This window comes from Ensifer adhaerens (assembly GCF_002007205.1).
GTDB lineage: Bacteria > Pseudomonadota > Alphaproteobacteria > Rhizobiales > Rhizobiaceae > Ensifer > Ensifer adhaerens_D.
Window position 1 is genome coordinate 394728 of sequence record NZ_LAZS01000006.1, and the last position, 56591, is coordinate 451318.

The following is a 56591-nucleotide window of genomic DNA, read 5'->3' on the forward strand; positions in this document are numbered from 1 at the left end:
CGAAGGCGATGTTGTTCTCGACCGTCATGTGCGGGAAGAGCGCGTAGGACTGGAACATCATGTTGACCGGCCGGCGATAGGGCGGGATGCCCGCGAGGCTCTGGCCGTCGAGGATGATCTCGCCTGAGGTCGGCTGTTCAAAACCGGCGAGCATGCGCAGCAGCGTCGACTTTCCGCAGCCGGACGCGCCGAGCAGCGCGAAGAACTCGCGCGTGTAGATATCCAGCGAAAGGTCGTCGACGGCGGTGAAGTCGCCGAACCGCTTGGTCACGTTCTTGACGGAAATGAATGGCTTGGAAGCGGGATCCGCCCAAGGGGCAAAGGACCGCCGGATACTGCCGAGAGACTTCATCATCTATCCCCGAATGATACAGCCGATGGGCACTCTCGTTTTCCCCGGTGCCCCCTTAAGAAAATTGCCCGGATTTTGAGGTCCGGGCAATTCGTTTTCCGCTCTTACTGGCCGGTTACGACCTTTGTCCAGAGTCGGGTCAATACCCTCTGTTCTTTCGCCTCGAAGGGCGTCACCGTGAACAGTTTCTGCATCACCTCTTCCGTCGGATAGATGGCGGTGTCTTCCATGACGGCCTTGTCGAGGAACTGCTGCGAGGCCTTGTTGCCGTTGGCGTAGAAGACATAGTTCGACGCTTTGGCCACGACTTCGGGCTTCATCATGTAGTTGAGGAAGGCATGCGCCTCCTCGACGTGCTGCGCATCGGCGGGGATCGCGAACATGTCGAACCACATCTGGGCGCCCTGGGACGGGATCGCGTAGTCGACGGTCACGCCGGCCTTGGCTTCGGCCGCGCGGTCGCGCGCCTGGAAGACGTCGCCGGAGAAGCCGAGCGCCAGGCAGATGTCGCCATTGGCAAGCGCGTTGATGTATTCCGACGAATGGAACTTGCGCACATAGGGGCGGACGCTTGCCAAGAGTTCAGCCGCCTTTTCGAGATCGGCCGCCTCATGGCTATCCGGGTTGAGGCCGAGATAGGCGAGCGCCGACGGCATCACGTCGGTCGGAGAATCGAGGACGTGAATGCCGCAATCCTTGAACTTCGCCGCAATCTCCGGCTTGAAGAGCACGTCCCAGCTGGGCTTCTCGTCGGTGCCAAGGATCGCCTTCATCTTCTCGACATTGTAGCCGATGCCGGTCGTGCCCCACATATAGTCGATGGCGTATTCGTTGCCCGGATCGTACTTGGCCGTACGCTCCATGATCACGTCCCACATGTTGGACAGGTTCGGCAGCTTCGACTTGTCGAGCTTCTGGAACACGCCGGCGGCGATCTGCCGCTGCAGGAAGGTCGCGGTCGGAACGACGACGTCATAGCCGGAACCGCCCGCGAGCAGCTTCGTCTCGAGGATCTCGTTGGAATCGAAGACGTCGTAGACGACCTTGATGCCGGTCTCCTTGGTGAAGTCTTCCAGAATGCTGCTGTCGATATAGTCCGACCAGTTATAGACGTTGACCACGCGCTCCTGCGCCGAGGCCAGCATGGTCGAGCCGGCCAGAACGGCTGCCGCCAGGGTTGTGACGATGAGCTTGGACATACAACTCCCCTCTTGGTTTTCATTTCGGGTCCGGCGTGCCGGAACTCCGTGCAATACGCTTCGCTCAGCGCCGGAGGTTAGGCATGTTTGTTGATAACCTCAAGCGCTTTCATGCCAATGTGACGCGCCGTCGCGTCCGCCTCGCGATTTTCACAAGTCGAAGGAAAACGGGCACTTATGGCGCCAAGCGGGGCGCCGGCCTCCCACCGACCCGGCTGGCCGCCATCGCTGATCGCAGCGCTTCGGCCCGTGGACAGATCGCCATTCACGGTTGATTAACCATGACGGCCATGCGATTTTCCCGGCAGTTGTGTATCAGTATCCAGGTGTCGTCATGGGTGAGCAGGTCGTCGGCGGGAAAAGCCGCAGGATCGATCCGAAGCAGTTGAAGCGCCTGTCGGTTCTTGAGCCGCGAAAGGCCCTTGCGGCAATCGCCTTCGACTGGGCGATGATCGCCGCGGCCATCGCCGTCAGCGAGTATTTCGGCAATGTCCTCGTCTATCTGATTGCCGTGGTGCTGATCGCCGGACGCATGCATGCGCTCGGCTGCATGATCCACGAGGCCGCGCACTATCGCATCATCCGCAACCGGAAACTCAGCGACGGGATGAGCGACCTGCTGCTCGCCTGGCCGGTGCTTGCCACCGTCGACGGCTATCGCCAGAACCATCTCGCCCACCATCAGCATGCCAATACCGACGAGGATCCGGACTGGACGGCAAAGCTCGGCATGCCGCAATTCACCTTCCCGCAGAAGGTCGCGCGCGGCATCACCCAGTTGCTCGGCTACCTCGTCGCAGTCAATTCGCTGCGCGACATGCTGCATATGGCCAGGCGCATGGGCAAGAACGACCGCTCGACGCTGCCATACAAGATGCTGCGCCTCGGCTTCTACGTCGCCGCCGCCACGATATTCACGCTGCTCGGCATCTGGCGGGAAGTGGCGCTCTACTGGGTGGTGCCGTTCCTCACCTTCTTCTGCCTGTTCCTCTACATACGCAGCGTCGCCGAGCACTTCGGCAGCATGGACTATGGCGACGAGCTGACGAGTTCACGCACGGTCTATCCGCACGCCTGGGAGAAGCTGTTCTTCGCCCCCCACAACATCAACTACCACCTGGAGCACCATCTCTATCCCGGCGTGCCGTTCTACAATCTGCCGGAACTGCACGCGATCCTGATGCGCAACAAAGCCTATGCGGACAAGGCGCATATCACCCGCGGCTACACCACCGGGCTACCGGCGGAATGCTTCGCCGTCAACGCGCCGCTTTTGCCGAACCAACACCCCGTCAGCTACTGAAAATCGAAGACGCTGAGCCCGGTCGCCATCTCGTCGAGCCCGAGCGGACGGGTGATCGGCGGCTCGGCGCGCGCCAGACACCCCTGGCGCTCGCAGAGCCGACAGGCGGCGCCGATCGCGACTGCCGGCGGCAGCGCGGAACCATAGACGGTCTCGTCGGCAAACGACGCTTCGCAGCCTAGAAGCAGGGCCGTGCGCCGGACGCGCTCGTGGAACGCCGCCTGCGGCCCCTCCAGCGTGCGCGCCACCGTCAGGAACGCAGCCCCATCGGGCATCTCGACCCGATCGACCAGCACCTGCCCCGGCATCGAAAAGGTGGCGTGGATGTTGAGCTTCGGACAGCCGCCGCCGAACTTCGCCTGGGGGAACCCCGAAGCGCCGGCCCGTCGCAGCCGGTGGCCGGCGCTGTCGATCTCCATCAGAAAGAACGGCAGCCCTTGGGCGCCCGGCCGTTGCAGCATGGTCAGCCGGTTGGCCGCCTGTTCGAACGAGACCTGGAAACGGGCACGCAGGACATCGATGTCGTACTTTGCCCGCTGCGCGGCGGCGAGGAAAGCAGCATAGGGCATCATCAACGCGTGCGCGCCATAGCGCGCCAGTTCGAAGCGGGCGATGCGGCGCGCTTCCGCAGTCGATAGCCGCAAGGCTGCGAGTTCGGCCATGATCGCCTCGTGGCAGGCAATCGACACGGCCTCCATGGCGATCTCGCGCAACTGATCGTAGGGCGACAACCGTTCGGAGACGAAGAGGCGCATGGAGTGCCTGTCGAAGCGACGGCGCAGGTTCGGCATGGCATGGACCGGCAGGCTGCGAACGACGAGGCCGTGTTCCTTCTTCAGCCAGGCCTTGAGCGCGCCGATGAGATCGTCACCCGGCGACAGCGCCTCGTGGAAGGTTTCCGCCGCCGCCTCGATGCCGGCAAAATAGTTCGGCCGCGCCTCGAAGGTCTCGCGTACCTCATCCATCGGCAGCCGTGTGCCGGACAGCGCCTCCATGTGCCCCTGCCCGGCCAGGAGGTCGGCCAAGTCCTTGAGGCGCGCTGCCTGCTCGCGATAGGCGCGATAGAGTTTGACGACGCCGCCGGCGGCATTGGGCGCGGCTTCCGCCACCTCGATCAGCTCCTGCTCTCCCGGCAGCTCGGCTGACAGCAGCGGATCAGCGAACACTTCGCGCAATTGCGTGAGGCTGCCACCGGTTTCGCCCTGCAATTCATCGAGATCGACCTTGTAGACCGAGGCGAGCTTGAGCAGCAGCTGTACCGTCAATGGCCGCTGGTTGCGCTCGATCAGATTGAGGTAGGACGGCGAGATGCCGAGCGCCTCGGCCATGGCCGTCTGGGTCAGCGACAGGCCGTTGCGGATGCGCCTGACACGCGGACCGGCGAAGATCTTGTTCTCGGCCATTTGTAACTACCTTTACAAGCTTCGGAGCATACGGCGCTTTACATCTTTTACAAATTTACTTCGCGCACCTGTCAAAGGCAAGACAAGATAACCCTTTTGATCACGCCGATTCATTGTTTCCAATAGCCGAGTACCGCAGCGCAATGTAAAAACTGTCACATGAACTCGAAACACAAGACGCCACGCGACGAAAGTCGAATGGGTATCTGATTTTGCCAGGAGGAAGTAATGACTGATTTTTACAAGCTCGTTCCCAGCGCACCGCAAGGCCGCTTCGATGGCGTCGACCGCCCCTACACCGCAGAGACCGTGAAGCGGCTGCGCGGGTCGGTCGAGATCCGCTACTCGCTGGCCGAGATGGGCGCGAACCGCTTGTGGAAGCTCATTCACGAGGAAGACTTCGTCAACGCTCTCGGCGCGCTCTCGGGTAACCAGGCCATGCAGATGGTGCGCGCCGGCCTGCAGGCGATCTATCTCTCCGGCTGGCAGGTCGCGGCCGACGCCAACACCGCCTCGGCGATGTATCCCGACCAGTCGCTTTATCCGGCGAATGCCGCGCCCGAACTGGCAAAGCGCATCAACCGCACGCTGCAGCGTGCCGACCAGATCGAGACGTCGGAAGGCAAGGGCCTTTCGGTCGACACCTGGTTCGCGCCGATCGTCGCCGATGCCGAAGCCGGTTTCGGCGGCCCGCTCAACGCCTTCGAGATCATGAAGGCCTTCATCGAGGCGGGCGCGGCCGGCGTCCACTACGAGGACCAGCTCGCGTCCGAAAAGAAGTGCGGTCACTTGGGCGGCAAGGTGCTGATCCCGACGGCGGCACACATCCGCAACCTGAACGCGGCACGGCTTGCCGCCGACGTCATGGGCACGCCGACGCTGGTCATCGCCCGTACCGATGCGGAAGCGGCCAAGCTGCTGACGTCGGATATCGATGAGCGCGATCGCCCCTTCGTCGACTACGATGCCGGCCGCACGGTGGAAGGCTTCTACCAGGTGAAGAACGGGCTCGAGCCCTGCATTGCCCGCGCCATCGCCTATGCGCCGCATTGCGACCTCATCTGGTGCGAAACCTCGAAGCCGGATCTGGAACAGGCCCGCAAGTTCGCCGAGGGCGTACACAAGGCGCATCCGGGCAAGCTGCTCGCCTACAATTGCTCGCCGTCGTTCAACTGGAAAAAGAACCTCGACGACGCGACGATCGCCAAGTTCCAGCGAGAGCTCGGCACGATGGGCTACAAGTTCCAGTTCATCACGCTTGCCGGCTTCCACCAGCTGAACTTCGGAATGTTCGAACTGGCGCGCGGCTACAAGGCGCGACAGATGGCCGCCTACTCGGAACTGCAGGAGGCGGAATTCGCCGCCGAGGTCAACGGCTACACCGCCACCAAGCACCAGCGCGAAGTCGGCACCGGCTATTTCGACGCCGTCTCGATGGCGATCACCGGCGGCCAGTCCTCGACAACCGCCATGAAGGAATCGACCGAGCACGACCAGTTCCGCCCGGCCGCAGAGTGAAAGCCCGGCGGGAGCGTGGCAATCCCTGCCCGCTGCGCTCCTGCCGACCCCGGTAAATGAAATGGATGCAGGCGGAAAACCGCAAGCACCTTCAGCCTCGAACCTCAAGGAGAAGTCCAATGACAGTTCAGACACGCGTCAAGGAACGGGCCGAGGAACAGTCTTCGGCGATGACCCCGGACCAGCAGGCAGCAATCCGCATGGTCGCCAACGATCTGCACCGCCTCAACCAATCCGTGATGAAGGCCGTCGATGCCGGCGTTTCGGTCGAACTCGTCCGTTCGGCCCGGCACCACGGTGGCGAGGGCAACTGGGGCGACCTGCTGATCCCTGTTATCGTGACCCAGGGCCGGCCATGACGCCCGCCGCAATGATGCTTGCGGCTATCCTGCTGGCAACGCTACCGCCGCGCCGCATGGCTGTAGCCGTCAGCGCGACAGCAACCAAAAGTTGATGTTGGCAAAGTGAGAAAAAGCAGGAGAAATCGGAATGGCCGGCTCGATGCCGGCTATTCTGCGTTGCTGGCAAGGCAATGGACGCAACGAGTGCTTGCTCTCACTATTTCAAGTTGATCGAATCCGTTATGCCTGGCTATATTAGATACACCTGTCTTAGGCAAAGGCACGCATGTATCGTTCGACGAAACCTGCAGATACCGCCGAACTGACGGAGCTGATCTACGGCGCCGCCTTTGGCGATTGCGGCTGGCAGGATTTTCTCGACCGGCTGACGACGACCATGCCTGGTGGGCGCTCCGCGCTCCACTACCACGATCTCACAGCGCCAGCGTCCTGCGTGCCCTATGTCTCCGGCTTTACCCCCGAGGCCATCGACCAGTTCAACAATCATTTCGCAGCGATCAATCCCTGGATACCGAAATCGGTGCTTGTGCCGGTGGGCCGCGGCCTTTCCGGCGAGCATATCGTCTCGCGCTCTGAGCTGACGAAATCGGAATTCTACAATGACTGGCTGAAGAGCCAGACCGGCTGCGAGACCACCGTCGGCGTGACCATCGTGCGCAGCCCGACGCGGACCATGCTCCTATCAACCTGCACCTCGTCGACCGACGAGGAACTCAACCAGCAGGCGGCAGACCAGTACACGCTTCTTGCGCCGCATCTGAAGCGCGCCTTCGACTTCCTGCGGCGGCGCGACCTGATGATGGCCGAGCAGCACGAAGGCCGAACCCTGCTCGATACGATCGGCGTCGGCGTGATCTATGTGGGCGACAATCTGCGCATCCGCTCGATGAACCACAACGCCGAACGAATGGCGGCGAACGGCGCGCCGTTCCGGGTCGCGGTCAACGGCCGTCTGTTCATGGACGAACCGCAAACCAACGCGGCGCTCGAGCTCCTGGCCTCGCCGGTCGGCACTCCGGCACAGCCGCAACTTCGCGTCGTCAGGACGGCGGAGCACGGCGCTTTCCGCATTACCTTGGTGCGGCGAAGCGCCAGCATCTTTACCGAACTTCTCGACGGACCGACCGTGGCGGTTCTGATCGAGCCTGCGACCTCGCTGCTAAGCGATCTCAGGCACGACCATCTGAAAGCCAATTACGGCCTGACGCCCGCCGAAATCCGCATCGCCTGCGGCATCGCCGCCGGCCTGACGCTGAAGGAAATGTCGCAGGCCAACGGCGTCAGCTACGAAACGACCCGGACGCAGCTCAAGAGCATCTACGCCAAGACCCGGGTCAATTCGCAGGCAGCGCTCGTCAAACTGCTGATGCGCTGACCGCAAGAGCGCGAAAGATTCAGACGGCAATGCGTTCTGCGGCGGGTCTGAAACCGATGCCACCGCCTCAGTTCCGGCGCGGCCGCTTTCCGGCAAAGATATCCACGTGACTGCGCAGCAATCGGGTCATGCGATCGACAACGGTTCGTATCTCCTTGCGATGCCGATCCTCGTTGTTCATCACGATCCATTGCCGGTGCCGGAGCGCCGGGATCTCGTCGCCGGCACGCTCCAGCATCGGATCGAGATCGCCGACGAAACAGGGAAGCACCGCACAGCCGGCGCCGGCGCGCGCGAGATCGAGCAGCGAGCGCGGCCGCGTGACCGTGGCGACGATCCGCCCCGCTCCTCCCCCTTTCACCTGCTCGTGCGGCCAGCGGAGATAGGCGGAGATCGCCTCCTCCTCGCCGACCGCCACCCATCGCGCGCTGGCGCTCGGCGGGGCGTTCTTCTGGCGATAGGCCGCGTAGGCGACGTCGCCGACCGGACTTGCCGCCAGATAGGCTTCCTCCGGCTCGAAGGCGCGGATGCCGATATCGGTCTCACGGTAGGCGAGGCTGGCGCGCGTTTCGCCAACCGTTATCGCCAGGCTGAAACCATCCCTTTCGGTGCAAAGAGCCGGAAAGTTCTCCGCCAGCAGCCAGGCGATCCAGGTGCCGACAGTGATGCGGACGGTCGCGCCCTCGCCTTCCTGGCGCCAGCTCTCGACCCGGCGCGCCGCGGACTCCATTTCCTGAAGCTGCTCGAAGAGAAGTTCGCCGTCGCCGGTGAGCTGGTAGCCGGTCTGGCTGCGGGCAAACAGCGCGCGGCCCGTGCGCTCCTCAAGCTCCAGCATCCGCCGGCCGACGGTCGCCGGGCTGGAGCCGAGCGCCAACGCCGCCCCGGTAAGCCCGCCGGCGCGTGCCACGCTCATGAAACAGCGATAGATATCCCAATCCATGTCTTTCATTGGTGAAAAACATAGAGCGATATCCGATGTATGTAAAACTGCTTTTGCTGCATAAAAGAAGTGATGCCCATCAAATAGGGAGCATCACGATGGAAATGATGGCAATGGTCTATATCGCCGACATGGCCCTGAAAACGCGCCGCTGGGACGAGGATTTCGATCCGAAACCGCCCGGCCTTCTACGTCGGACCTTCACAACACTCGCGGCCGCGGTCACCAAGCGACGCAAGAGCAGCCTCTGCGCCGATAGAAAAAGCACCGCGAAGCCCTGCGGCCACGCGGTGCAATGTTAGCCCCTGCCCTTGTTATGCCGCACGGCACCGGTTGCCGTGCTTTCGGCTGGCGGTGTTGCCTGCCGCCAGCGAAACCGTCTACCGCACGCCTCAGGCCGCCCGGTAGTTGTCGTAGTCTTCCGCCGCCGGCTCCAGCCGGAACTGCTCCACCAGCATCATCAGCGTGTCGGCCTGGTTTGAGAGCGCGCGGCTCGTCGCCGTCGCCTCTTCCACCATCGAGGCGTTCTGCTGCGTCATCTGATCCATCTGGTTGACCGAGCCGTTGACCTCGTTGAGCGCCACGGCCTGGTCGCGGCTCGCGGTCGCGATCATCTCGACATGCTGGCTGACCGTGACGATCTGGGCGCTGATCGAGGCGAGCACTTCGCCGGTTTCCTTGACCAGGTGCGAGCCGGCATTGACCTCGTTGGTCGACTTGTTGATCAAGCCCTTGATCTCGCGCGCGGCTTCTGCCGAGCGCTGCGCCAGTTCACGCACTTCCTGGGCGACGACGGCAAATCCCTTGCCGGCCTCACCAGCGCGTGCCGCCTCAATGCCGGCATTCAGCGCCAGGAGGTTGGTCTGGAAGGCGATGTCGTCGATCACCTCGATGATCTGCTCGATCTGGCGCGAGGCCTCCTCGATGCGTCCCATGGCGGCGATCGCGTTGGTGACGACGGTGGCCGAACTGTCGGCGCTGCGTTTCGTCTGGATCACCGCATGGTTGGCTTCGCCGGCACGCTCGGCCGACGAGCGGACCGTGACGGTGATCTGGTCGACGGCGGCTGCGGTCTCTTCGAGCGAGGCCGCCTGGGCCTCGGTGCGCTTCGACAGCGAATCTGCCGCATGATGCATGTTGGAGCCGCTCTCCTGGATCGCCTGCGCATTGGCGCGGATCTGGGCGAGCGTGTCCTGGAGGCGGATCAGCGAACCGTTGAAGTCCTGGCGCAACTGCTCCAGGCGACCGTGGAACGGCACGTCGATCTGGCGCGACAGGTCGCCCTGGGCCAGGCGGCCGAGACCGGCGGCAAGTTCGCTGACGGCGAGATCGATCTGGCGATCGAGCTCGCGCTTTTCCTGGTCGTTGCGGCTACGCTCGATTTCGGCGCGGGAACGCTGCTCCTCGCTTTCCGCCTCGATGCGGACCTTGGAGAGCGCATTCTCCTTGAACACGCCGAGCGCACGCGCCATGTCGCCGATCTCGTCGCGGCGACCGTCGCCGTCGATCGTCGTGTCGAGGCGGCCATCGGCAAGACGACGCATCGCCGCGGTGATCTGGCCGATCGGCTTCTTCAGCGTCAGCGTCAGCGCGATGCCGGCCAGAAGCGCGATGACGACGCCGGCAACGGTGGCGGCGACCGAGATCTGGTTCGCCTCGTTACGCTCGGTTCCGGCGGCAACCTTCTGCTGTTCGGCAAATTCGGTTAGGTCGGTCCAGATCTGGTTGATCGACTGCCCGGCAGCGTCGAAGTCTGCCTTGCGCTTGACGGTGATCTCGACGAGCGCTGCCGCATCTTTCTTCATCGCGGTCAGGATCGGCATCAGCGTGTCGGCGATCTTGTCGAAAGAGGCACCGTCGCTCGCAACGCCGCGAAGCGTCGCCATGTTCTGTTGAACCGCGAGCGACTTGTCGAGCAGCTTCTGCCGGTTGCCCTCGTTCGTCTGGCCCATGAAGGTGGCGGCGGAAATCTGGATATCGGTGATCGACGACGAAAGCCTGCGGGTGGCCGTCAGAACCGATTCCGTCGTGACGATCTGTTCGTCGAGTTCGGCAAAAATCCGCGTGGCGTCACGCATCTTGCCGACGGAAGCCGCCTCCAGGCGGAAGCTCGCGGTGCGGAAGCGGTCGACATATTTGGAAATGCCGGCAAGCGTTTCCGGCCCCGCCGGCGCCTTCAGGATCGCGCCGATCTCGCTCGAGGCCGAGGTGATGGTTTCGGTGAGCGACTTTTCGTCCTTCGGCAGCAGGCGGAAGATATCACGCTCGGTGCGGCCGATCATCGGGAAGCGTTCCTTGACCGCCTTCAGCTTCTCCTCAACGGTGATCGCCTTGCTCACTTCGGTGCCGAACTCGTTGAAGAAGCGGCTTGCGCGCATCAGCTTTTCGGCTTCGCGCAGCATGGTCTTGGCGGCGTTCTCGCTCTTGCGAACGGCATATTGCAGCCGGTTCGATTCCTCATTGATCTTGGCGCGCTCGATGAGCAAGGCGTCCAGGTTGGCGGTCATCGCCTTACGCAGATCCTGCTCGCCGACATGCAGCGTCCAAAGGCCGCCGATGCGTGTCTCGATGTCGGCCGTCGCTGCGATCGCGGCCTTCAATTCGTCCTGGCCGCTCTGGCCGGCGACCTGCGCTGCCGTCTCGGCGAGCACGTCCTTCTGCGCCGAGATCGTCGATTGCACGGCATCACGGGTTTCTTCGGTCGTCGAATGCAGGAAGGCGTTCATGCCCGCATAGACATCCTTGAAGCCGCTCAAGGTCTGCAACACGCTGTTGGAAATCTCCATGCGTCCCTGAAGCAGGCCGGATGCATAGAGGCCGGTGATGCCGACAGCACAGATGCTGACGACGAAGGGCAGGATGAAAAACAGCACCTTCGTCTGGATCTTGAAGCGGGCAAGAATTCTATCGATGAACATGGAAAACACCTTGGCTCGCAGCTCGCATTCGCCTCCCCCGACGGCTCAAATGTCTTCGCACTCAACGACAGGGCGTGAATGTGCGAACGATCGAGAGCCACCCGATGCGCAAACAGGCTGATGTTTTTCGAAAATCATGCGGCGCACACCGCCAGTCCGTCAGCAATCATTGCGGATCCACGGCGCCACTCCTCGGCAACGTGAACCTGACGAAACTCACATCGTCACACTATCTGTTTTGAACGATTAAAATTTGTATAAGCGCGTTTCACCCACGGTAGAAATTCCGAAGGGCTGCGCGGACGCGTCAAATGCGTCCGAGAGACGGCCGCTCTGGGCCGCTCCCTGAAATCAGAACCAAAGAGCCGGAAGGGCTGCGAGGGCGGCAACGGCAAACAATGCAATCAAGGCGAGGCGCGTCAGTACGGCCTTCTGCTGACGGCTTTCATCGGTGCGGGCGATCGCGATGGCGCGGGGACGGCGGCGGATATGGTTCATGGCATCCTGTCCTTGTCACATTGACCGGCAACGTTCGGTCCGGATGACCAGCATTGCCTGTCACGGTTATATTGCAGCCATGCCGCGGCGGAAGAAAGTCACAAAATCGGAAACAGTGTTATTTCCGTTTACGCGACAATCCGATCCCACCAACTGCCGGCTGTGCCGACAAGGATAAAGGTTCGGCGAGATACATTAACAATCACTGAAGCGCGACCCGCCAAAAGCGGGGAGATCAGGCGTCCTGACCGGCAGCAAAGCCCGACGCCCAGGCCCATTGGAAATTGTAGCCGCCGAGCCAACCGGTCACATCGACGCATTCGCCGATGAAGTAGAGCCCCGGCGCCGCTTTTGCCTGCATCGTCTTGGAGTCGAGCCCGTTGGTATCGACGCCGCCAAGCGTGACTTCGGCCGTACGGTAGCCTTCCGACCCCGCCGGCTTGATCGTCCAGGCCTGGATCGAGGCCGCGAGCTGGTTGATCGTCTTGTCCGAGAGGTCGGCAAGCTGGCGTCCGGTCAGCTTCGCACCGTCTGCGAAAAATTGTGCCAGCCGGCGCGGCAGGATATCGCCGAGCGCCGTCTGCGCCGCCTGCTTGCCGTGGGTGCGGCGCATCTCCTTGAGGATCGCGGCAATATCGATGTCGGGCATCAACCTGAGCATGATCTCCTGCCCTTCGCGCCAATAGGAGGAGATCTGCAGGATGGCCGGGCCGCTCAGGCCGCGATGGGTGATCAGAACCGCCTCTCGGAAGGCGGTCTTACCCGATCGTGCTTCCGCATCCGCCGCAACGCCGGCCAGTTCGCCGATGGTTTCGAGCTGTGCCGGGTCGAGCGTCAACGGCACGAGACCGGGCCGCGTTTCGACCATGGCAAGGCCGAACTGCTCGGCGACCTTGTAGGCAAGTCCGGTCGCGCCCATCTTCGGGATCGACTTGCCGCCGCTGGCAATGACCAGCGACTGCGCATCGATCGGTCCCTCGCCCGTCATCACCCGAAAACCGGCGCCATGGCGCTCGACGCTCTCGATCGTCGTTTCGAGGCGAAGGTCGGCATGTACGTCGCGCAATTCGGCAAGCAGCATCTTGATGACGTCTTTTGCCGAATGGTCGCAGAAGAGCTGGCCGAGGGTCTTCTCGTGCCAGGCAATGCCGTGCTTTTCGACAAGGGCAAGGAAGTCGCGTGGCGTGTAGCGCGCCAGCGCCGACTTTGAGAAATGCGGGTTGGCCGACAGGAAGTTCTTCGGTCCCGCATGGATGTTGGTGAAATTGCAGCGGCCACCGCCGGAGATGCGGATCTTTTCGCCCGGCGCCTTGGCATGGTCGAGCACGGCCACGCGGCGGCCGCGCTTGCCCGCCTCGATGGCGCACATCATGCCGGCGGCACCGGCGCCAATGATGACCACATCTGTCTTTTCAGCCACGAAATACTCCGCTCGTTTGTCCTTCCATTCCGGGGGCAAAGCAGAAAGTCAATGATCAAGCCCATCTAGCCAATTGCCAATCTGTGGTTATGATGCGCTATCCGAAGCCAAAACCGGTGATTTATGCCCTCCAAGAGAAGTGCTGCCCAACAAACAACGAAAATCAGCAAAACTTCGAAAATACCCCCCGCCCTCCACTCCCTCCGAGGTGTAAAGACCTGGAAGGAAGCCACGGACTGGCTCAAGATCCGCGGCATCGAAGACGTTGAATGCATCACGCCCGACCTTGCCGGCGTTCCGCGCGGCAAGATGATGCCGACATCGAAGTTCACCTCCAATACCTCGCTGGCGCTGCCCTCGGCGGTCTACCGCCACACGATCTCGGGCGAATATCCTGATGAAACCGGCCAGTTCCGCTACGATTCCCGCGACAGCGACATCAAGCTCGTGCCCGATCTCTCGACCCTTTCGGTCGTGCCCTGGGAGACCGACCCGACGGCGCAGGTGATCTGCGACATCGTCGGCTCGCAGGGCGAGCAGATCAGCTACACGCCGCGCAACGTGCTGAAGCGCGTGGTCGATCTCTACAAGCAGAAAGGCTGGAAGCCGGTCGTCGCACCCGAGATCGAATTCTACCTCGTCGCCACCAATGACGATCCCGATTATCCGCTGCATCCGCCGAAGGGGCGTTCCGGGCGCTCGATCCTCGGCGGCCAAGGCTATTCGATCGCCGGCATCAACGAATTCGACGAACTGATCGACGACATCTACCACTTCTCGGAGAAACAGGGTCTCGAGATCGATACCCTGATCCACGAAGAAGGGCCGGCGCAGCTTGAAATCAACCTGCGCCACGGCGATCCGATCGAGCTGGCCGACCAGGTCTTCCTGTTCAAACGGACGATCCGCGAGGCGGCGCTGAAGCACGGCATCTATGCCACCTTCATGGCAAAGCCGATGCAGGGCCAGCCGGGCTCGGCGATGCACATTCACCAGTCGGTGGTCGAGATCAACACCGGCCGAAACCTGTTCTCCAACCCGGACGGTTCCGCATCGAAGGAGTTCTTCCACTTCATCGGCGGCATGCAGCACTATGTGCCGCGCACGCTGGTGATGATGGCGCCCTATGTGAACTCCTTCCGCCGGCTGACGCCCGACATGTCGGCGCCGGTCAATACCGCATGGGGTTACGACAACCGCACCACCGCTTTCCGCATCCCCGTGTCTGAACCGGTCGCCCGGCGCATCGAGAACCGGCTGCCGAGCTCGGATGCCAATCCCTACCTGGCGCTCGCGGCCTCGCTTGCCTGCGGTTATCTCGGCATCATCGAACAGCGCGAACCGACGGCGCCGACCGAGGACACGGCCAACGAGGGCGAGATCGACTTGCCCCGCGGCCTGCTCGAAGCCGTTGCGCTGCTGGAATCGGCACCGTCGCTGGCCGAGGTGCTGAGCCCGGAGTTCATCGCCATCTATGCCGGCGTCAAACGCGGCGAGTTCGAGACCTTCATGCAGGTCATCAGTCCCTGGGAACGCGAATTCCTGCTTCTCAACGTCTGACCTCAGAGGTTCTCCATGTCCTGGCAAAGCCCGATCTCGCCCGGTTATTCCTGGTATGAGGCGACTGTTCCGGACCGACCGGAATATCCGCCCATGCCGGGATCGCGCAAAGCCAATGTCGCGATCGTCGGCGGCGGCTACACGGGGCTGCAGGCGGCTTACAACCTTGCCAGGCAGGGCGTCGACGTCACCTTGATCGACGCCTGCCGCTTCGGCGACGGTGCCTCTGGCCGCAACGGCGGCCAGTTCGGCACCGGCCAGCGGGCCTGGGCGGACGAGACGGAGGAAAGCCTCGGCCATGAGCGGGCACAGGCGCTTTTCGACATGGCCGAGAACGCCAAGCGCTACGTGCTCGACTTCGCAAGCGCCCATGAGATCGACATCGAGTTCGTGCCGGGCCAGCTCTCCGTCGGCCATAAGCAAAGCCTGGAAAAAGACTATCGCGACCATGCCGAAGCGATGGCCACACGCTTCGGCTATCCGCATCTCACCTTCATGGAGCGCGAGGAAACGGCCAGTCGGCTCGGATCTGATCATTACCACTTCGGCATCCGCGATGCCGGCACCGGCCATATTCACCCGATGAAGCTGCTGGTGGGCCTTGCGAAGCAGGCAGCGCTTACCGGCGCCAACCTCTTCGAGCAGACCAAGGCCCTGAAGATCGACCGCCAAGGTGGCGCGATCGTCATCACCACCGACCGCGGCACCATCACCGCCGACCGCGTTCTCGTCGCCTGCAATGCCTATATCGGCAACCTGGAGCCGGTGAGCGCCAGCCACGTCATGCCGATCCGTTCCTTCATCGGCGCGACGACGGTGCTTTCGGACCACCCAAACGTCATTCCCGGCGGCGAATCGGTCGACGATTCGCGCTTCGTCGTGCGCTACTTCCGCAAGTCGCGGGATGGGCGGCTGCTGTTCGGCGGGCGCGAGGCCTATACCGCCGACAACCCGCGCGACATTTCCACCCATATCCGCCGGCAGATCAGCGAGATCTATCCGGAACTCGCCAACATCGAGATCACCCACGCCTGGGGCGGCTCCGTCGGCATCACCATGCCGCGCACGCCCTTCTGTCGCGAGGTGATGCCGGGCGTCACCTCGATCGGTGGCTATTCCGGCCACGGCGTCATGCTCTCCAACTATTGCGGCAAGCTCTATGCCGACCTGGTACTCGGCAAGGACACCGAGCTCGACCTCTTGAAGGCGCTGAAAATCCCGGCTTTTCCCGGTGGCACGCGGTTCCGCTCCGCCCTTCTCTTCCTCGCCCTAAGCTGGTACGCATTACGCGACAGGTTCTGAAAAACGCTTGCGATGGCATTTTATTGCATCGCACTCTAGCGCCTTTAAATCGATTAGATTATATGTGCCCCTGACCTGAACAGATCGAGATATCCCATGAGCAGCCAGATCATTCCCGTCGAACCATTTGACTATGTGGTGTTCGGGGGCACCGGCGATCTTGCGGAGCGCAAGCTGTTGCCGGCGCTCTATCATCGTCAACTGGAAGGCCAGATCACCGAGCCGACCCGCATCATCGGCGCGTCGCGCGCGGCACTCAGCCATGAGGACTATCGCAAGTTTGCCGTCGATGCCCTGAAGGAGCACCTGAAGGCGGACGAATACAAGGAAGAGGAAGTCGCGAAGTTCGCCGCACGCCTGTTCTACGTGTCCGTCGACGCCAAGTCGGATCAGGGTTGGGACGGCCTGAAGAAGATCCTCGAAGAGGGCAAGGAGCGCATCCGCGCCTTCTATCTCGCCGTCGGCCCGGCGATCTTCGGCGACATTTCCGAGCGCATCCGCGATCACAAGCTGATCACCAAGAACACCCGGATCGTCGTCGAAAAGCCGATCGGCCGCGACCTCGCCTCGGCGACCGAGCTCAACGACACGATCGGCAAGGTCTTCCGCGAAGAGCAGATCTTCCGCATCGACCACTATCTCGGCAAGGAGACCGTGCAGAACCTGATGGCGCTGCGCTTTGCCAACGCGCTTTACGAGCCGCTGTGGAACTCCGCCCATATCGACCACGTGCAGATCACCGTGTCGGAAGCAGTCGGTCTCGAAAACCGTGCCGGCTACTACGACAAGGCCGGCGCTCTGCGCGACATGGTGCAGAACCACATCCTGCAGCTCGTCTGCTTCGTCGCCATGGAAGCGCCGACGTCGATGGACGCGGAAGCGGTCCGCGACGAGAAGCTCAAGGTTCTGCGCGCGCTGAAGCCGATCACCTCTTCCAACGTCGAACAGGTGACGGTGCGTGGCCAGTACCGCGCCGGCGCTTCGGCCGGTGGTCCGGTCAAGGGTTACCTGGAAGAACTCGAAGGCGGCGTTTCCAACACTGAGACCTTCGTGGCGATCAAGGCGGAGGTCAGCAATTGGCGCTGGGCTGGCGTGCCCTTCTACATCCGCACCGGCAAGCGCCTTGCCGGCCGCATGTCGGAGATCGTCATCACCTTCAAGCAGATCCCGCACTCGATCTTCGACAACAATGCCGGTCGCATCTCGGCCAACCAGCTGGTCATCCGCCTGCAGCCGAACGAAGGCGTCAAGCAGTCGCTGATGATCAAGGACCCGGGCCCGGGCGGCATGCGCCTGCGCAGCGTCTCGCTCGACATGAGCTTCGCCGAGGCCTTTGCCGTGCGCAATGCGGACGCCTACGAGCGGCTGCTCTTCGACGTCATCCGCAACAACCAGACGCTGTTCGTGCGCCGCGACGAGGTCGAGGCCGCATGGAAATGGGTCGACCCGATCCTGAAGGCCTGGGAAGAAACCGGGCAGCAGGTCCAGGGCTACACCGCCGGCACCTGGGGTCCGAGCCAGTCGATCGCGCTCATCGAGCGTGACGGCCGGACCTGGAACGACGCGATATAGGTGCGCCGATGACGTCTAAGCTTCATACATTCGAGAATGGCGCAGCACTGGCGGAAGGCCTTGCCGATGCCGTCAGCCGGACGCTTGCCGCCGGCGTCGCTGCGCGCGGCTCCGCGAGCATCGCGGTCTCCGGCGGTTCGACGCCCAAGGCTTTCTTCCAGGCGCTTTCCAAAAAGGACATCGCCTGGGACAAGGTGACGGTGACGCTGGTCGACGAGCGCTTCGTGCCGCCGGAAAGCGACCGCTCCAACCACGGCCTCGTTGCCGCAAACCTGCTTCAGGGCAAGGTGGCCGCGGCCAAGTTCCTGCCGCTCTACCATGCGGTTGCCTCGGCCGAGGCTGCAGCCGAGATCGCGAGCGGGGAAACGGCCGCTATCGGCGCGCCGTTCGACGTGGCGATCCTCGGCATGGGAACGGACGGGCATACGGCGTCGTTCTTCCCGGGTGGATCGCAACTGGCGCGGGCCATCGATCCGGCAACGCCGCGTGGCGTGATCACGATGGAAGCCGAGGGTGCCGGCGAAACCCGCCTGACCCTCACTTTCGCCAGCCTTCAGGATGCGCGGCTTCTGGTGCTGCACATCGAGGGCGAAGGCAAGAAGACGGTTCTCGCCAAGGCCGAAGAAGCCGGCGACGAGAAGGATATGCCGATCCGCGCGATGCTGCGCCGTGCCGCATCGCCGGTTGAGATTTACTGGGCGCCCTGACGTGTCATGCGTTCCTATGGAACGCATGACGGACGCTCCGGATCGAACGATGTTGGGTCGTACCGGCCCAATAGAACTCTTGGAAACCCGTTCGGCCGGTGGCGCTGCCATCGGAACGAAGACGTGTTTCTGAGAAATGCCGGAACGACCTGCGTTCTCCCAAGCGCGCCCGCGTTCCGGACCGATGACTGGATGAAGATGAGGAGCCCCAAGGCTCCGGAACAGGATTTGCCATGTCCGCCGATTCCCGCATTGCCGCGATCACCGCTCGCATCGTCGAGCGCTCGAAGCCCCACCGCGAACCCTATCTCGACCGCGTCCGCCGCGCGGCTTCAAGCGGACCGCATCGCAGCGTGCTCGGCTGCGGCAACCTCGCGCATGGCTTTGCCGTCTGTTCCCCCGCCGAGAAGGTGGCGCTCGCCGGCGACCGCGTAGCCAATCTCGGCATCATCACCTCCTATAACGACATGCTTTCGGCCCACCAGCCGTTCGAGACCTATCCGGCTCTGATCCGCAAAGCGGCAAGCGAAGCAGGCGGCATCGCCCAGGTTGCCGGCGGCGTGCCGGCCATGTGCGACGGCGTCACGCAGGGGCAGCCGGGCATGGAGCTTTCGCTGTTTTCCCGCGACCTGATCGCCATGGCCGCCGGCGTCGGCCTGTCGCACAACATGTTCGATTCCACCGTCTATCTCGGCGTCTGCGACAAGATCGTACCGGGCCTCGTGATTGCGGCGCTGACCTTCGGCCACCTGCCGGCAATCTTCGTGCCCGCAGGGCCGATGACCTCGGGCCTGCCGAACGACGAAAAGGCGCGTGTGCGCCAGCTCTTCGCCGAGGGCAAGGTCGGCCGCGACGAGCTGCTCGAAGCGGAATCGAAGTCCTACCATGGGCCGGGCACCTGCACCTTCTACGGCACCGCCAACTCCAACCAGATGCTGATGGAGATCATGGGCTTCCATCTGCCAGGCGCCTCCTTCATCAATCCCGGCACGCCCCTGCGCGACGCGCTGACCAAGGAAGCCGCCAAGCGGGCGCTGGCGATCACCGCCATGGGCAACGAGTTCACGCCGGCCGGCGAAATGATCGACGAACGCTCGATCGTCAACGGCGTTGTCGGCCTGCATGCGACCGGCGGTTCGACGAACCACACGATGCACCTCGTCGCCATGGCGCGGGCCGCCGGCATCGTGCTCACATGGCAGGACATTTCCGAACTTTCGGATATCGTGCCGCTGCTGGCGCGCGTCTATCCGAACGGGCTTGCCGACGTGAACCACTTCCATGCCGCCGGCGGCATGGGCTTCCTGATCAGCCAACTCCTTCGCGCCGGCCTGCTGCACGACGACGTGCGCACGGTCGTCGGCCAGGGGCTCGACGCCTACAAGATCGACGTCCGGCTTGGCGCCGACGGCAATGTCGAGCGCGTGCCGACGCCGAAGGAAAGCGCTGACCCGAAGGTGCTTGCGACCATCGACCAGCCGTTCCAGCATTCGGGCGGCCTGAAGATGCTGACCGGTAACCTCGGCAAGGCCGTCATCAAGATCTCTGCCGTCAAGCCGGACCGCCACGTTATCGAGGCGCCTGCCAAGATCTTCCACGACCAGGCCGAGCTCAATGCCGCCTTCAAGGCCGGCAAGCTCGAGGGCGACTTCGTCGCCGTCGTGCGCTTCCAGGGCCCGAAGGCGAACGGCATGCCGGAACTGCACAAGCTGACGACCGTGCTCGGCATTCTGCAGGACCGCGGCCAGCGCGTCGCCATCCTGACGGACGGCCGCATGTCCGGCGCCTCCGGCAAGGTGCCGGCAGCAATCCACGTGACGCCGGAGGCCAAAGACGGCGGCCCGATCGCCCGCATCCAGGAAGGCGATATCGTCCGCATCGACGCTGTTGCTGGAACCATCGAAGTGCTGGTCGAGGACATCGCACTCAAGACACGTGTGCCCGCGCATGCGGATCTTTCGGACAACGACTTCGGCATGGGCCGCGAGCTGTTCGCGCCGTTCCGGGCGATTGCGGGCGCTGCCGATCAGGGCGCCAGCGTTCTCTTCCACTAGAGCGCCGTGCGTTCATACGAACGCACAAAGGACGCTCTAGCACTTTGTTTCTAGAGCATCTTTCCGCCCGTAAGTGATTCCACTTGAAGGCAGGATGCTCTAGCTCAACCGCGGGCACGCGCCCTCAGAAAGACAGAACGCCGCTCCCTTGGGGCGGCGTTTGTCGTCGGGGCTTTTCGAAATGGTGTGACATCGCTGCGGCTTACGGCAGCGGGCCCGGGAACATGTCGTTGCGCCCATCGTAGCGCTCGATCTCCAGCGTGAAGACATCGACGCCTTCGATGCAGCGCGCATTGATCGAGATCCGGTTGTCCGGGTAGCCGCTCCGCATGATCGGCGTCGAACAGGTCGGGCAGAAATGGTGCCCCTCGTTGAGGCCGCGCCAGATGTAGCTCGACAGGCGACGCTTTTCGGTCAAAAGCTTCACCTTGGCGGCGTCCACCTTCCAGTGCAGGAAGCCGGAGCGCCGGCAGGTCGAGCAATTGCAGTCGACGAGACCGCTAAGCTCTTCGTCGACTTCGACGGCGATATCGCCGCAATGGCAGGAAAGCCGATAGGGTCGCTGCATGGTTCAGGTCCGAATCCGTTGATGGAGACCACAACCATTCATTGAGCACGCGGGGCCGTCAAGACTGCCTTGGCGCCTCAGCGATAGATGTCGAGCGTCCGGTTGCGATGGTTCGGATGGGTGCTGTAGACGAAGATGCGACTGAGGTCGCGATCCGTCAGCATGCGCAGGAACCGCGCCTCGATGACGTCGTTGGCATGCACTCGCCTCAACAGGCAGCCGACCATCTGGATGCGCGCGCTCGGGATATCCAGGTAGAAATTCTGGGGGAGCTGGTACTGCGTGAGGATGCTGATCAACGCGCCGCTTTTCGACAGCTTGATGATCTCGCAGCGACGCGAGCTCAGCTGCGTCATGCCCTTCTCGGTGTATTCGATGCGCGCCTCGTTCCGCGTGTCCTCCATCGGAAAGTTGGTTTCCCGATCGTACATGAAGGACTCTTCCTTGTTCAGGAAGTGCTGGTACATCACCGGCGCCGCGCCTCTCATCGAAATGCCTTTCCGTATCCCCTTTTGAGACAGACTAGCGGCAGAGATTTAACAGAGGGTTTGATCGGCAGGTTGCATTGAAAAAACCCGCCCGATTTTACGGGCGGGTTCGAAAGGAAGAACCTGCTGGTGTCAGCTGCGATAGCTGCGACCGTCGGTGTCGAAAAGGTGCAGCTTGGCCTTGTCGGCAGTGAAGCGCACCTTGTCGCCGCGGTGGACCGGCAGGATGCCGGGGATCTTGGCGATGATCGGCTCCTTGTCGACCAGACCCTCGATATAGAGCAGCGTCACTTCGCCGAGCGCCTCGACGATCGATATGGTTCCCTCGAACAGGAAGTCTTCGCCGGTCGTGACCTGCAGGTCCTCGGGCCGCGCGCCGAAGCTCGCCGTCTTGCCATTCTGCGATGCGTCGGTCGGGATATCGAGTGTCACGCTCTTGCCCCCCGTCAGCTTCACCGTCGTCTGCGCCCCGGTCGCCGTCACCGTCGAAGGGATGATGTTCATCGCCGGCGAGCCGATGAAACGCGCGACGAAGAGATTGGCCGGGCGCTCGTAAAGTTCCAGAGGCGCGCCCACCTGTTCGATATGGCCCTGTGACAACACGACGATGCGGTCGGCGAGCGTCATCGCCTCCACCTGGTCGTGGGTGACGTAGATCATCGTCGTGTCCGCCATCTGCTCGCTGAGCTTGGCGATCTCGATGCGGGTGGCGACACGAAGGGCAGCATCGAGGTTCGACAAAGGCTCGTCGAACAGGAAGACCTTGGGGTCGCGGCAGATCGCGCGGCCAATGGCGACGCGCTGGCGCTGACCGCCGGAAAGCGCCTTCGGCAGACGGTCGAGATACTTGGTGAGCTGGAGAATGTCGGCGGCGTTGCGCACGCGACGGTCGATCTCCTCCTTCGTCTCCTTGGCGATCCGCATGCCGAAGGCCATGTTGTCGTAGACCGTCATGTGCGGATAGAGCGCATAGGATTGGAACACCATGGCGATGCCGCGCTTCGATGGCGGCACGGTGTTGACCCGCTCGCCGTCGATGAACATGTCGCCGCCGGTGATCTCCTCGAGACCGGCGATCATGCGCAATAGCGTCGACTTTCCGCAGCCGGAAGGGCCGACGAAGACGATGAACTCGCCCTGCTTGATGTCGAGATTGATGCCATGGATGACATCGACCGCGCCGTAGGATTTGCGGATATCTTTAAGCAGCAGACCCGTCATTGCACCCTCCCCTTCGGTTCTTCCCGTCAGTTCTTGCTCTCATCTTGGTTCGGCCGACCGTTCAGACCAACCGTGCGAAATACGCGCCCCAGGCGGGCAGCTTGACCGTTCTGTCCTTCACTTCGGCTGTAAAACCGTGGCCTTCGAGCGCCGACACCGGCTCATCCGGCAGTGTGCCCGTCGCCGGTTCGCCGCTCATGTTGAACAGGCAGAAAAGCTTTTCGTTGCCGTAGCTGCGCACGAAGGCGAGCACAGGTCCATTCGTCTCCACGAACTCGATCTCACCCTTGGCGAAGGCCGGATGGGCTTTGCGGAAATGCAGGAAGCCGCGGTAGTGCTCGAGCACCGACTCCTGATCCCCCTGCTGCGCCGATACGGCGCGGGTCAGATGTTCCGCCGGGACCGGGAGCCAGGGCTTGGCACTGCCGAAGCCGCCATTGACCGCTGCGCCGTCCCAGACCATCGGCGTGCGGCAACCGTCGCGCCCCTTGAAGTCCGGCCAGAACTGGATGCCATAGGGATCCTTCAGGTCCTCATAGGCAAGCTCGGCTTCGCTCAGCGCCAGTTCCTCGCCCTGGTAGATGCAGACCGAGCCGCGCAGCGTCATCAGAAGGCTCGCAAGCAGCTTCGCATGGGCGTCGCGATCGGCAATCCCCGCACCCCAACGGCTGACATGGCGCACGACATCGTGGTTGGAAAAGGCCCAGCAGGCCCAGCCTTCGGGTGCTGCCTTCTGGAAATTGCGCAGCACTTCGGCGACGGTCGCCGGCGTCAGCGGGTCCGGCGCCAGGAACTCGAAGGCGTAGCACATCTGCATCTTGTCGCCGCCGGAGGTGTATTCGCCGGCGATTTCCAGACCACGCTGGCTGTCGCCGACTTCGCCGACGGCGGCGATCGCCGGGAACTCGTCCATGACCGCGCGGAAGCGCTTCAGGAACTCCAGGTTCTCCGGCTGGTTCTTGTCGTAGAGATGTTCCTGATAGTTGTAAGGGTTCACGGCCGGCGCGGTCTGGGCATTGCGGCGCTCCGGCGCCAGCGCCGGGTTGTCGCGCAGCTGCTTGTCGTGGAAGTAGAAGTTGATGGTGTCGAGGCGGAAGCCGTCGACGCCACGCTCCAGCCAGAAGCGCTCGACACCGAGCAGCGCCTCCTGCACTTCCGGATTGTGCAGGTTGAGGTCGGGCTGCGAGGTCAGGAAGTTGTGCATGTAGTATTGCAGGCGGGTCGGGTCCCAGGCCCAGGCCGAGCCGCCGAAGATCGACAGCCAGTTGTTGGGCGGTGTGCCGTCCGGCTTGGAATCCGCCCAGACGTACCAGTCGGCCTTGGCATTCGTCCGGCTCGATCGGCTCTCGATGAACCAGGGATGCTGGTCCGACGTATGCGAGAGAACGAGGTCGATCATCACCCGGATGCCGAGGCGATGCGCCTCGGCAATCACCGCATCGAAATCGGCGAGGCTGCCGAAGATCGGGTCGACATCGCTGTAATTGGAGACGTCGTAACCGAAGTCCTTCATCGGCGAGGTGAAGAACGGCGAAATCCAGATTGCGTCAGCGCCGAGGGCGGCAATATGCGGCAACCGCGCAACGATGCCCTTGAGGTCGCCGATACCGTCGCCATTGGAATCCTGGTAGGAGCGCGGATAGATCTGGTAGATCACCGCGCCGCGCCACCAGTCCCGATCGGCCTGCAAAGTGGAAGTGCTCATTTCGGTCATGCTCATTTTCTCTGGACGTCCTTGGATTGTCAGCCGCCCTTGACCGACCCGGCCAGCAGACCGCGAACGAGATAGCGCTGCAGGCTGAAGAAGACGATCAGGGGAACGATAATGGTAATGAAGGCGGAGGCCGTCAGGATCTCCCAGTTGCCGCCGCGTGAACCGAGCAGGTTGACGAGCCGGCCCGTCAGAACCAGTTCGTCCGGCCCCGCGCCCAGGAACACGATCGCGACCAGCAGGTCGTTCCAGGTCCACAGAAACTGGAAGATCGCGAAGGAGGCGAGCGCAGGAAAGGAGAGCGGCAGGATGATCTTGACGAAGATGTCGAAATCGCTGGCACCGTCGACGCGTGCGGACTCCATGATCTCGCGCGGCAGGCCGGCCATGTAGTTGCGAAGCAGGTAGATGGCGAGCGGCAGGCCGAAACCGGTATGCGCCAGCCAGATACCGACATAGGTCTTGGCGGGAACGCCGAAGAAGGCACCGACGCCGTTATAGAGTTTCAGCAACGGGATCAGCGACATCTGCAGCGGCACGACGAGAAGGCCGACGACGACGGCAATCAGGATCGCGCGTCCCGGAAACGGCATCCACGCAAGCGCGTAGGCCGCGAAGGCCGCGATCATGATCGGGATGATCGTCGCGGGAATGGCGACCGTCAGCGAATTGATGAAGGAGCGGCCGATGCCTTCGGCGCTCAGGACCTCGCCATAGTTGTCGAAGGTGAAGCGCGGCGGCGACGAGGCGGTGACGAAGACGCGCTGGCCGCGCGATCCTTCCATCTTCTTGTCGGAGACGATCTCGAAATTTCCGTCTGCCTGGACGGTCAGTTTCTCGCCATCGTTGAGCTCGGCGGTTTCGCCGGCCTTGAACGCGGCCGGCTCGCGGCTGTTGAAGCCGAAAGCGGAGATCCGTCCCTGCTGTCCTTCGAGCAGATTGCCGGAGATCACGAACTTGCCGTCGCGCTCGACCTGGGTTTCGGGCCCGGGCGCTCGCACCACGATGTTCTGCGACGAGGTCGAAAGGGAAGTCCACCAGCCCGAAACGGCAAGCTGGTCCTTGTCGCGCAGTGACGAGATCAGGAGGCCTGCGGTCGGCAGCGTCCAGAGCGCGACGATCAGGAGGACCGAGAGGTGGACGACCCACATGAGGGGTGAGCGTGTCGCTGGATTCATCTCAGTGCCCCTTCATTTCCTTGGCCGCGTTGCGGATGTTCCAGACCATGATCGGAATGACGAGGATCATGATGACGACGGCGATCGCAGCACCCCGACCGAAATCGCCGCCACCGCGGAACATCCAGTCGAACATGAGATTGGCGAGCACCTGGCTCTGCCATTGGCCGTTGGTCATGGCGAGAACGATATCGAAGACCTTCAGCACGAGGATGGTGATCGTCGTCCAGACGACGGCGATCGTGCCCCAGATCTGCGGCACCATGATCTTGAAGAAGATCTGCCAGCCATTGGCGCCATCGATGACGGCCGCCTCGATCGTCTCCTCGGGAATGCCACGAAGGGCTGCGGAAAGAATGACCATGGCGAAGCCTGTCTGGATCCAGACGAGGATCGCCATCAGGAAGAAATTGTTCCAGAAGGGCAGCGTGATCCAGGCCTGCGGGTCACCGCCAAAAGCAACGACGATCGCGTTCAAGAGGCCGATCTGTTCCGAGCCCTCGGGGCGGAAGTCGTAGATGAACTTCCAGATGACCGCGGCGCCGACGAAGGAGATCGCCATCGGCATGAAGATTAGCGTCTTGGCGATATTGCCCCACCAGATGCGATCGGTGAGTGCGGCAATGATCAGGCCGAAGAAGGTCGCTAGCGCCGGCACGACCAGCAGCCAGAGGAAGTTGTTGTAGATCGACTGGCGGAACTCGCCGTCGTTGACCATCCAGACATAATTGCTGAGGCCAACGAAGTTCTGGCCCGCGCGATCATGGACGCTGTACCAGAGCGACATGAAGACGGGATAGATCAGGTATATTGTCAGTGCCAGGAGCGCCGGCCCCAGAAACAGCCACGGACGGATGGCGTTGGTGATACGCAGGTTTCTTGACGCAACGGCACCGGATTTTCCCTTGGACGGGAAAATCAGGTCGAGAATGAAACTGGTTCCCCAGAAATAGGCGGCGCAGCCGATAACCCCGCCCAACATGAACCCTGCAGCCTTTACAAGCTGAAACAACATGACATGTCCCTCCCCCTCGGTGCACGGTCGCGTGCAGGGCTGGCGATTGTCGCCGTTCTCATTGGAGCACGCCACTTCTGATAGCCAGGAGCGGGTAGCGTACGGAAAACCGCATACACTTCTCCTCGTCCCGCCCGTGCAGCGAACCCGGGTCGGCAACGGGCGGCATTTCTACCGCCCGTCATCGGTTGTTACTTGATGGCGTCCCAGGCCTTCTGGACGCCGTCGGCGACGTCAGCCGAGGACTTGCCGCCGACGAAGTCGACCATGCCGGTCCAGAACGCGCCCGCGCCGATCTTGCCCGGCATCAGGTCGGAACCGTCGAAGCGGAAGGTCGTTGCGTTCAGCAGAATTTCGCCCTGCTTCTTCAGCGGCGGGTTGCCGTAGGTGTCGACGTTGACGCTCTTATACGGCGTCAGGAAGCTCGTCTGCGCCATCCAGAGTTCGTGGGCGATCGGCGTCTTCAGGAACTCGATGAAGGCGCGGGCCGCCGGCGTATCCTTGGTGATCATCGCCAGCGTACCGGCGCCGAGCACCGGATTGCCGAGATCCTTCCTGCTCTCGTAAGGCGGCATGTAGAAGAAGTCGGCATCCTCGCCGATCACGGTTCCCTCAGGGAAGAAGGACGGGATGAACGACGCCTGGTGGTGCAGGTAGCACTTCGGCGGCGAGGCGAAGAGGCCCTTCGGGCTGTCGCGGAAGTCGGTCGAGGCAACGGCGGCAGCACCGCCATCGACGAACTTGTCGTTCTTGGCAAACCAGCCGAACTCATCGAGCGCGCCGACGACGGCCGGATCGGTGAACGGGATCTCGTTCTTGACCCACTTGTCGTAGACATCCGCTGGCTGGGTGCGCAGCATCATGTCTTCCACCCAGTCGGTCGCCGGCCAGCCGGTGGCACCACCGGAGCCAAGGCCGATGCACCAGGGCTTGCCGCCGTCAGCCGCGATCTTTTCGGTCAGCGCCTTCAGCTCTTCCATGGTCTTCGGCACTTCGTAGCCGGCGTCCTCGAAGTTTTCGGGCGAGTACCAGACGAGCGACTTCACGTCGATCTTGTAGGGGAAGGCATAGAGCGCGGCATTGCCGTCCTTGCCCTTGTAGGTCGAAAGATCGACCCAGGACTGGCCGGCGGCGTAGTTGTCGAGCAGCCACTTCTGGGTGTCGTCGCCGAGCGGCGTCAGGTAGCCCTTGGAGGCGAGATCGGCGATCAGGCCCGGCTGCGGAAGGATCGAGATTTCGGAGGGGCTGCCGGCCTGGGTGTCGATGACGATCTGCTGCTCGTAGTTTTCGGAGGACGAGTACTTGATCTCCACGCCCGTCGCTTCGATGAAATAGGCATAGACGCTCTTGAACAGCGCCTCGTCCTCGCCACGCCATGGGCCGAAGATCGTCAGCGTCTGCCCCTTGAGGTCGTGGCCCTTCTTGAACTCCTCGAAGCTCGCCCAGTTGAACTTCGAATCCTCGCCCGGCTTGAACTTGAGCTCCGCGGCGCCGGCAGCACCAGCCATGAGGGCAAACGCCGCCACGCCCAACAGCAATGATCTCTTCACGTCCTTCTCCTCCCAAGATGAACCCGGATCCCGCCGGGCAGTCGACAATGCGCAAAAATTCAAAGCGCTTTGAGTTCGCTAACAAACCATTGCGACACGCGAGGAGTCAAGAGCTTTCCCGCCCCTGTCCTCTATGCGACGCTTTTGTGCTCTGCGGTAACGTTTTGCACCGCGCAATGGTTGAATTCCGCTTTGTTGCTCGAAAAACGGATGCTACACAAACTCTGGGCGCTGGGACCAAACACCAAAAATCATACGGATATCCAAAGCGCTTTGGGAGGAATCCTGACCATGGCGGTCAATCTCAAGCAACTTGCGGAACTGCTCGGCCTGTCGCAGACGACGGTCAGCCGGGCGCTGAATGGTTTTCCGGAGGTCAATGCCGAGACCCGCCAACGTGTGTTGCAGGCCGTGCGCGAGACCGGCTACAGGCCGAACCGCGCCGCCCAGCGGCTTGCCACCGGCAAGGCCTATTCGATCGGCATGGTCATGCCGATCGCACCCGGCATCGATTCCGACGTGCATTTCGGCGAGTTTCTCGCCGGTCTTGCCGAGGAGGCGGTCAAGCACGACTTCCACTTCGTGCTCAATCCGAGTGCGCCGGAGGACGAGGAGGTGACGTTCCGGCGGCTTGCGGCCAGCGGCAATGTCGACGCCCTGTTCCTGGCCTACATGCGCGCCAACGATCCACGCATCGCCATGTTGAAATCGCTGTCGATACCCTTCGTCGTGCACGGCCGGTCAATCGGCGAAAGCCGCGACTACCCGTTCCTCGACATCGACAATACGAGCGCCTTCTACGATGCGACACGGCTGCTCATCCAACTCGGACACCAGCGCATCGCACTGATCAACGGGCCGGAATATCTGGCTTTTTCCATTCGCCGAAAGAAGGGCATGCTGCGCGCGCTCGCCGAGCACGGGCTTTCGCTCGACGAGGCGCTTGTCCAGCACTCGCTGATGACAGACGAACACGGCTACCGCAGCATGCAGCCCTTCCTGCAGCATGCGAACCCACCGACGGCGGTGCTCTGTTCAAGTACGGTGCTGGCCCTTGGCGCGGTCAGGGCGATCAACCAGGCAGGATTGAAGATCGGCGACGATATTTCGCTGATCGCCCACGACGACGTGCTGCCGATGCTGAAGCCCGAAAATTTCAGCGTGCCGTTGACGACGACGCGCTCGTCGCTCCGGGCCGCCGGCGCCCGGATCGCCACCCGGCTGATCGGCGGCATCCTGAAACGGGGCGACTATCCCGAACAGGAACTCTGGCGTGCCGAACTGATCGTGCGTGCCTCGACCGGACCCGCCCCACAAAAATGAAAACGCGCCGCAATTGCGACGCGTCTCCTCATTCCACTTGAACGGAAATCAGAAGCGCGGCGGTTTGCGGCCGGCCTTGCGATGAGCGGCAATCACCGTGTTCGCCATCAGCATGGCAATCGTCATCGGGCCGACGCCCCCCGGCACCGGGGTGATGACGCCTGCAACCGCGGCGGCCTCGGCAAAGGCGACGTCGCCGACCAGCTTCGTCTTGCCCTCGCCCTTTTCCGGCGCCGGCACCCGGTTGATGCCGACGTCGATGACCGTCGCACCGGGCTTCACCCAGTCCGCCTTCACCATCTCGGGGCGGCCGACGGCGGCAACCAGGATATCGGCGTTGCGGCAGACGGCGGCCAGATCCTTGGTGCGCGAATGCGCCGTCGTCACCGTCGCGTTGGCCGCCAGCAGCAGCGCCGACATCGGCTTGCCGAAAAGGTTCGAGCGGCCGATAACGACGGCGCTCAGCCCAGAAAGATCGTCGCCGTGGGTCTGGCGCACGAAGACCATGGCGCCCGCCGGCGTGCAGGAGACGAGACCGCCTTCGAGATCGCCGGTCGCAAGCTTGCCGGCATTGACGACATGCAGGCCGTCGACGTCCTTTTCCGGCAGAATCGACTGGATGATCGGCTCGGAGTTCAGATGCTTCGGCAGCGGCAGCTGCACGAGGATGCCGTGAATGGAGGGATCAGCGTTGAGCTTTGCGACGAGGGCTGCGAGCTCTTCCTGGGTGGTTGCCTCGGCCAAGGTGTGCTGGACCGACAGGAAGCCGCACTCCTTGGCCATCTTGCTCTTGGAGGAAACATAAGCGTGGCTTGCCGGATCGTCGCCGACGATCACGACGGCGAGACCTGCGCGAACGCCGGCGTCCGTCTCGAGCGCACGGGTCGCGGCCTTCACGGTCTCGATCACCGAAGCAGCGACTTGTCTGCCATCAATCACAGTCGTCACGGCATATTCCTCCTGGCTTCCTGTTCACGCGGCACACTCTAGTTCGCCTCAGAAAAGGCGATGGCCTCAACGCGCCCTATGCTGTCCCAAACGCATAAATGCAAGAGGCGGCGGCGAGGTTGGCAGCCGTTTCGAGTGCCCCGACGATATTTCCTCTCAAGACTGAGAGGTGAACGTGGTTTCGCCGAAAGCCCTGAGATGCAAGCCGAGCATGCCCCTCCGCCTTCGGGTCGGATCAACGATGCGCGAGCTTCTGGCGGGAATAGTGCTCGACCCGGGATCTGAGCGCGCGCAGGCCTTCCTGGACCTTGGCGATGTCGGCGTCTTCCTCGTCTGCGGCCGGTGGCACCTGTCGTACCACCACGGGGCCTGTCGTTGCGCTCCGGCGCGCGACGGCATAGGCGGCGTTCAGCGATTGCGCATGGTGCGCGGCGGGGCTGAACGGCGGTGGCAGATCGAGGCTGGCCGAAGCTGGGTCGGGCTGCGCTTGCTTGCGCGGCGCGAGCTCGGGACCGCCATCGGGTTCCGGCGGCTCGGGCGCTTGGTCGTCGTCAGACTTGCTGGCTGCGGGGAACAATCCGTTCAAGCTGCGATAGATGCCGAGCAGAACGCCGAGACCGAGGCCGGCAAAGAATCCCGCCATCGTTGCAGCAATGACGATGATCTTGCGGGCAGGCCCCTTTGCCTGCAGCGCCGGCTCGGCCTTGGAGATCACCCGGATGTTCCTCGCGGTCAGCTTTTCCTCTTCGCGCGTTTCGCCAGCGCGCTTGAGGAAGGATTCGTAGATTTCGCGGGTTGCCGCCGCTTTCCGCTGCAGCTCGCGCAGTTCGACAAACTCGGCGGAGGAATCGATCTGCCGGGCCTTCTGCACCGCAAGCTGCTGCAACAGATCCTGTTCCGTCCTCTGGGCTCGGTCGAGCTCGGTCCCGGTCGCCGCCGCGACACGGCGCAACTCGTTGGCGATCTCGGAGCGCGACGCCTCGAGCGCCTGTTGAACGGCGATGTGTTGCGGGTGGCGCGGTCCGAGGCTCGCGTCGAGGGCGCTCAGCTGCGCCCGGGTCGCAGCATATTGCTTGCGCAGCTCGGAGAGCGCCAGCGAGTTGATTTCCTCCGGATAGGCGCCCGTCAGCACATCGTTGAGCTGCACCTTGCCGGAGGCTTCTGCCTTGGCTTTCGCTTCGGCGATGCGATTGCGCGCCGCAGCGACCTGGTCGCTGAGGCTCAAAAGCTGCTTGTCGGCGATCAATTCACCGCCGGCACCGACAATATCGTTGCTCGCCTTGTAATCTTCGACGGATTTTTCGGCCGCGTCGAGCTCGGCCTTCAGTTCCTTGATACGCGCGTCGAGCGCAACCGTCGTCTTCTGGAAGAAGCCGGATTGCGCGGCCGCTTCCTCGCCTAGGAACGTCTCCACCAGCCGGTTGGCGATCAGCGCCGACTTTTCGGGATCCCTGGTCTTCGCCTCAACGGTGACGATGAAAGTTTTCGGATCGCGCCAGACCTGAATGGCTTCGCTCAAGGTTTTCAGGACGCGCGCGGACGCATCGCCACCGGTCGCCTTGCCGGCGAACTCCGCGTCGCTTCCCAGGTCCAGACTGGCTGCAACCCTTTCCATGACCGTTCGCGAACGCAGCACTTCGAGCTGGCTGTCGAGCAGAGCGAGAATGCCTTCGGTTGCGAGCGATTGCTTCGACAGGTCGGAGTCCGTCAGCCGTACCTCGCGCGGATCGACATAGAGCTTGCTCTCGGACACGAAGACGCTCGGCGTCGACAGCGCCAGCAAAACGCCGCCGACGGCGCCGAGCGCCGTGGTCGCGAACATGAGCTTGCGAAGCTGCCAGACCGCGCGCAGCACGGTCTTGACATCCACGAGCGGGCGGTCGCCGGCGGCTTGCCCGTCCGCGGTCACAGTCGGCGCAGCACCGTCACGCGGACTATCGGCCAGCCAGCGCGCAAATTTGCCACGCATGCCGCCGTGTTCCGATTGGCGGCCTGCAGCAGGAGCCTTGCCTTTCGGCCGCGCTGTTTCACCAGGTGTTTTCTGCCCCTTCGAGGGGCCTTCGCCACGCGTCGCTGCGCGATCGGCTGTGTCTGCGGAGCCGGACAGTCGATCGAGCAAGGACGAGCCCGAACTCGACGGGTCGGTGGCGCGCCTGTCTCGCGCACGCGCCGGATCGCGCGCGTCGTCGGCTGCAAAATCGAGCAACGATGCACGCGGAACCGGGCGTTTCTCGTCGTCGATGTTGAACATGACTGATCCCGCGGCTGCCGAAACGGCGAATTCCGAATAGTGAAGCCAACCTAAGGAAACATGGAAAACAAATCGTTAATTTCGGCAGGAAGTGAAGGCGCGACCGGCGTGATCTCACGCCTTATTAAGCTTTCCCGCCTATGACGGAAGGACGAGCGCAATTCCAGGCGAGCGCTTTGCGAGCCCTGCCCTTGGAACTGTGAGATATCAAGGAGATAGAGCGTTTCCGTCGTAACGAAGAGGCGACGCGCTACTGGGATTTCGGCCGTGCCCCATCGCATCAAAGCGCTTTATCTCCGCCACCGGGCGCTCATCCACGCTTACCTCTCGATGACCGGAGGCTCGGCGGGCCGGCTCGTGCTGTCGCTCGTCTATTTCATCGCCGTTGCCAACACGCTCGCCATCGCCGATTTCGGACTGTTCGCAACGGCATCCGCTGCCGGCATCATGATATCGCGCGTGCTTGCCTTCGGCTTCATGTCCCCGCTCTACCGGGTAGCGACCGTGAAACCGCTGCTGGTCGGCACCTATAGCGCCGGCTTCCTGGTCGGCGCGGTACTTTCGCTGCCGCTGATCGCGATCATCTGCACGATCACCTTCCTCGCCCTCTTTTCCCGCGACATGGCGGCAGGCACTTTTGCAGCCTTCATGCTGGCCGAAATCCTCTGCTGGCGCGGGCTGGAGACGGCCGTCATCGTGCTGAACGGCCTCGGTCGCTTCGGGCGCGGGGCCTTGCTCGTGGTGATCGGAACGGCGATCCGCACCGGCGCTGCCCTCCTCCTTGTTCTTCTCCCATGGAATACGCTCGAGGCCTGGTCCTATCTCTACCTGGTTGCGAATGCGCTCAGCCTCGCGGTCGCACTCCTCTGGTTCTATCCGCGCGTCCACCTGCGCTGGCAGCCCCGTCTCTATTTCAGGCGCTGGGCGGATTCCGTGTCGGTGGCCGGAGCCGAGGTGCTCTTCTACATCCAGTCGGAGTTCGACAAGATCGCCGTGCTTGCGATCGGGGGTCCGGCCGTTTCCGGCCTCTATGCCATCCTGATGCGGCTCGCAGACCTGACGGCGCTGCCCGTGCGGTCCTTCAACACCCTGCTCGTCCAGCGCATCATGCGAACACCCGACGCGATTGCTCGCTGGCGTGTCCGGCTGTCGATCGAACTCCTGGTGGCGCTTGCCTCCTTCGCAGCCATCGCGGCCATGGCATTCTATCTGTGGGTCTTTCCCAACGGCCTCGGCCGCAATGTTTCGGCGGCCGCGCCGATCGTCGCGATGATCCTGCTCGTGCCCTCGTTCCGCAACCTGATCGAGTATCATTCCGAACTGCTCTACGCGACCGGCCGCACGGTGCGGCGCATGCTCAACCTCCTGATTGCCGGCATCGTCAAGGTGGGGCTGCTGGTGCTGTTGTTGCAGACGACGACCGATGTTTCGACCTGGGCGCCGGCGCTCAACGGGATCTTCCTGGTCCTCTACGCGCTCTCGTTCGGGCTGACTTACACGGCGCTCAGGAAGCCGACCGACCGCGTCATCTGAAGGAGAACGCGTGTCTCAGGCCGCAAGCTCGAACACCACCTGGCGGATATCGTTGAGGTCGTGGCCGACGAAGGACTGTACCCCGATGCCGATCTGGTGGGGCGCCATATCCTTCAGGAACGCCCTGAGCCCGGAGAGATCCTGTCGGTAGCTGTCTTCGAACCAGAGCACATGGCAGAGCGCGGCATCGGAGGGAACGTGCCCTTCCCCGCCCAGCACCTCGTCGACGAAGCGACCGTAGATCGTGCATTCGGAAAAGGCGCGCGTACGGGTGACGGCCCTCACCCAGTTCCGGCCGTGAAGCGCCTCGATGTGCTCGAGCAGCTTGCGGCAGGTATCGGTGCGCCAGGCGATCAGCGTATTGATATAGTCGTTGGCCGGTAGCGCGTAAGGCCCGATCCCGAGCAGCCGGTCGGAATGGGCGAGCCATTCGAGATGGTTGGAGCGCATATGCGTATCGATCGCTCCGTCCTTGCGGTAGAGCGTCAGCCGTTCTCCCTGCCAGAGGCTGGCGGGATCGAAAGCGCGCAGGAAGACGACATCGGAATCGACGGCAAACATCGCCGCCTCTTCGATGTGGCGCGCCAGAGCCAGGCGGCGAAGCTGCTGGGCATGCCAGCCACGCAGCGGCAGGCCGAAGGGGCTGAGCCACAGTTTCCGGCGGCCGCCCGACAACGGATCGGTAACCGGATGTAGCCACCACGGCAGGAGATCGCGTTCGCTGATCACCTGGCGCCTCGAGCCTTCCAGCTGCCGGAAGAGCTTAACGTCACATTCGGCGACCAGCAGATAGTGCCGCCAGTCGCCCTGAAGCTTGCGGTCCATGCTTTCGCACATCAGCCGGCAGCGTTCGAAGTCGTTCGAATAAGACGCTGTGACAACGGCTGTGCGCATGGTCTGACCGTTCACGATGTTCCCGTCCGAAGGCTGGCGTCGGCGACGCTTTCCCGCGCCCGCCCCGACAGCTTGTGCCAGAGGACGTGAAACAGGAAAAGCGGGTTTCCGAGGACATAGCGACGCCACATCCGCTTCGGCTCGACCGCCAGGCGAAAGAACCATTCCAGCCGCATCCGGCGCAAGAACTTCGGCGCCCGCGGAAACGCCTCCGCGACGAAGTCGAAGAGCGCGCCGACAGTAATGACCAACCGGGCGTCCTGGGGCCCCACATGCGCATCGACCCATTTCTCCTGGCCGGGGCTTCCCATCGCCACCAGCAGAATATCGGCGTTCAGCGCTCGGACATCGGAAAGCACTTGCTCGGAGCGGTCACGATCGAAGAACCCGTCCGAAACGGGGATGAATTCGTGCCACGGTGCGTGCCGGCGAAAATTCTCGGCCGCGCGCGCCAGCACCTTTGCCTGGGCGCCGATCATCGCGACGCGTAGCGGCCGCTCGATGAAGGTCAGCAGCGCCGGCACGAAATCCGTGCCGTTGAGATTGGCGGGGAACATGCTGCCGTAAGAAAGATAGGAAGCGATATCGACGCCGTGACCGTCGGGAAAGACAACCTGGCGGCTTAGGACCTCGCGGTACTCACCGTCGCGCATCATCAGGTTGGCATTGTTGGCATTGAGGAATGCCAGGATCGTCTGCCCGCCCGGCCGCGATAGTGCGTCGGCTACAAAGGCAAAGGCGCTCTCCCAGTCGAAATCGACCACCGGCATGCCCAGTACAAGGCGCCTGGAAGTGGCCGCGTTCGCGCCGGCGGTCGACTTGGTCACGACCGTCCCCCGTCATGGATCTTCAGTTCGGGCGGAACCGACGCTGTCTCGGCTGCCGCGCTGGGGCCAAAGCCGGCCAGCACATTGCGCATGACCCGCATCAGCCTCGCCTTTTGGGCACGATGGAAGACCGAACCGTCGAGACGCTGGCGGTCACCGCCCCGCACCTGGGCAACCTTGTCGACCAGCAGGCGCGCGAACTCCGCCGGATCTTCGGCCGCGGCGCAATTCTCAGGAAGCGCCTCGATGCCGCGCAACGAGGCCTGTGTCGCCACCGATGGCATGCCGAGCTCGAAGGTCTCGATGCTCTTCAACTGCACGCCCGTGCCGCCACGGCTGACGAGCGGTATGACGGCGCTTTCGGTGACGAAGGCGCGGGCGTCCGGGACCCGCCCGACGAAACGAATGCCGGGATGGGAAACTGCAGGCATGCCGTCCATCTGACCGGCAATGGCGATCGAAAGGTCCTGGGGCAGATGCGGCACGACTTCGGCGAGAAACCAGTCGAGGCCCAATCGGTTCGGCCGCCAGCTCCAGGTCCCGATCAGGCCGAGATCCTGTCGGAGGGCCGGCTCGTCGATCGGCGCTCCAGCCGCCTCCCAGCCGGTCACCAGCGGCAGCACGAAAGCCCGATCGCTGACGGCGCGGCCGAAGCCGAAGCGATCGGCTTCCGCAAATGTCCAGACGGCTACCGCATTCTGCGCCAGCTTCTGTTCGTAGCGCTCGAGATATTGCGCTTCGCGCCGAAACAGAAAGCGTTCGACCGTACCGGCTGCGCGCTCGGCACTCTCGAAGGCAGAATCCGCCTCGACATTGTGGGCGACATAGATCGACGGATAGGGCCGGAAGACTTGCTGGAAAGCGGCCGGCAATTGCACCGAATTGAGCACGAGGCCGTCAAACGGAGCGAGGCTCTCGAGGAGAGACTGGATCCGGCTTGCCGGCACCACGAGCATCTTGCCCGACGAAACCGTCGTCCGGTTGAGGAAAGCCGTCGCAAGCCAGCTCAATTTTTGGAGTGTTCCCACCTTGGCGTTGGTGACCTCGAGTTCGCCGAGGAGATGCATTTCGCAATCGGGCGCGGGTACGCGTCCCGGCTGAAGAAAGCCGATAACGCTGACCCGGTGACCGAGCGCGCGCAGACCGTCGAGCACAGCCCGGTTGGCGATGTCGAAACCGGACGCCGGATTGGCGACAGGAACGAGCGAGGAGACCAGGACCAGATGCATTTTGCCACGCGTCATGAATGGAACTGGGCCCTCTTTAACAGCATGGGGTGAAGGAGCGCTTAAAGACCCCTTTTAAAAACTGCCGCCAGGGTTCAGCATCTGTTTAGGAAGATTTGCTGTATTGCGCTACAATTTTGCTCTTACAGGTTTCGCCATGACGACGACCGGCCAGGACATTTCCGTCTACTTCCGGACAGAGTTGGAAGATGCCGGCGACATCGAACTCGTCGTCGTGCTGCCGACGTTCCGGCGGCCGGAACACGTCGTCAAGACGCTGAAAACCATTGTCTCCCAGAGGCCTGACATCTCCTACGCCACGGTCGTCGTCGAAAACGACGCCGAGGGGCTGGCCGGCGCTGCGGCAGCAAAGGACTTCTTCCTCGGGCATCCATCGGATTCTGTCGTGATCGTCGCGCACCAGCGTGGCAACTGCCACGCCTACAATGCCGGCTGGTCGACGGCTCTCGAAACCTATCCGAACCTCAAGGCGATCGCGATCATCGACGACGACGAAGTGGCGGCGCCCGAATGGCTCGATTGCCTCATCGCGGCACAGGAAACGACCGGCGCCGACATGATCGGCGGCCCGCAGCTACCGGTCTTCGAAGGCGATGGCGGGCAGAAGTGGAAGCGTCACCCCGTTTTCACGCCCCACTATGATGCGACTGGCCCCGTACCCATCCTCTATTCCTCGGGCAACGTGCTCGTCACCCGAAGGGTGCTGGACGCGATGCCGCGACCTTTTCTGGATCCGGCCTTCAACTTCATCGGCGGCGGCGATGCCGATTTCTACAGCCGCTGCAAGGCGCAAGGGTTTTCCTTCGGCTGGGCGACGGACGCCTGGGTCGCGGAGACGGTGCCCGCCCGCCGCACCAGCGCATCCTGGATCAGGGCGCGCAGCCTCAGGAACGGCGCGATCTCGACGATGCTCGAACATCGGCGCGATCCGAGTTTCAAGGGACGGCTCAGGACCTTCTTCAAATCGCTGGCGCTGCTTGGCGCATCGGTGCCGCGCGGGCTGGAACTGTGGAACAAGAGCGGGCTGGCGGCGGCCGGATCATACCACTTCTACGTGGCGGTCGGCCGGCTGATGGCGGAACTCGGCCTCGTCAACGAACAATACCGCACCCCGGAAAAGAACTGACCGCGGACACCGTCTCGCCGGCGGCAAACGGCCGGGCGGAAACCCGCCCGGGCATCCCTCATTACGCGCATCAGTGCGAGCTGCTTGCCTTGACGGCGCCTTCCGGCAGCTTGTCGTCGGCGACATTGCCGTTCTTGTCGACGATCGGGACTGGCTTTTGCCGCGGCACGTTCTGACTGTTGGCAACGCGCTTGACGTCTTCCTTGGTCAGATATTCGAGCTGCTCGACGAGCACCTCGCTAATCACCTCTTCGCCGAGTTTCTTGTTCAGGCCGTCCTTCACCGTCGTCTTGAAGGTGGGCAGATCGAACGTACCGGTGTCGGCGATATCGATGAATTTCGAGCCGACGAGCAGGTCATAGAGTTCGTCGGTGACCATCTGGCGCAACGGCGCGCGAAGATTGTTGATCCCCTCCTTGGTGGCGGAGAAGGAAAGCTTGGTCAGGAAATAGCCCTGAACGGAACCATCCCTGATGACCGGAATGGTGATCATCTCACCGGGAACATACTGCTCCGATACGCGCCGGGCGGCCTCGCCGTCCGGGACGGCGGGAGCGGAGGCGCTTTGCATCGAGAAATAGACCGATCCGAGCGTGACGGCGCAGACCCAGATCCCGGTGAAAACAAGCTTCAGCATCAGAAATCGCTATAGCGGAACTGCGCTTCCGAGTAGATGCCGTCCGCATCGGCATCCTGGGCGGCGGTCTTCAAGAGGTCGACGACGGCACGAACCGCCTCGAGATGGGCCTCGACCTTCTGCGAATTGACCGACAGCTTTTCGCGCAGGTGACGCGCGTGCGAGGAGAAGGTCGACGAGGATTCGCCCGGCAGCATGTCCCGATGCAGCATCGTCAGTTCGTAGAGGCAGCGGCTCTTGTGCGCGTTCGATGTCTTGATATCGAATTCCGGGTCGACGCCGATCCGGCTGTTCTCGTTGTCGAGGATCATTTCCAGGCGGCCGAGCACGTTCTGGATCCGGACGTCATTGGATGCCACAGCTTCCATGATTCAACTCCCAATTAGGCTTGTTTGTTCTTGTCGTCTTCGGTTGAAAAGCCGGTCAGCGTCTTGCGCTCGTATTCCTGCACGAGGCTTGCGGCGAGGTTCAGGCTGTTGCCGTCGAGCGATGCCTGGACCCGTTCGGTGGCATCAGCGCCAGCCAGCTGGTCGGCGATGCCGATACCGCCGCTCTTTGAAATCACGTCGCCGATCTGTTCGGCCATCATGCTCTTCCAGATGTCACCGGCGTTGCCCTTGCCGAAGACGTTCTCGCTGTCGGTCGGCAGCATCGACTTCACGAAGTTCTGCAGCACCATGGCCTCGAACTTGCGATAGGTTTCCGGAATCTTCTTCTGTTCGACGCGGTTGTTGATATCGCCGAGCCCACTCGATCCCTCAGGCGAGAGATTGAGGACGTTGACGGCCGCGGCAAAGCCGTTGCCGTTTTCCGCGAGACTCGTCGCCTTGAACGCGGCGCGGTTGGCCTTCAGGCGCGCCTGCGCTTCCTGCACTTCGGCGGGGTCGGCGGCGCGCACGACATCCATCACCAGATCGCTGGGCGGAGAGATGGCCATGACGAATCCTCTCAAAATCGAGCCTGGGCATTGGTCGGACCGGGTTAGCTCCGCCATCGAAGCATCCCGGGAATGACGTACTATCGCCCGTCAAGCTTACCGGAAGCTGGCGCGTTGCCCGTAACGTGTTGATCGATCAGGTCATAGATGGAGTTGTCGGCCTCTTCGCGGTCCTCGGACTGGCGCGCCTCCTTCATGTTTTCCTCGAGCCGGTCGGCTTTCGCGCGCTCCCTCAGCATGCGGGCCTCGTGCGTTTGCTGGATGCCGTGCAGCATCTGGTCCTTCTGCACGAGCCGCCCGATCTGCGAGGAATAGTGGCCGGAAAACATGCGGTGCATCGGATGTGCCGACCCCATGGCGTCGACGACGACATCGATCGTCTCGGCCAGGGCTTCGCGCTGCCGCACCATCTCGACGTAGTCGGCCTCCGCCATCTGCTCCAGATGACGCTGGACCGCGACCAGGCGCTTGAGTTTCTGCGAGCGGGTCTTCATGCGGCTATCCTCCCTGCATGACCAGGGCGAAACCGTCGCCGAAGAGACGCAGCATGGCGGCGATGCCGAGATAGAGCAGGAACAAGCCCCCCATGATCAGATAGGGCTGCGAGATGAAGTAGATCGGGATCTGGGGTGCCAGCTTGTTCACCATGCCGATCGCCACGTTGAAAAGCAGGCCATAGATGACGAAGGGGCTCGCAAGCCTCAGCATGATCATGAAGGTCTGCGCCAGCGAATCCGTGAGCGTGATCAGCACCCCTTGCGGGTCGAAGGCGGTGCCGATCGGCATGGCGCGGTAGGATTGCACGATCGCCTCGATCATCACGTGATGGAAATCCAGCATGAAAAGTACCATCAGACCGGCGAAACTGATCAAGCTGGTCACCTGGTTTTCAGGCGTATCTTCGATCACGTCCGACGAGGGCGGCGAGGCAAAGCCCATCAACATGGTGATCGCCGTGCCGGCGAACTGCAGTCCAAGCACGTAGTAGCGGGCGACAAGGCCCATGACCACGCCGACGGCCGTCTCGGCGGCGATGAGGTAGATGTAGACGTGCCCCTTGCCCGTCACCTGCGGGTAAATGTCCGTCCACATGACGGGCAGGATCGCCATGGAAACCGCCACGGCGATGAACAGCCGCACCTGCATCGGAACGCGCGCGCTGGAGAACCCGGGCATGATCATGATGCAGCCGCCGATCCGGCAGAAGGCCGCAAACAGCGCCAGCACCGTGCCCTCCGGGTCGGTGATCATGAAATGGAGCCGATGATCTTGATCTCGAGGCCCTTGGCAAGCTCGACATGCGAGAGCACGGGCAAGGTGGCAAAGAGGCGCTCGATGATCATGCGCACATAAGAACGGGATTCGGGCGAACTTACCAGTACGAAGGGCATGCCGCGATCGAGATGTTCACGGATAACTTTCGTCGCCTGTTCGCTGAATTCTTCGAGGTGGCGCGGGTCGATGTCGAACTCGACGACCTCGCCCTTGGCGTCGCGCTTCAGCGCCTGATGGAAGACCATGTCCCACTTGTTGCCGAGCCTCAGCACCCTGAGGACCCCGTTGTCGGCGAGGTCACCGCAAAGCTGCTGCGACATGCGCACACGCACGTGCTCGACGATCTGCTCGGTCTTGCGCACATGCGGCGCGAGTTCGGCGACCGCTTCGAGGATCAGATGCAGGTTGCGGATCGAGACGCGCTCGGCCAGCAGCAGCTTCAGCACGGCCTGCAGGCCCGAATAGGACATGTGCGAGGTGCAGATCTCGTCGGCAAGCTTGCGGTATTCCGGATCGAGCCGCTCGATCAGCACCTTCACGTCCTTATAGGAGAGCAGGTGCGGCAGGTTGTTGCGGATCACTTCGCTCAGGTGCGTCAAAACCACCGAAACGTTGTCGATCGGATGGAAGCCCTCGCGCTTCAGATCCTCGGTAAAGGTCTCGAGGATCGAAACCGCCGGCATGCCGAAGGCGGGTTCGCGGATCTCGTCGCCAGGCACGCTCGGCCGGCGGCCGCCGCCGGTGACCACCAGGACTTCGCCGACGCGCACGGTGTTGGACGCGATCGTCGTGCCGTGAATGCGGATATGGTAAGCCTTGTCCGGGATGCTGATATCGTCGGACACCTTGATTTCCGGAATGACCAGACCGTATTGCCCGGCAAACTTGCGGCGCATCTTGCCGACGCGGAAGGCCAGTTCCTGGTGCGCGCCGAGCAAACGGGTCGAGACCTGCTTGCCGAGCAGCAATTCGATCTCGGCGGTCTTCAGCACCGACTTGACGGAGTCCTGCTCACCTTCCTTGGTCTGCTGGACTTTCGCCGCTTCCTCCGCGCGGCGGGCAGCGTTCGCGGCCTCGATCTGGCGCGGCACGAGCCAGCTCAGGAACGCCATGCCGCCGCCGAGAACGGCAAACGGCAGGAACGGAAGGCCCGGAACCACGGACAGCAGAATGATCAGACCGGAGGCGACCATCAGCGCCTTCGGATAGCCGCCGAGCTGGCCGACGACCGCCTGGTCGGTCGAGCCGGCGGTGCCGCCGCGCGAAACCAGAAGGCCGGCGGCGAGCGAAACGATCAGTGCCGGGATCTGCGAGACGAGACCGTCGCCGACCGACAGCTTGACGAAGACGTCGGCGGCTTCGCCGATCGGCATGCCATGGCGCAGATAGCCGATGATGATGCCGCCGAAGATGTTGATCGCGGTGATGATCAGGCCGGCAATCGCGTCGCCGCGCACGAACTTGGAAGCACCGTCCATGGCGCCGTAGAAGGAGCTTTCCTCTTCGAGCTCGCGACGACGGCGCTGCGCCTCCTTCTCGTCGATCAGGCCGGCCGACAGGTCGGCGTCGATCGACATCTGCTTGCCGGGGATCGCATCGAGGGTGAAGCGCGCGCCGACTTCGGCGATGCGCGTCGCACCCTTGGTGATGACGATGAAGTTCACGGTGATGAGGATGAGGAAGACGATCAGACCGATGACGAAATCGCCGGACATGACGAGGCTGGCAAAACCGGAGATGACGCCACCGGCAGCACCGTGACCCTCGTGACCGTGGGACAGGATGACGCGCGTCGTGGCGATGTTCAGCGCCAGGCGCACCATGGTCGAGATCAGCAAGATCGTCGGGAAGGACGAGAATTCGAGCGGGCGCTGGATCCACAGGGAGACCATCAGGATCAGCACGGAGAAGGCGATCGAGAAGGCCAGACCCATGTCGATGAGGAATGGCGGGATCGGCAGGAAGAGGATCGACAGGATCGCCACGATCCCGAGCGCGAAGCCGACGTCCCGGCCCTTCGGTGCCACTTTCGGGATGATCAGCGCTGCTTGTTGTGCCATGTCTCTTCCGTCTCATCATGAGATCAAGGCAGCATTCACACGCGCTGCCCCACTATAGAGACGGAGATAGCGATCCAAGCTTGCGCGAGGGTTTCACGCCGCCGCTTGAGAACAAGCTTCGGCGCTGCGGCATCAGAATCCGGACTGGATGCGCGAGAAGATGATGTCGGTGAAGATCGAGATCTGAGCGCCGATAAAGGGCGCGGACACGGCAACCGTGATCATCACGGCCAGAATCTTCGGGACGAAGGTCAGCGTCATTTCCTGGACCTGGGTCAGCGCCTGGATGAAGGCGATGACGACGCCGACAACCATGGCGGCGAGAACGGCGGGCCCCGAGGCCACGATCACGGTCCAGATCGCGGCCTGCACAATATCGAGGGCATCCGCCTCATTCATGGAGTTATCACTTCACCTTGACGCCCGGGCCGATAACAAGCTCCTTGCCGTTATCCAGCACCGCAATGATTCCGTCAGAGTATAGTTTCACTTCCTTAACCACGCCAGTGGTCTTGCCGTCTTCGCTGGTGACGGTGCGCCCGATGACGGCGTCGGCTTCGCTCAGCGACGTGCGCTGCAGCAGACTTTCAAGGTTCTTGTTGGTCTTGATCGTCTGCTCCACCTGCGAGAAGGTCGCAAGCTGGGCAATCTGCTGCGTCGCATCCATCGGCTGCGTCGGGTCCTGATTCTTCATCTGGGCGACGAGCAGCTTCAGGAAGCTCTCGTAGTTGAGCGATGCCTTGGCGGCGTCGCCGCCCGAATCCTGAGCCGAAACATTCGGGGTGTAGCCGTTGTTGCTGACGCCGCTTACCGCCATGGCGCGATCTCCTTGCGAATCTGCTCGACTGTCGCCGGCGTGATTTCCTGCGTGTTGAGAATGCGGTCTTCGATGGCGTAGAGGCCGCGGATCGCCTTCAACGCTTCGAAGGCGCGGCCGTTGGTGACGAGGCCGTCAACGCGCTTCAGCTCCGCCAGGACCTCTTCGTTCTTGAAGCAGTTCAGGAGCATGACGACCGACTTGCGGAACATCGTGGTCGACTGTTCGGCGCCTTCCGGATTGATGAGGATCATCTGCGCGATGAAATAGAGCTGCTTCAGCGGCGTCGTCGCGTCTTCCGGCTGCAGCACGTGGTTTTCGAGCAGGAACGTAACATCGTTCAGGAACTCGACCGCGACCTTCCGGTCCACGCGCAGCACCGCGCCGTTTACAAAAATCCGTTCGCCCGACTTCAGCGAAATACGCAGTGTGCTCTTCATTTCAGTCCATCCCTGATGATGGTGGTAATGTCAATTATGCCCTGGAAGTTGGAGGATTCGCGTTTGCGGATCTTTTCCGTCTCGTTGAGTATCCAGATGGCGATCGAAATCAGATTGGCGCGCAGCTCTTCATTCAGCTGGTTCTCCGGAGCGCGCAGATCCTCGATGAAACGGATCCACAGGCGCCGGGTAAAATAGATGGCCTCGATGGCCTCTCTCGAATACCCTTTCTGCTGTTTCGCTGCTTCCATGAGCGCGATCGAGCGATCGAGTACCTGCCGTTCTCGATTTTTGGAGTCGGCAACGCCGTCCTCCATAATCTCGGCATAGGAAAATTGGTACATTCAGACATCCTTCATGTTTGTCCGGCTCCCCACACTAGAGGAAATTGAGCAAGCTCATCTGCTGTAGTCGCGACGTTAGTGTATAGGACGTTTCCAACTGTACCTTGAGCATATTGATCCGGGTCGCGGTTTCCTCGACGTCGATACCCTCGAGGTCAGCCACATGGCTCTTGACGAGCTTGAGCTGATCTTCGATCGAGGTGTTCGCCTTCTTCACCCGCGATTCCCCGATGCCGAGCGAGCTGCGCTCGCCGTTGAGCGCGGCGATGCCCTTCTCGGCGTAGTCCAGCGCTGCGGTGCCGACGGCACCGCGCGCTGCGGGCGTGATGTTCTTGTCCATCAGTTCGGCGGAGATCACGCTTGCGAGCGCGAACATCCGGAATCCCCTGGTATTGGCGTTGGTCGAGCTTTCGATCACCTCGCTGGCGCTGATCCGGCTCGTCATGTTCTGGCTGGACGCGTTCGACCAGTTGGTGTCCCAGTACCCTCCCGGGGTCGTATCCATAAAGCTCGCTTCAAGTCCGGTGATGAACGTCGTCATCTGGGCGGCGGTGATCTGGTCATCGGAGGTGATGCCGTTGGCGGACTTGAACGTCGTAAACGCCGTGTCAAAAGCAGTCTTCGCCGCAGAGGTGGCGGTGTAGTCGGCGAAAGGCTTGGCGTCGGTATTGATGCCCGAAAACAGGAACTCGCTGTTGAAGGAGGTGTTGGCGGCCGCAGTGAAGGTCTGCAGCGCGCCCATGATCTCGGTCTTCTGGATCTTCAGCTGGCTTGCGGCATCGTTGCCCTTGTAGGTGACGAGCGTGTCGCGCACCTTCTCGGCCGCTTTCGCCATCGTCTCCAGCGCACCCTGCGAGCCGGAGAGGCGCTGGGTCACGACGGAGTTGGTGCTCTTCATCGAGTTCAGCCGGTCGATCTCGCGCTGAAGATTGAGCGAGCGCGACGCCGACGCGCCGAGCGTGAGGCCGACGTCATAGTGCCGACCGGTTGTCTGCTCCTGGGTCGCCTTCAGCAGGTCCATCTGATTCTGCGCAATCGTCATGCGCATGGCGGTCTGGATCGCCAGATTAGAAACGTAGGACGTCTTCATGATTACCTCACAGCTTCCATCAAGGCCGCCATCATGGCGTCCACGGTGCTCACCAGCTTGGCCGATGCTTTGTACGATTGTTCGAGATCGAGCAGCAGCGACAGCTCTTCATCGATGCTGACGCCCGTCTGCTTGCTGAGCGCCTCCTGGGTGCGCGACAGCATCGCCTTCTTGTTGTCGTCGGCGGTCGATGCGATCTTGCGGGTCTGCTCGAGCCAGCCGACCGACCCGGTCGCGAAATTCAGCAGGCTACTGGTGCCGTCGAGGCCGGTCGACGGGTCGAACGACATGTTCTCGCCCATCTTGTTGATGAAGCCATCGACAAGGCCCGTGTAGCCGGGGCTGGGATTTCCGGCACCGCCGGGGTTCGACACGACGCCGTTAAAGCCGCCATCGCGCAGCAGAAGCGGATTGGCCTTGGCCAACGCATTGACCGTGATCTTCGACGCCAGGCCGGGAACGACTGTTCCCGTCGACGGCATCGCCGCCAAAGCCGGATCCGTCGTAAACAGACCGGGCTTGTAGGGTATCGGGGTCGCTGCGCCAGGATCGCCTTCCTTGAAAAGTTCGATCAGGCCGCGCGCGATTTCGTCGAGTTGCGACTGGAATTTCGGTGCAATGTCATCGCGCAGTTGCACAAGGCTCGCGAGTTTGCCCTTGGCCGTGGTATCGGCGCCATTGCCGGGCGCGATCGGCACGCCGTCAACGAAAATCTTGTTGCCAACCGTCGCTGCGTCATAGGCCGTGGTCGGAGCGAAGGTAACCTTGCGCGCGCTGTTCTCGAAGAGCACCGTGCCGTCGGTGGTGAAGATCACCGTGTCGTTGTTGCCGCGGGTCACGGTGGAGATGCCGATGATCTCCGACACCTGCTTCAGGATCTTGTCGCGCTGGTCGAGCGCGTCGCTGGCGTCTTCGCCTTGAGCCGTGGCTTCCTTGACGGCGCTGTTCGCCTTCTCGAAATCGGCCAGAAGGCTGTTCAGCTTGTCGACCTCAAGCGCGATTTCCTTGTCGGCATCCTCGCGCAGATCCTGCACCGACCTGGAGGTCTTGTTGAGCGAGTTGGCGAGATCCTGCGCACTGGTGACGGCGGACGCCGCGATCGTCTTGTTGCCGGGAGTCGAGGCCAGGGTCTGCAGGCTCGTGCGGAACTCCGACAGCAGCTTCGACGGCGCCGTCTCGTAGTTGTTGCCGCCGAGCGCCGATTTCAAGAGCTCCAGTCCATCGCGAAGCCGGGCCTGGCCCGAGGCTTCGCCGATGCTGGCGATGCTCTGCTTGAGCAGCGCCTCGTTCTGGGCACGGTAGATGGATACGACCTGCGCGCCGTTGCCGGTGCTTCCGAGCAGCGCGAGGCGACGCGAATAATCCGCATTGCCCGCATTCGCGATGTTCTTCGACACGATCGCGGTCTGCTGCGCCGTGTTGCTGAAGGCCTGCTGTGCGATGGATATTGCGGAGGACAGCGACATGACGCGGACCGTATCTCTTTCAATTACCGTTTCAGGTTGACCAGCACGTCAAGCAGGTCCGAGGCGGTCTGGAACACCTTGGAGTTTGCCGTGTAGTTGCGCTGCGCCTCGATCATCGAGGTCAGTTCGTTGGCGATATCGACGTTGGAGTTTTCGAGCGCCTTGGACTTGATGTCGCCGAAGGCGCCGGAGCCCGCAAAGCCGGTGACGATGACACCGGAATCCGCGCCCTGGGTATAGACGTTGCCCGATTCCGGCTGCAGCTTGTCCGGGCTCTGCACGTTGGCGAGCGCGATGCGGAACTTCGGCACGAGGTTGTCGCCGTACTTGGCGTAGACGATGCCTTCCTTGTCGATCTCGAAGCCCGTCATTTTCGAAGGCTTGCTACCGTCGATGGTGCCACCATCGGTTTCGAATTTTTCGCCCGCTTGGGTCGTCTTGGAGAAGTCGATGCTCAGCGGGGCGAGCGTGGCGCCGCTACCGGCAAACGGACCGAGGGCAGCCGTCGACAGCGGTGCCGGGTTCGCCGGCGTCAGCTTGCCCGCGGCATCAAACGTCAAGGTCTGCGTTGCCAGGTTGGTGTTGGTTTGACGGTCGACGATCGTCAGGGACCACACGCCGTTACCGGCCTGTTTCGTATAGGTGAAGTCAAGAAGGCGCGAGTTGCCCTGGCTGTCGTATACGGAAAGCGACGATTTATGTTGGTCGCCGGTCGCGGCGTTACCTGGAAGGGTTGCCCCCATCGAGCCCTTGGTGGAGCCGGAAGCCACCACGCCGTCGTCCGCGAGCTTGACCGGCACCAGGCCGTCGAAACCGTTGACGACAACGGTCGGGTCGACGCCGGCCTTGTACTCGTAGCCCATCAGCGTGTAGCCGGCGGTGTTGACGAGGTTGCCGTTCTTGTCCGGCACGAAGGAGCCGGCGCGCGTCAGGAAGTTCTGACCACCATTGCCCGAGACGATGAAAAAGCCGCCGCCGTTGATCATCAGATCACTTGCCGAGGTCGTGTAGCTGGAGCCGCCCTGCTGGGAGATGCTGTAGCGCACCTGGGTCTCGACGCCGCCGGAATTGTAGTTGCCGCCGCCCGAAGGCAGGATCATCGACGAAAACTCAGTGGAGGCGCGCTTGTAGCCGGTCGTGTTGGAGTTCGCGATGTTTTCGGCGACGGTGCCCAGACGGTTCGACTGGGCGTTCATACCGGACACACCCGTTCTCATGCTGCCATAGAGACTCATATCGGATCCTCATTTCCTTGTTACGGCGACACTAGGAAGCGGGCCTTGCGTGAACCTGTCTTGGCTCAGCGCCCGCCCGCTGCGCGGCGCTCAGTTCCAGTCGATGCAGTAGCCAAGGAAACGCTTCGAATCGATCGGGTCGAAGCCGAGCTTCTTGCGCAGCTTCTTGCGCAGCTTGCTGATGTGGCTCTCGACGACGTTTTCTTCGACGTCCTCGTCGAAGATCCCGTAGATCGCGTTGAAGATCTGCGACTTGGATACGCGGCGGCCGCGGTTTGCGACCAAATATTCGAGGATGCGGCGCTCGCGGCGCGGAAGCGCAAAGACTTCGCCGTTGATCTCCGGGTCACGGCCGTCGGCGAAAACGCGGATCGGACCGATGTCGGTAAAGTTGGCGATCGCCTTCAGACGGCGGCGGATCGCAGCGACCCGGGCGAGAATTTCGCGGGGGTGGATCGGCTTGCGTACGACGTCGTCGACGCCGCAATCAAAGAGTGCAAGCGTGTTTTCGAGGGAGGGCGTGTCGCTCATCGCGATGACAGGCGCCATCGAGCGATCGCGGATGGCCCGCGGCAGCGTGAAGGTGGTGTCGCCCTGCCCGATCAGGAAAGCCTCTACCGCATCGATATCCGAATCAGCCGCCGCATTCACCCACTCTCCGAACTCGCGGGGATCGAACCCCGTCGAGGGAATACCTTCGCGCCCGAAGAGGGACGCGTACCCGTCCTTCACCAGCTCTCTTTCATCAACCACTACGATCATTCGCCCGCCTCCGAATCAGTATGGCTCCGCACTGATTGAGAGGTACGAATCGAGGGATTCATGAACAACTAGAGGAAGTTAATGGGTGGAATTAATAATTGATTAACTATGTTTCGCCGATTTGATCTATATCTAGTAGCACCCATCCCAAACCGACACTAAAATAATGTGGAAAAGTTAACGGACTACGACAAATCGCTTGCGGTCACATTGTCCGCGCATTGTCGCCACAATGCGGCAAACATGACGCTAATGCACTCATTGGTTGCTTATTGACAAAACTGCGTGGCGTTCGGCGTCCACTTGCCGTAGCCGGTCGCGACGAGATTCGCGATCACCCGGCAGACGTATTTTTTCTGCGCCGGGTCGTTGTTCGGGCCTGCGTGATAGCGCGCAACGGCCATCGTCCAGGTCTCGTGCCTGGCGTGGAGATTGGCCAGGAAGCGGGCGGCATACTCGACGTTCTTGCGCGGGTCAAGCATCTCCTGCGGCGAGCTGAAATGCTCGCCATGGAAGTAATAGTTGATCTGCATGCAGCCGAGATCGATGAGCTTGGCGCCCTGCGCACGGGCGTTGCCGAACTGGGCCAGAACGTCCTGCTCGCTGGTGCCGAAATAGGCCTTGCCCTCAATGTTCATCGCGTAGGGCTGAAGCGATCCCTTGCGGCCGGTTTCGGTCAGCCCGACCGAATAAAGGATCCCGGCCGGGACATCGTACTTCGCCGCCGCGCTGATGATCTCGCGTTCGCAGACGCCGGCGTCCGCGCTGGCGAAAGCACTACATGTAGACGTGACCAGTACGAGTGCGCTCAGTGCCGGCAGCCGTATCGTCCGTCCCGCCATTGCCAACCCACCTTTCCGCCGCCGAAGACTGGCTGTCGTCCTGTCGCTGCTGTCGTCCCTGGCCATTGCCATCGGCTCGGTCCCGCCCCTGCTGCCCGGCCTGGGCCTGGGGCTGCGAGGCGCCGCCCGACGACGTGTCTCCGCCGGAATTGAACACGATGTTCACCTGATCGACGGCAAAGCCCTGAGCACGCAGCGCCTTGACCAAGTCGTTCTGGTCGTCGCGCATCTGCCGGAAGGCGTCGCCGGTCTCGACCTTCAGCTCGACCTGCAGTTCGTCATCCTTCAGACGCAGCGTGGCGGTGACGAGGCCAAGCTCGATCGGATGGAGCTGGATCTTCAGGGTGTTGAGCGTCTTGCCCGCTTGCGTCCACGAACCCGGCTGGCCAAGTGCGGCGCTCGGCTGCAGCGACTGGGTGGCCGCCTCGCCCGCGATTGCATCGGCCACCGCAGTGGTATTCGGGTTTACCGAAATGCCGAGATACCGCCGGGCCTCGAGCACCGTGACATTCTCAGCCTTGGCAGAGGCCTGCGAACGGGCAGCTTCGAACGCCGCGTCACCATCCTTCGAGAGGCTCATGGAAACGGCCTGTCCCTTGCCGTCGGCCCGGGCGAAACGGAAGAGCCGATCGGGATCGTTCTCGCCCGGCTGCGCCTCGGCTTTCGCGCCATGCTCGCTACCGCCGGCAACCAGTACCGCGCCCTCGGCCTGAGCGCCGGCTGCCTGTTGGGCTGCCGCCGTCCGGCCCTGAGGCTGCGTCGCCTGAGCGCCGCCGAGCAGCGTCAGTAGGTCGTCCATTGCCGTCTGGGGCTGTTGGGTTTCCGCACCTTCGCCACCGGCGGTGACGTCGCCTTCGACCGCAGCGCCGTCCGCCGACGCCTTGCCAAGACCCTTTGAAAGCGTGGCAATACGCTCGGCGAGTTCGTCATCGACCGCCGCTTGCGCCAGATCGTCAGCCCCGGCAGCCATCTGCGCCGGATCGGTCTTGTCGGCGGCACGTTTACCGCCAACGCCGCGCTCAGCCATTGTGAAATGGTCGCGCAACGCGTGCTCTTCAAACTGTTCGTTGCGACCAAGGCTGATGCTGCGCGTCGCGACCCTGCCCGCGGCCTTGGCTATATTGTCCTTGTCGATCAACGCTCCCGCCTCCGCGTCGCCGCCGGCAGCGGCCTCGTTGAAACCTTTGCCCGCGCCTGGCTGATCATTCGTCTTTTGCCGTCCGGCATTGCTCACGGCATCTTCAAACGCGCCGGCCGATGCACCACCGACCTGCTCCTTGCCGCCCGTTCGCCCGCTTCCCTTGCCGGCAGGTGTCGGCGGCATGCGCAGGGTGTCGTCAAGAACCCTCATCTGTCTTCTCCCTTCAGGAGCGCGTCGATTTCGTCGATCTTCGAGCGTCCTTTCGCCACGAAGCCATCGTGCTCCGGGTCCCCCACCTCATCAGTGCTGGAAATTGCCACGGCCGTCGGCGCAACCGCCGGGGTCTGCCCGCTTCCGAAGGGGCTCATGCCGCTGCCAGTTCCCTCGCGCGCGGCCGATGCATCCGCTTCAACCGGTCTGTCGGGTTTAGACGCAAACGCTTGCGTGAGGCTGTCATCGGCCGGCGGCCTGACGACGGCATCGGCTACCGCCTTTGCAGCGTCGCGCAAGGCACGGTCGCGCGCCGAAAGCTCCGCATCCGATATTGCCGCCAGGCTTGCCGTCGCGGCGAAGACGTCATTGGAGGGTACCGCAGCCAGGCCGGCATAGAAGCTGGCAAGCAGTTTCGGCTGCGTCGCGCCGTCCGCGCCCAGCGCCTCTGCGCGTTCCGAGGCCAGCTTCGCGAGCTCTTGCTTACCGGCGATCGCCGCGCGGCGAGCGACGCGAAGAAAGACCTCGCGCTGTCGCGGCGCATCCATAAAACCGAGAATCTCGGAGATCCGCTGCTGCGCGTCGCCATCGAAATGGGCAACGGCGAGTTCGACGAAGACGTCCGCGAACTGGCTGGCATAGGGGGATGTCAGGTAGCGGCGGGCATAGGTCAGCGCATAGCGGAAACCCTTGTCCGCATCGCCCGCCTGCACCGCCAGGAAAACCGAGCGACGCAGCGCCGCCTCTTCGATGATCGTGCCCGGAGCCGCAAGCCGGGCCCAGTCGTAATACTTCATCGCACCCACGGGATCCTGCTGCGACGTGGCGTTGCCGAGAATGAGGTAGAGATAGGCTCCGATGCGGGCGTTGCGGTATTCGGGTGCGGCCTTGGACAGGGTCTCGACGATCAGGCCGCCCTTGCCGCCCAGATATTGCCTCAGCGCGTCGGTGACGCGGGAATCGAAGTTGCCGGCGACGTCATGATCCGAAAGGTACTTCAGCGTCTCCGGATTGCCGCCGCTCATGGCATAGACCAGCGCCGCATCGACGTTGCGCGGGTCGCGGAAGACGGTCGCGTCGGCCGCACGCAGGCGCTTGTCGATGGCGCCCAGCATGAAGCGCTGCATTTCGATTGCCGAATGGTCGCCAAGGACGACCGAATCCTGCACATATTGCAGCGACCGGATCATCTTGAAGGGAGCGAGTTCCTCGATATCGTCCGCCCTGGCGCCCCCTGTTGCAAACGGGGTCGCCAGCACGCAGCAGGCCATCAGAGCGGATCGCAGGCGTCTTAGCATGGCGCTTAACCCGGGGCCGATTGCAACAGGATCTCGATGCGCCGGTTGCCCGGCGCATAGGGATCGCCGGGGATCTGCAGCCGCCGGTCGGCGAAGCCGCTGATCTGGCTGACGCGGTCTTCCTTCAGGCCGCCGCGGACGAGCATGTAGTAGGCGCTCTGGGCGCGGGCTGCGGAAAGCCGCCAGTTATCGTAGGTGCCGTCCTTGAAGGGGCGACCGTCGGTATGGCCGCGGATCGCGACCGCACCCGGACGTCCGGCCAGGAGGTGGCCGATCTTTTCCATCGCCAGCACCAGCTCCTTCTGCGGCACGGCCGAGCCGATGGCAAACATCTGGGCATCGGTCCGCTCGCTGATCGTCACCATCAGGCCGCCTTCGGCGGGCGTCACGACAAGTCCCTCGGCGAGCTGACCCGCCTCGCCTGCGAGCTGCTTCTTCAGCTCGGCCTGGAGTTCGGCCGCCTGCTTCTCGGCGTCGGCCTCGGCGGCCTCCGTCTTCGGCTTTTCGCCGGCTGCAGTCTCGGCGTCCTTGCCGTCACCGTTGTCGACGTCCTTGCCGTCACCGGCCTGCTTGTCGGCCGCATCGGCCGACTTTTCCGCCTGCTCCGCCTCGGGCTTCTTGACAGCCGGCGTCGCTCCTGCCGGCTCGGTCGTCTTGTCGGCGAGCGCTGCGACCGTTTCGGCCGTATTGCCGGCATCCTTCACTTCGACCTGCTTGGTCCAGAAGTCCGGATCGAACGGATCACGGTAGGCTTCGCCGCCGTCCGCGCCCGTCGCCGGACCCGACTGTGCCGCTCCACCCTCACCCTTGACGCTGATGTTTGCCTGCTGGCCAACTTCGCGCGCGATCTCGGAGAGCACCGAATAGGGATTTTCGAAGAAGTCGGCGTCGGAGTATTTCGTCTCTTCGCCGGATGTCGCTGTCAGCTGGTCGCCGGTCTTGGCCGAGCCGCCGGATTTCTCCTGCTCGCCGTCGACCTTCGAACGTTGCTGCGTTTCTTCCCCTTGCGCATCCTTGGCCGGATCCTTCAAGCCGCGTTCCGCAGGCTTCTGATCGGTCAGTTGCACCGGGTTGAAATAGGAGGCGATCGCCGCCTTCGTCTCTTCGTTGGCGGCATTGATCAGCCACATCACGAGGAAGAAGGCCATCATCGCGGTCATGAAGTCGGCATAGGCGATCTTCCAGGAGCCGCCGTGATGACCATCGTGGCTGCCGCTGTGGCGCTTGACGATGATGATCTCGTGCTTGCCGTTGTGGTGATTTTCGTCGCTCATGCGAGAACTTTCCGAACTGTATCGGCCCAGGCGGCCATGCGCGTCACGAGGATGGTGCCATCCATTTCGACGGCGAGATCGACATCGTCGGATTCGACGTGACGCAAGGACGGCATATCTTCTGCGAGCCGGCGCTTAAGCGCCTCGAAGAGCGGCGTCGGCCCCCTGACGACGATGGTGCAGCCTTCACCGGCCACGAGACCCTGCCTGAGCATTTGCGCCATATCGGCGACGGCGCGCTGCATGAGAGCATCCCCCATGACCGGCGCGAGCACGCGGGCGGCCTGATCGCCGAGCGCCACGGCAAGCCCCTCGGTCATTTCGGCGATACGCTCCGCGAGGCGGCCCGCAGTTTCCTCCTCGAAGCGCCGCGTCAGCGCTTCAAGCTCGGCCGCGTGCGCCGCCTGGAGATCGGCAATCTGCTTTTCGTGTTCGAAGACGAGCTCGGCGGTCGCCTCGGCCCGCCCCTCGGCAAAGGCTCCCCGGCGTTCCGCATCGATGTCGATTTCCGGCATGGCTGGTCTCGCGCCGAGGCGAGCGCCATCGGCATAGTCGGCATCCAGATCGGGGAAGTATTTCGGCGGCATCAACGACAGCTCGACTTTCGGCGCGCTGAAGTCCTTGAGATAGCGGGAGAGCATTGCACTCATGGCCGGCCCCCTGCAGCGGACCTGCGGCAATGCGGCGATCCCCATCTGCTTGAGGGGCGGCGCTTTCCGGCGCGGACTTCCATTGCTCCTGGCACTGCTGACATGTCTCCCTCGGGCCCGGCCGTCGGATACGGCGAGCCCAGCATTCTTGACGTACATCGGCATGATCCGGGGTCGGTTTTCCCGGAGCGATCCGATGCAGGCGGCGGCGCAAAGGTCATCTTGGCCGGCAGTCATCCGACAGAACTGCGAGGGAAGGCTATTCGGTCAAACTTGTGCGAAAATGAATGTGTTGGACCGCGCCAGGGCAATTAGCGCGGTCCAACCGTTTCCACCGGGTGCCGTGACCGACGACGTGGCAGAACTCAGGATATCGTCACCCGCATGGGGGCGATGGGCTCAGTTTCGGCGGGTTTGCGCGGCCATGCCCGGCCGACGCGCGCCGCTGCGCCTTACTGCTGGAACAGGCGCAGGATGTTTTCGGAATTGGTGTTGGCGATCGAAAGCGCCTGGATGCCCAGTTGCTGCTGCGTCTGCAGCGCCTTCAGTCGCGTCGATTCCTCGTTCATGTCGGCATCGACGAGACGGCCGACACCCTTGTCGATCGTATCCATCAGGTTGGCGATGAAGCCCTCCTGCAGCTCGATGCGCTTGGTGATGGCGCCGAGCGTGGAGCCGGCATCCGTCAGCTGGTTGAGGATGCGCTCGACGACGCTGATCATGTCGGCCATTTCGGCAGGCGTGGTCGATGCGGTCAGCTTGACTTCCGCCGTCGTGCCGATCGGCGTCGTCGCCGGGGCGCCGATCAGGTGGTACAAGCGCGCGCCAGCTGTGCCGGGCGGAGAGGTGAGCTGGGAGGCGTCGTAGTTCCTGGTCAGGATGCCTCGGCTCGCATTCTGCTTGTCGATCAGCATGGACTGCGAGGTGTCGAAGTCGAGCGTGGTGACCGACACATTGCCGTTGGCGTCACGGTTGAACGATGCCACGATGGACTTGGTGCCGACCGGGGCTGCGTTCGCATTGTAGAGCCAGTTTTCACTGGAGAAGGACGCGGATTGGGCGGCCGAGATCAGCTGGTTCTTGAGCTCGGTGATTTCCTTGTCGATCTTCAACTTGTCGACGCCCGGCTCGCTCGCTGCGACCAGTTTGCGCTTGATCTCACTGACGACCTCGATCGAAGAGTTCATCGCGGCATAGGCCGTGTCGATCTTGGCGGCGCCGAGGCCAAGCGCGTCCTGAACGGTGGAGAGCGCGGCGTTGTCGGAGCGCATGGTGGTCGCGATCGACCAATAGGCGGCGTTGTCCGCGGCCGTCTGCACACGATAGCCCGAGGAGATGCGGTCCTGGACTTCCGCCATTTCGGAATTGATCGAACGCAATGTCTGGAGAGCCGCCATGGCGGCGGTGTTGGTCATGATGCTGGTCATTGGTCACCTGCCCCGAATGAATATCTAAGGACATTCCGGAGTGTGGCACCGGCAGCGATGGGACTGGCATCATGCGAATCGCCCCTGTTTTGCCCTGGAGGCGACCCTTCGCTCTTAACCATTATGTAACGATCCCATGGTTAACAAATAGTTAACGCCATTAGGAAGTCAGTAACGAAGGTGAACAAAAATAAGGGAATATGGACGAAACGTTAAGCTGCCCGGGTCGCAACAGCCACCGCGGCGCGCGCCGCGCCTGGCCGTCATCCGTTTGGAAGGCAAACGAAAAAGCCGCACGATCCCTTCGGATCGTGCGGCTTCTT

The 56591-nt window shown here is 62.6% G+C and carries 53 protein-coding genes (1 of these 53 only partly in view); 14 read left to right on the forward strand and 39 right to left on the reverse strand.

What is annotated here, in order from left to right; all coding sequences use genetic code 11:
- Positions 1-352, reverse strand: the start of a protein-coding gene (locus tag XB14_RS14545; protein ID WP_077962924.1) for an ABC transporter ATP-binding protein. Its footprint begins 791 nt before the window's first position; the window shows 352 of its 1143 coding nt (coding positions 1-352); it begins with the start codon at positions 350-352; its stop codon lies beyond the left edge, outside the window.
- 104 nt (positions 353-456) lie between these two features.
- The gene (locus XB14_RS14550; RefSeq protein WP_077962308.1) at positions 457-1551 is read right to left on the reverse strand and encodes a polyamine ABC transporter substrate-binding protein; all 1095 of its coding nucleotides are present in this window, start codon (positions 1549-1551) and stop codon (positions 457-459) included.
- Positions 1552-1634: 83 nt separating this feature from the next.
- Between XB14_RS14550 and XB14_RS32670 the strand changes: the two genes are divergently transcribed.
- On the forward strand, positions 1635-1826 hold the full coding sequence (locus tag XB14_RS32670) for a hypothetical protein (RefSeq protein ID WP_143348386.1): 192 nt from the start codon (positions 1635-1637) through the stop codon (positions 1824-1826).
- A gap of 59 nt (positions 1827-1885) precedes the next feature.
- Positions 1886-2854, forward strand: coding sequence for a fatty acid desaturase family protein (locus XB14_RS14560; protein ID WP_077962310.1), 969 nt, complete (start codon positions 1886-1888; stop codon positions 2852-2854).
- Here the strand turns inward: XB14_RS14560 and XB14_RS14565 are convergent.
- The gene (locus tag XB14_RS14565) at positions 2848-4257 is read right to left on the reverse strand and encodes a helix-turn-helix domain-containing protein (protein WP_077962311.1); all 1410 of its coding nucleotides are present in this window, start codon (positions 4255-4257) and stop codon (positions 2848-2850) included. The two genes, XB14_RS14560 and XB14_RS14565, sit on opposite strands and share 7 nt — an antisense overlap.
- Positions 4258-4485: 228 nt before the next feature.
- On the opposite strand from XB14_RS14565, the gene aceA reads away from it, so the two are divergent.
- From aceA to XB14_RS14580, 3 genes are all read left to right on the forward strand, one after another.
- Positions 4486-5775 carry an isocitrate lyase gene (aceA, locus tag XB14_RS14570; protein ID WP_077962312.1) on the forward strand — a complete coding sequence of 430 codons (1290 nt, stop codon included), beginning with the start codon at positions 4486-4488 and terminating at the stop codon, positions 5773-5775.
- Positions 5776-5894: 119 nt separating this feature from the next.
- Positions 5895-6134, forward strand: coding sequence for a hypothetical protein (locus XB14_RS14575; protein WP_034800815.1), 240 nt, complete (start codon positions 5895-5897; stop codon positions 6132-6134).
- A 268-nt stretch (positions 6135-6402) separates the two neighbouring features.
- Positions 6403-7512 (forward strand): helix-turn-helix transcriptional regulator, encoded by a 1110-nt coding sequence (locus XB14_RS14580; RefSeq protein WP_077962313.1) that lies wholly within the window; start codon positions 6403-6405, stop codon positions 7510-7512.
- A 67-nt stretch (positions 7513-7579) separates the two neighbouring features.
- Here the strand turns inward: XB14_RS14580 and XB14_RS14585 are convergent, their stop codons facing one another.
- Complete coding sequence (locus XB14_RS14585; protein ID WP_077962314.1) at positions 7580-8461, reverse strand: LysR family transcriptional regulator; 882 nt, start codon at positions 8459-8461, stop codon at positions 7580-7582.
- A gap of 26 nt (positions 8462-8487) precedes the next feature.
- On the opposite strand from XB14_RS14585, the gene XB14_RS14590 reads away from it, so the two are divergent.
- Positions 8488-8754 carry a hypothetical protein gene (locus XB14_RS14590; RefSeq protein ID WP_143348387.1) on the forward strand — a complete coding sequence of 89 codons (267 nt, stop codon included), beginning with the start codon at positions 8488-8490 and terminating at the stop codon, positions 8752-8754.
- Positions 8755-8844: 90 nt separating this feature from the next.
- Here XB14_RS14590 and XB14_RS14595 read toward each other — a convergent pair whose 3' ends face one another.
- From XB14_RS14595 to XB14_RS14600, 3 genes are all read right to left on the reverse strand, one after another.
- The gene (locus tag XB14_RS14595) at positions 8845-11370 is read right to left on the reverse strand and encodes a methyl-accepting chemotaxis protein (RefSeq protein WP_077962316.1); all 2526 of its coding nucleotides are present in this window, start codon (positions 11368-11370) and stop codon (positions 8845-8847) included.
- Positions 11371-11721: 351 nt separating this feature from the next.
- Positions 11722-11868, reverse strand: coding sequence for a hypothetical protein (locus XB14_RS33255; protein WP_179119594.1), 147 nt, complete (start codon positions 11866-11868; stop codon positions 11722-11724).
- A gap of 235 nt (positions 11869-12103) precedes the next feature.
- Complete coding sequence (locus tag XB14_RS14600) at positions 12104-13288, reverse strand: NAD(P)/FAD-dependent oxidoreductase (protein ID WP_077962317.1); 1185 nt, start codon at positions 13286-13288, stop codon at positions 12104-12106.
- 123 nt (positions 13289-13411) lie between these two features.
- Between XB14_RS14600 and XB14_RS14605 the strand changes: the two genes are divergently transcribed.
- The 5 genes from XB14_RS14605 to edd all read left to right on the forward strand — a co-directional run bounded on the left by XB14_RS14605 (position 13412) and on the right by edd (position 20483).
- A complete protein-coding gene (locus XB14_RS14605) occupies positions 13412-14848 on the forward strand; it encodes a glutamine synthetase family protein (RefSeq protein WP_034800800.1) in 1437 nt (478 codons plus the stop codon).
- 15 nt (positions 14849-14863) lie between these two features.
- The gene (locus tag XB14_RS14610; RefSeq protein WP_077962318.1) at positions 14864-16150 is read left to right on the forward strand and encodes an NAD(P)/FAD-dependent oxidoreductase; all 1287 of its coding nucleotides are present in this window, start codon (positions 14864-14866) and stop codon (positions 16148-16150) included.
- Positions 16151-16246: 96 nt separating this feature from the next.
- Complete coding sequence (gene zwf, locus XB14_RS14615) at positions 16247-17722, forward strand: glucose-6-phosphate dehydrogenase (RefSeq protein WP_077962319.1); 1476 nt, start codon at positions 16247-16249, stop codon at positions 17720-17722.
- Positions 17723-17730: 8 nt separating this feature from the next.
- Positions 17731-18429 (forward strand): 6-phosphogluconolactonase, encoded by a 699-nt coding sequence (pgl, locus tag XB14_RS14620; protein WP_077962320.1) that lies wholly within the window; start codon positions 17731-17733, stop codon positions 18427-18429.
- Positions 18430-18662: 233 nt separating this feature from the next.
- A complete protein-coding gene (gene edd / locus XB14_RS14625; RefSeq protein ID WP_077962321.1) occupies positions 18663-20483 on the forward strand; it encodes a phosphogluconate dehydratase in 1821 nt (606 codons plus the stop codon).
- A 202-nt stretch (positions 20484-20685) separates the two neighbouring features.
- On the opposite strand, the gene XB14_RS14630 is transcribed toward edd, so the two are convergent.
- The 7 genes from XB14_RS14630 to XB14_RS14660 form a co-directional block, all read right to left on the reverse strand.
- Positions 20686-21051 (reverse strand): GFA family protein, encoded by a 366-nt coding sequence (locus tag XB14_RS14630; protein ID WP_077962322.1) that lies wholly within the window; start codon positions 21049-21051, stop codon positions 20686-20688.
- Positions 21052-21128: 77 nt separating this feature from the next.
- On the reverse strand, positions 21129-21539 hold the full coding sequence (locus tag XB14_RS14635) for a hypothetical protein (RefSeq protein ID WP_077962323.1): 411 nt from the start codon (positions 21537-21539) through the stop codon (positions 21129-21131).
- Between the two features lie 132 nt (positions 21540-21671).
- Entirely contained in the window at positions 21672-22760 is a 1089-nt protein-coding gene (locus tag XB14_RS14640; RefSeq protein WP_077962324.1) for an ABC transporter ATP-binding protein, read from the reverse strand.
- A gap of 61 nt (positions 22761-22821) precedes the next feature.
- Positions 22822-24474 (reverse strand): alpha-glucosidase family protein, encoded by a 1653-nt coding sequence (locus XB14_RS14645; RefSeq protein WP_419178591.1) that lies wholly within the window; start codon positions 24472-24474, stop codon positions 22822-22824.
- Positions 24475-24503: 29 nt separating this feature from the next.
- Entirely contained in the window at positions 24504-25649 is a 1146-nt protein-coding gene (locus XB14_RS14650; protein WP_077962326.1) for a carbohydrate ABC transporter permease, read from the reverse strand.
- Between the two features lies 1 nt (position 25650).
- Positions 25651-26664 (reverse strand): carbohydrate ABC transporter permease, encoded by a 1014-nt coding sequence (locus tag XB14_RS14655; RefSeq protein WP_143348388.1) that lies wholly within the window; start codon positions 26662-26664, stop codon positions 25651-25653.
- Positions 26665-26855: 191 nt separating this feature from the next.
- A complete protein-coding gene (locus tag XB14_RS14660; RefSeq protein ID WP_077962327.1) occupies positions 26856-28214 on the reverse strand; it encodes an ABC transporter substrate-binding protein in 1359 nt (452 codons plus the stop codon).
- A 291-nt stretch (positions 28215-28505) separates the two neighbouring features.
- Here XB14_RS14660 and XB14_RS14665 point away from each other — a divergent pair, with 291 nt between their 5' ends.
- Complete coding sequence (locus XB14_RS14665) at positions 28506-29537, forward strand: substrate-binding domain-containing protein (protein ID WP_077962328.1); 1032 nt, start codon at positions 28506-28508, stop codon at positions 29535-29537.
- Between the two features lie 48 nt (positions 29538-29585).
- On the opposite strand, the gene folD is transcribed toward XB14_RS14665, so the two are convergent.
- A complete protein-coding gene (folD, locus tag XB14_RS14670) occupies positions 29586-30485 on the reverse strand; it encodes a bifunctional methylenetetrahydrofolate dehydrogenase/methenyltetrahydrofolate cyclohydrolase FolD (RefSeq protein WP_077962329.1) in 900 nt (299 codons plus the stop codon).
- 235 nt (positions 30486-30720) lie between these two features.
- Positions 30721-32736: a GumC family protein gene (locus tag XB14_RS14675; RefSeq protein WP_077962331.1), complete on the reverse strand. Its 2016-nt coding sequence runs from the start codon at positions 32734-32736 to the stop codon at positions 30721-30723.
- Positions 32737-33003: 267 nt separating this feature from the next.
- Between XB14_RS14675 and XB14_RS14680 the strand changes: the two genes are divergently transcribed.
- Positions 33004-34269, forward strand: a complete 1266-nt coding sequence (locus XB14_RS14680; RefSeq protein WP_077962332.1) for a lipopolysaccharide biosynthesis protein — start codon at positions 33004-33006, stop codon at positions 34267-34269.
- Between the two features lie 15 nt (positions 34270-34284).
- Here XB14_RS14680 and XB14_RS14685 read toward each other — a convergent pair whose 3' ends face one another.
- From XB14_RS14685 to XB14_RS14695, 3 genes are read right to left on the reverse strand one after another with little or no spacing between them, the layout of a single operon-like run.
- Complete coding sequence (locus tag XB14_RS14685) at positions 34285-35163, reverse strand: DUF6492 family protein (protein ID WP_077962926.1); 879 nt, start codon at positions 35161-35163, stop codon at positions 34285-34287.
- A gap of 11 nt (positions 35164-35174) precedes the next feature.
- The gene (locus XB14_RS14690; RefSeq protein ID WP_234804046.1) at positions 35175-35990 is read right to left on the reverse strand and encodes a WecB/TagA/CpsF family glycosyltransferase; all 816 of its coding nucleotides are present in this window, start codon (positions 35988-35990) and stop codon (positions 35175-35177) included.
- Entirely contained in the window at positions 35987-37234 is a 1248-nt protein-coding gene (locus tag XB14_RS14695) for a glycosyltransferase family 4 protein (protein WP_234804047.1), read from the reverse strand. The genes XB14_RS14690 and XB14_RS14695 overlap by 4 nt, the downstream gene beginning before the upstream one ends.
- Positions 37235-37373: 139 nt before the next feature.
- On the opposite strand from XB14_RS14695, the gene XB14_RS14700 reads away from it, so the two are divergent.
- A complete protein-coding gene (locus XB14_RS14700; RefSeq protein WP_077962928.1) occupies positions 37374-38363 on the forward strand; it encodes a glycosyltransferase family 2 protein in 990 nt (329 codons plus the stop codon).
- Between the two features lie 70 nt (positions 38364-38433).
- Here XB14_RS14700 and XB14_RS14705 read toward each other — a convergent pair whose 3' ends face one another.
- The 20 genes from XB14_RS14705 to XB14_RS14800 all read right to left on the reverse strand — a co-directional run bounded on the left by XB14_RS14705 (position 38434) and on the right by XB14_RS14800 (position 56268).
- Entirely contained in the window at positions 38434-39000 is a 567-nt protein-coding gene (locus XB14_RS14705) for a hypothetical protein (RefSeq protein WP_077962334.1), read from the reverse strand.
- The gene (locus XB14_RS14710; protein ID WP_077962335.1) at positions 39000-39368 is read right to left on the reverse strand and encodes a hypothetical protein; all 369 of its coding nucleotides are present in this window, start codon (positions 39366-39368) and stop codon (positions 39000-39002) included. The genes XB14_RS14705 and XB14_RS14710 overlap by 1 nt, the downstream gene beginning before the upstream one ends.
- 14 nt (positions 39369-39382) lie before the next feature.
- Entirely contained in the window at positions 39383-39937 is a 555-nt protein-coding gene (locus tag XB14_RS14715) for a rod-binding protein (RefSeq protein ID WP_077962336.1), read from the reverse strand.
- 80 nt (positions 39938-40017) lie between these two features.
- Positions 40018-40431: a hypothetical protein gene (locus XB14_RS14720; protein WP_077962337.1), complete on the reverse strand. Its 414-nt coding sequence runs from the start codon at positions 40429-40431 to the stop codon at positions 40018-40020.
- Between the two features lie 4 nt (positions 40432-40435).
- A complete protein-coding gene (gene fliR, locus XB14_RS14725; protein WP_077962338.1) occupies positions 40436-41188 on the reverse strand; it encodes a flagellar biosynthetic protein FliR in 753 nt (250 codons plus the stop codon).
- Positions 41185-43272 (reverse strand): flagellar biosynthesis protein FlhA, encoded by a 2088-nt coding sequence (gene flhA / locus XB14_RS14730; protein WP_077962339.1) that lies wholly within the window; start codon positions 43270-43272, stop codon positions 41185-41187. Before flhA ends, fliR begins: the two co-directional genes overlap by 4 nt.
- A 132-nt stretch (positions 43273-43404) precedes the next feature.
- A complete protein-coding gene (fliQ, locus tag XB14_RS14735) occupies positions 43405-43671 on the reverse strand; it encodes a flagellar biosynthesis protein FliQ (RefSeq protein ID WP_034800750.1) in 267 nt (88 codons plus the stop codon).
- A 7-nt stretch (positions 43672-43678) separates the two neighbouring features.
- Positions 43679-44089, reverse strand: coding sequence for a flagellar hook assembly protein FlgD (gene flgD / locus XB14_RS14740; protein ID WP_034800748.1), 411 nt, complete (start codon positions 44087-44089; stop codon positions 43679-43681).
- Complete coding sequence (gene flbT, locus XB14_RS14745; RefSeq protein ID WP_077962341.1) at positions 44080-44529, reverse strand: flagellar biosynthesis repressor FlbT; 450 nt, start codon at positions 44527-44529, stop codon at positions 44080-44082. Before flbT ends, flgD begins: the two co-directional genes overlap by 10 nt.
- Entirely contained in the window at positions 44526-44873 is a 348-nt protein-coding gene (flaF, locus tag XB14_RS14750; RefSeq protein WP_034800744.1) for a flagellar biosynthesis regulator FlaF, read from the reverse strand. Before flaF ends, flbT begins: the two co-directional genes overlap by 4 nt.
- Before the next feature lie 34 nt (positions 44874-44907).
- The gene (locus XB14_RS14755; RefSeq protein ID WP_077962342.1) at positions 44908-45963 is read right to left on the reverse strand and encodes a flagellar hook-associated family protein; all 1056 of its coding nucleotides are present in this window, start codon (positions 45961-45963) and stop codon (positions 44908-44910) included.
- Positions 45964-45965: 2 nt separating this feature from the next.
- Positions 45966-47429: a flagellar hook-associated protein FlgK gene (gene flgK / locus XB14_RS14760; RefSeq protein ID WP_077962343.1), complete on the reverse strand. Its 1464-nt coding sequence runs from the start codon at positions 47427-47429 to the stop codon at positions 45966-45968.
- 23 nt (positions 47430-47452) lie between these two features.
- Complete coding sequence (locus XB14_RS14765; RefSeq protein WP_077962344.1) at positions 47453-48664, reverse strand: flagellar hook protein FlgE; 1212 nt, start codon at positions 48662-48664, stop codon at positions 47453-47455.
- Between the two features lie 90 nt (positions 48665-48754).
- Positions 48755-49426: a transcriptional activator Rem gene (gene rem / locus XB14_RS14770; protein WP_077962345.1), complete on the reverse strand. Its 672-nt coding sequence runs from the start codon at positions 49424-49426 to the stop codon at positions 48755-48757.
- Between the two features lie 269 nt (positions 49427-49695).
- A complete protein-coding gene (locus tag XB14_RS14775; RefSeq protein WP_143348389.1) occupies positions 49696-50268 on the reverse strand; it encodes a transglycosylase SLT domain-containing protein in 573 nt (190 codons plus the stop codon).
- Complete coding sequence (locus XB14_RS14780) at positions 50204-51619, reverse strand: flagellar hook-length control protein FliK (protein WP_077962347.1); 1416 nt, start codon at positions 51617-51619, stop codon at positions 50204-50206. The genes XB14_RS14775 and XB14_RS14780 overlap by 65 nt, the downstream gene beginning before the upstream one ends.
- The gene (gene motC / locus XB14_RS14785; RefSeq protein ID WP_077962349.1) at positions 51616-52917 is read right to left on the reverse strand and encodes a chemotaxis protein MotC; all 1302 of its coding nucleotides are present in this window, start codon (positions 52915-52917) and stop codon (positions 51616-51618) included. Before motC ends, XB14_RS14780 begins: the two co-directional genes overlap by 4 nt.
- 5 nt (positions 52918-52922) lie before the next feature.
- On the reverse strand, positions 52923-54191 hold the full coding sequence (locus tag XB14_RS14790; RefSeq protein ID WP_077962350.1) for a MotB family protein: 1269 nt from the start codon (positions 54189-54191) through the stop codon (positions 52923-52925).
- Positions 54188-54841 (reverse strand): hypothetical protein, encoded by a 654-nt coding sequence (locus XB14_RS14795; RefSeq protein WP_077962930.1) that lies wholly within the window; start codon positions 54839-54841, stop codon positions 54188-54190. The genes XB14_RS14790 and XB14_RS14795 overlap by 4 nt, the downstream gene beginning before the upstream one ends.
- Before the next feature lie 452 nt (positions 54842-55293).
- On the reverse strand, positions 55294-56268 hold the full coding sequence (locus XB14_RS14800; protein WP_077962351.1) for a flagellin: 975 nt from the start codon (positions 56266-56268) through the stop codon (positions 55294-55296).
- Between the last annotated feature and the right edge of the window lie 323 nt (positions 56269-56591).

Excerpts from the sequence above, each read along its gene's own strand:
- flgK (WP_077962343.1), bottom strand. The coding sequence starts at position 47,429 with ATGTCGCTGTCCTCCGCAATATCCATCGCACAGCAGGCCTTCAGCAAC.
- flbT (WP_077962341.1), bottom strand. The coding sequence starts at position 44,529 with ATGAAGAGCACACTGCGTATTTCGCTGAAGTCGGGCGAACGGATTTTT.
- XB14_RS14675 (WP_077962331.1), bottom strand. The coding sequence starts at position 32,736 with ATGTTCAACATCGACGACGAGAAACGCCCGGTTCCGCGTGCATCGTTG.
- XB14_RS14705 (WP_077962334.1), bottom strand. The coding sequence starts at position 39,000 with ATGCTGAAGCTTGTTTTCACCGGGATCTGGGTCTGCGCCGTCACGCTC.
- flgD (WP_034800748.1), bottom strand. The coding sequence starts at position 44,089 with ATGGCGGTAAGCGGCGTCAGCAACAACGGCTACACCCCGAATGTTTCG.
- XB14_RS14715 (WP_077962336.1), bottom strand. The coding sequence starts at position 39,937 with ATGGCCATCTCTCCGCCCAGCGATCTGGTGATGGATGTCGTGCGCGCC.
- XB14_RS14550 (WP_077962308.1), bottom strand. The coding sequence starts at position 1,551 with ATGTCCAAGCTCATCGTCACAACCCTGGCGGCAGCCGTTCTGGCCGGC.
- XB14_RS14795 (WP_077962930.1), bottom strand. The coding sequence starts at position 54,841 with ATGAGTGCAATGCTCTCCCGCTATCTCAAGGACTTCAGCGCGCCGAAA.
- aceA (WP_077962312.1), top strand. The coding sequence starts at position 4,486 with ATGACTGATTTTTACAAGCTCGTTCCCAGCGCACCGCAAGGCCGCTTC.
- XB14_RS14640 (WP_077962324.1), bottom strand. The coding sequence starts at position 22,760 with ATGACGGGTCTGCTGCTTAAAGATATCCGCAAATCCTACGGCGCGGTC.
- fliQ (WP_034800750.1), bottom strand. The coding sequence starts at position 43,671 with ATGAATGAGGCGGATGCCCTCGATATTGTGCAGGCCGCGATCTGGACC.
- flaF (WP_034800744.1), bottom strand. The coding sequence starts at position 44,873 with ATGTACCAATTTTCCTATGCCGAGATTATGGAGGACGGCGTTGCCGAC.
- edd (WP_077962321.1), top strand. The coding sequence starts at position 18,663 with ATGTCCGCCGATTCCCGCATTGCCGCGATCACCGCTCGCATCGTCGAG.
- XB14_RS14780 (WP_077962347.1), bottom strand. The coding sequence starts at position 51,619 with ATGAGGGTTCTTGACGACACCCTGCGCATGCCGCCGACACCTGCCGGC.
- rem (WP_077962345.1), bottom strand. The coding sequence starts at position 49,426 with ATGATCGTAGTGGTTGATGAAAGAGAGCTGGTGAAGGACGGGTACGCG.
- XB14_RS14790 (WP_077962350.1), bottom strand. The coding sequence starts at position 54,191 with ATGAGCGACGAAAATCACCACAACGGCAAGCACGAGATCATCATCGTC.
- XB14_RS14610 (WP_077962318.1), top strand. The coding sequence starts at position 14,864 with ATGTCCTGGCAAAGCCCGATCTCGCCCGGTTATTCCTGGTATGAGGCG.
- XB14_RS32670 (WP_143348386.1), top strand. The coding sequence starts at position 1,635 with ATGTTTGTTGATAACCTCAAGCGCTTTCATGCCAATGTGACGCGCCGT.
- XB14_RS14560 (WP_077962310.1), top strand. The coding sequence starts at position 1,886 with ATGGGTGAGCAGGTCGTCGGCGGGAAAAGCCGCAGGATCGATCCGAAG.
- XB14_RS14695 (WP_234804047.1), bottom strand. The coding sequence starts at position 37,234 with ATGACGCGTGGCAAAATGCATCTGGTCCTGGTCTCCTCGCTCGTTCCT.
- motC (WP_077962349.1), bottom strand. The coding sequence starts at position 52,917 with ATGCTAAGACGCCTGCGATCCGCTCTGATGGCCTGCTGCGTGCTGGCG.
- XB14_RS14720 (WP_077962337.1), bottom strand. The coding sequence starts at position 40,431 with ATGAAGACCCGCTCGCAGAAACTCAAGCGCCTGGTCGCGGTCCAGCGT.
- XB14_RS14655 (WP_143348388.1), bottom strand. The coding sequence starts at position 26,664 with ATGTTGTTTCAGCTTGTAAAGGCTGCAGGGTTCATGTTGGGCGGGGTT.
- XB14_RS14685 (WP_077962926.1), bottom strand. The coding sequence starts at position 35,163 with ATGCGCACAGCCGTTGTCACAGCGTCTTATTCGAACGACTTCGAACGC.
- XB14_RS14765 (WP_077962344.1), bottom strand. The coding sequence starts at position 48,664 with ATGAGTCTCTATGGCAGCATGAGAACGGGTGTGTCCGGTATGAACGCC.
- flhA (WP_077962339.1), bottom strand. The coding sequence starts at position 43,272 with ATGGCACAACAAGCAGCGCTGATCATCCCGAAAGTGGCACCGAAGGGC.
- XB14_RS14800 (WP_077962351.1), bottom strand. The coding sequence starts at position 56,268 with ATGACCAGCATCATGACCAACACCGCCGCCATGGCGGCTCTCCAGACA.
- pgl (WP_077962320.1), top strand. The coding sequence starts at position 17,731 with ATGACGTCTAAGCTTCATACATTCGAGAATGGCGCAGCACTGGCGGAA.
- XB14_RS14585 (WP_077962314.1), bottom strand. The coding sequence starts at position 8,461 with ATGAAAGACATGGATTGGGATATCTATCGCTGTTTCATGAGCGTGGCA.
- fliR (WP_077962338.1), bottom strand. The coding sequence starts at position 41,188 with ATGATCACCGACCCGGAGGGCACGGTGCTGGCGCTGTTTGCGGCCTTC.
- XB14_RS14565 (WP_077962311.1), bottom strand. The coding sequence starts at position 4,257 with ATGGCCGAGAACAAGATCTTCGCCGGTCCGCGTGTCAGGCGCATCCGC.
- XB14_RS14605 (WP_034800800.1), top strand. The coding sequence starts at position 13,412 with ATGCCCTCCAAGAGAAGTGCTGCCCAACAAACAACGAAAATCAGCAAA.
- XB14_RS14650 (WP_077962326.1), bottom strand. The coding sequence starts at position 25,649 with ATGAATCCAGCGACACGCTCACCCCTCATGTGGGTCGTCCACCTCTCG.
- XB14_RS14645 (WP_419178591.1), bottom strand. The coding sequence starts at position 24,474 with ATGACCGAAATGAGCACTTCCACTTTGCAGGCCGATCGGGACTGGTGG.
- XB14_RS33255 (WP_179119594.1), bottom strand. The coding sequence starts at position 11,868 with ATGAACCATATCCGCCGCCGTCCCCGCGCCATCGCGATCGCCCGCACC.
- XB14_RS14630 (WP_077962322.1), bottom strand. The coding sequence starts at position 21,051 with ATGCAGCGACCCTATCGGCTTTCCTGCCATTGCGGCGATATCGCCGTC.
- XB14_RS14775 (WP_143348389.1), bottom strand. The coding sequence starts at position 50,268 with ATGGCGGGACGGACGATACGGCTGCCGGCACTGAGCGCACTCGTACTG.
- XB14_RS14635 (WP_077962323.1), bottom strand. The coding sequence starts at position 21,539 with ATGAGAGGCGCGGCGCCGGTGATGTACCAGCACTTCCTGAACAAGGAA.
- XB14_RS14700 (WP_077962928.1), top strand. The coding sequence starts at position 37,374 with ATGACGACGACCGGCCAGGACATTTCCGTCTACTTCCGGACAGAGTTG.
- XB14_RS14755 (WP_077962342.1), bottom strand. The coding sequence starts at position 45,963 with ATGAAGACGTCCTACGTTTCTAATCTGGCGATCCAGACCGCCATGCGC.
- zwf (WP_077962319.1), top strand. The coding sequence starts at position 16,247 with ATGAGCAGCCAGATCATTCCCGTCGAACCATTTGACTATGTGGTGTTC.
- XB14_RS14665 (WP_077962328.1), top strand. The coding sequence starts at position 28,506 with ATGGCGGTCAATCTCAAGCAACTTGCGGAACTGCTCGGCCTGTCGCAG.
- XB14_RS14710 (WP_077962335.1), bottom strand. The coding sequence starts at position 39,368 with ATGGAAGCTGTGGCATCCAATGACGTCCGGATCCAGAACGTGCTCGGC.
- XB14_RS14580 (WP_077962313.1), top strand. The coding sequence starts at position 6,403 with ATGTATCGTTCGACGAAACCTGCAGATACCGCCGAACTGACGGAGCTG.
- XB14_RS14590 (WP_143348387.1), top strand. The coding sequence starts at position 8,488 with ATGTATGTAAAACTGCTTTTGCTGCATAAAAGAAGTGATGCCCATCAA.
- XB14_RS14575 (WP_034800815.1), top strand. The coding sequence starts at position 5,895 with ATGACAGTTCAGACACGCGTCAAGGAACGGGCCGAGGAACAGTCTTCG.
- XB14_RS14595 (WP_077962316.1), bottom strand. The coding sequence starts at position 11,370 with ATGTTCATCGATAGAATTCTTGCCCGCTTCAAGATCCAGACGAAGGTG.